The 57,362-nt window shown below is 73.6% G+C and carries 45 protein-coding genes and 2 pseudogenes (1 of these 47 running past the window's edge); 28 read left to right on the plus strand and 19 right to left on the minus strand.

Annotated features, from left to right (window positions below; all coding sequences use genetic code 11):
- Positions 1–257, minus strand: a pseudogene (locus tag ACFWPT_RS27410) (NmrA family transcriptional regulator); the annotation flags it as partial.
- A 546-nt stretch (positions 258–803) separates the two neighbouring features.
- On the opposite strand from ACFWPT_RS27410, the gene ACFWPT_RS27415 reads away from it, so the two are divergent.
- Together ACFWPT_RS27415 and ACFWPT_RS27420 are read left to right on the plus strand one after the other, a co-directional pair.
- Entirely contained in the window at positions 804–1,580 is a 777-nt protein-coding gene (locus tag ACFWPT_RS27415; RefSeq protein ID WP_380484958.1) for a hypothetical protein, read from the plus strand.
- Between the two features lie 223 nt (positions 1,581–1,803).
- The gene (locus ACFWPT_RS27420; protein ID WP_380484960.1) at positions 1,804–3,339 is read left to right on the plus strand and encodes an MFS transporter; all 1,536 of its coding nucleotides are present in this window, start codon (positions 1,804–1,806) and stop codon (positions 3,337–3,339) included.
- Positions 3,340–3,605: 266 nt separating this feature from the next.
- On the opposite strand, the gene ACFWPT_RS27425 is transcribed toward ACFWPT_RS27420, so the two are convergent.
- The 7 genes from ACFWPT_RS27425 to ACFWPT_RS27455 all read right to left on the minus strand — a co-directional run bounded on the left by ACFWPT_RS27425 (position 3,606) and on the right by ACFWPT_RS27455 (position 13,676).
- Positions 3,606–5,180 (minus strand): alpha/beta fold hydrolase, encoded by a 1,575-nt coding sequence (locus ACFWPT_RS27425; RefSeq protein ID WP_380484962.1) that lies wholly within the window; start codon positions 5,178–5,180, stop codon positions 3,606–3,608.
- A 154-nt stretch (positions 5,181–5,334) separates the two neighbouring features.
- Complete coding sequence (locus ACFWPT_RS27430) at positions 5,335–6,057, minus strand: ribonuclease H (protein WP_380373739.1); 723 nt, start codon at positions 6,055–6,057, stop codon at positions 5,335–5,337.
- 42 nt (positions 6,058–6,099) lie between these two features.
- Positions 6,100–8,325: a trehalase family glycosidase gene (locus ACFWPT_RS27435; RefSeq protein ID WP_380484964.1), complete on the minus strand. Its 2,226-nt coding sequence runs from the start codon at positions 8,323–8,325 to the stop codon at positions 6,100–6,102.
- Entirely contained in the window at positions 8,322–10,430 is a 2,109-nt protein-coding gene (locus ACFWPT_RS27440; protein ID WP_380484966.1) for a beta-galactosidase, read from the minus strand. Before ACFWPT_RS27440 ends, ACFWPT_RS27435 begins: the two co-directional genes overlap by 4 nt.
- An 8-nt stretch (positions 10,431–10,438) precedes the next feature.
- Positions 10,439–11,329, minus strand: a complete 891-nt coding sequence (locus ACFWPT_RS27445) for a carbohydrate ABC transporter permease (RefSeq protein ID WP_380373730.1) — start codon at positions 11,327–11,329, stop codon at positions 10,439–10,441.
- Positions 11,326–12,258, minus strand: coding sequence for a sugar ABC transporter permease (locus ACFWPT_RS27450; RefSeq protein ID WP_363376447.1), 933 nt, complete (start codon positions 12,256–12,258; stop codon positions 11,326–11,328). The genes ACFWPT_RS27445 and ACFWPT_RS27450 overlap by 4 nt, the downstream gene beginning before the upstream one ends.
- An 11-nt stretch (positions 12,259–12,269) precedes the next feature.
- Positions 12,270–13,676, minus strand: a complete 1,407-nt coding sequence (locus ACFWPT_RS27455) for an ABC transporter substrate-binding protein (RefSeq protein ID WP_380484969.1) — start codon at positions 13,674–13,676, stop codon at positions 12,270–12,272.
- 96 nt (positions 13,677–13,772) lie between these two features.
- On the opposite strand from ACFWPT_RS27455, the gene gcvPA reads away from it, so the two are divergent.
- The 5 genes from gcvPA to ACFWPT_RS27480 all read left to right on the plus strand — a co-directional run bounded on the left by gcvPA (position 13,773) and on the right by ACFWPT_RS27480 (position 19,456).
- A complete protein-coding gene (gene gcvPA, locus ACFWPT_RS27460) occupies positions 13,773–15,131 on the plus strand; it encodes an aminomethyl-transferring glycine dehydrogenase subunit GcvPA (RefSeq protein WP_380484971.1) in 1,359 nt (452 codons plus the stop codon).
- Entirely contained in the window at positions 15,128–16,726 is a 1,599-nt protein-coding gene (gene gcvPB, locus ACFWPT_RS27465) for an aminomethyl-transferring glycine dehydrogenase subunit GcvPB (RefSeq protein ID WP_380484973.1), read from the plus strand. The genes gcvPA and gcvPB overlap by 4 nt, the downstream gene beginning before the upstream one ends.
- Positions 16,727–16,809: 83 nt before the next feature.
- Positions 16,810–17,958 (plus strand): ATP-NAD kinase family protein, encoded by a 1,149-nt coding sequence (locus ACFWPT_RS27470; RefSeq protein WP_380484975.1) that lies wholly within the window; start codon positions 16,810–16,812, stop codon positions 17,956–17,958.
- A 48-nt stretch (positions 17,959–18,006) separates the two neighbouring features.
- Positions 18,007–18,753: an SDR family NAD(P)-dependent oxidoreductase gene (locus ACFWPT_RS27475; protein ID WP_380484977.1), complete on the plus strand. Its 747-nt coding sequence runs from the start codon at positions 18,007–18,009 to the stop codon at positions 18,751–18,753.
- Between the two features lie 49 nt (positions 18,754–18,802).
- Positions 18,803–19,456 (plus strand): GntR family transcriptional regulator, encoded by a 654-nt coding sequence (locus ACFWPT_RS27480; RefSeq protein WP_380484983.1) that lies wholly within the window; start codon positions 18,803–18,805, stop codon positions 19,454–19,456.
- A 25-nt stretch (positions 19,457–19,481) separates the two neighbouring features.
- Here the strand turns inward: ACFWPT_RS27480 and ACFWPT_RS27485 are convergent, their stop codons facing one another.
- Both ACFWPT_RS27485 and ACFWPT_RS27490 read right to left on the minus strand, forming a co-directional pair.
- Entirely contained in the window at positions 19,482–20,219 is a 738-nt protein-coding gene (locus ACFWPT_RS27485) for an MgtC/SapB family protein (protein ID WP_380484985.1), read from the minus strand.
- 113 nt (positions 20,220–20,332) lie between these two features.
- On the minus strand, positions 20,333–20,992 hold the full coding sequence (locus ACFWPT_RS27490) for a ScbR family autoregulator-binding transcription factor (RefSeq protein ID WP_363376432.1): 660 nt from the start codon (positions 20,990–20,992) through the stop codon (positions 20,333–20,335).
- 114 nt (positions 20,993–21,106) lie between these two features.
- Here ACFWPT_RS27490 and ACFWPT_RS27495 point away from each other — a divergent pair, with 114 nt between their 5' ends.
- Together ACFWPT_RS27495 and ACFWPT_RS27500 are read left to right on the plus strand one after the other, a co-directional pair.
- Positions 21,107–22,066, plus strand: coding sequence for a ScbA/BarX family gamma-butyrolactone biosynthesis protein (locus ACFWPT_RS27495; RefSeq protein ID WP_380484988.1), 960 nt, complete (start codon positions 21,107–21,109; stop codon positions 22,064–22,066).
- A gap of 250 nt (positions 22,067–22,316) precedes the next feature.
- Positions 22,317–23,009, plus strand: a complete 693-nt coding sequence (locus ACFWPT_RS27500) for an HAD family phosphatase (protein ID WP_063345846.1) — start codon at positions 22,317–22,319, stop codon at positions 23,007–23,009.
- Between the two features lie 232 nt (positions 23,010–23,241).
- Here ACFWPT_RS27500 and dhaL read toward each other — a convergent pair.
- Both dhaL and ACFWPT_RS27510 read right to left on the minus strand, forming a co-directional pair.
- A pseudogene (gene dhaL, locus ACFWPT_RS27505) lies at positions 23,242–23,889 on the minus strand (dihydroxyacetone kinase subunit DhaL); the annotation flags it as partial.
- Positions 23,886–24,923 (minus strand): dihydroxyacetone kinase subunit DhaK, encoded by a 1,038-nt coding sequence (locus tag ACFWPT_RS27510; RefSeq protein WP_063345848.1) that lies wholly within the window; start codon positions 24,921–24,923, stop codon positions 23,886–23,888. The gene ACFWPT_RS27510 and the pseudogene dhaL, both read right to left, overlap by 4 nt.
- 351 nt (positions 24,924–25,274) lie before the next feature.
- Between ACFWPT_RS27510 and ACFWPT_RS27515 the strand changes: the two genes are divergently transcribed.
- From ACFWPT_RS27515 to ACFWPT_RS27535, 5 genes are all read left to right on the plus strand, one after another.
- Positions 25,275–25,367 carry an Ms4533A family Cys-rich leader peptide gene (locus ACFWPT_RS27515; RefSeq protein WP_317620150.1) on the plus strand — a complete coding sequence of 31 codons (93 nt, stop codon included), beginning with the start codon at positions 25,275–25,277 and terminating at the stop codon, positions 25,365–25,367.
- A gap of 144 nt (positions 25,368–25,511) precedes the next feature.
- Positions 25,512–27,230, plus strand: a complete 1,719-nt coding sequence (locus tag ACFWPT_RS27520) for an ABC transporter substrate-binding protein (RefSeq protein WP_380373698.1) — start codon at positions 25,512–25,514, stop codon at positions 27,228–27,230.
- Positions 27,231–27,262: 32 nt separating this feature from the next.
- Entirely contained in the window at positions 27,263–28,342 is a 1,080-nt protein-coding gene (locus ACFWPT_RS27525) for an ABC transporter permease (RefSeq protein WP_380484990.1), read from the plus strand.
- Positions 28,339–29,328 carry an ABC transporter permease gene (locus ACFWPT_RS27530; RefSeq protein ID WP_363622942.1) on the plus strand — a complete coding sequence of 330 codons (990 nt, stop codon included), beginning with the start codon at positions 28,339–28,341 and terminating at the stop codon, positions 29,326–29,328. The genes ACFWPT_RS27525 and ACFWPT_RS27530 overlap by 4 nt, the downstream gene beginning before the upstream one ends.
- An 11-nt stretch (positions 29,329–29,339) precedes the next feature.
- The gene (locus ACFWPT_RS27535) at positions 29,340–31,049 is read left to right on the plus strand and encodes an ABC transporter ATP-binding protein (RefSeq protein WP_380485025.1); all 1,710 of its coding nucleotides are present in this window, start codon (positions 29,340–29,342) and stop codon (positions 31,047–31,049) included.
- A gap of 77 nt (positions 31,050–31,126) precedes the next feature.
- Here ACFWPT_RS27535 and ACFWPT_RS27540 read toward each other — a convergent pair whose 3' ends face one another.
- Positions 31,127–31,654 carry an NUDIX hydrolase family protein gene (locus tag ACFWPT_RS27540; RefSeq protein ID WP_063345851.1) on the minus strand — a complete coding sequence of 176 codons (528 nt, stop codon included), beginning with the start codon at positions 31,652–31,654 and terminating at the stop codon, positions 31,127–31,129.
- Between the two features lie 286 nt (positions 31,655–31,940).
- Between ACFWPT_RS27540 and ACFWPT_RS27545 the strand changes: the two genes are divergently transcribed.
- The 4 genes from ACFWPT_RS27545 (at position 31,941) to ACFWPT_RS27560 (ending at position 36,549) form a co-directional block, all read left to right on the plus strand.
- Positions 31,941–32,759 carry an AfsR/SARP family transcriptional regulator gene (locus ACFWPT_RS27545; RefSeq protein WP_363586377.1) on the plus strand — a complete coding sequence of 273 codons (819 nt, stop codon included), beginning with the start codon at positions 31,941–31,943 and terminating at the stop codon, positions 32,757–32,759.
- Between the two features lie 91 nt (positions 32,760–32,850).
- Entirely contained in the window at positions 32,851–33,639 is a 789-nt protein-coding gene (locus ACFWPT_RS27550) for an SDR family NAD(P)-dependent oxidoreductase (protein ID WP_380484992.1), read from the plus strand.
- A 62-nt stretch (positions 33,640–33,701) separates the two neighbouring features.
- Positions 33,702–36,041, plus strand: coding sequence for a condensation domain-containing protein (locus tag ACFWPT_RS27555; RefSeq protein ID WP_380484996.1), 2,340 nt, complete (start codon positions 33,702–33,704; stop codon positions 36,039–36,041).
- Between the two features lie 28 nt (positions 36,042–36,069).
- Positions 36,070–36,549: an SRPBCC family protein gene (locus ACFWPT_RS27560; protein WP_380484998.1), complete on the plus strand. Its 480-nt coding sequence runs from the start codon at positions 36,070–36,072 to the stop codon at positions 36,547–36,549.
- A gap of 138 nt (positions 36,550–36,687) precedes the next feature.
- On the opposite strand, the gene ACFWPT_RS27565 is transcribed toward ACFWPT_RS27560, so the two are convergent.
- Positions 36,688–38,265: an FAD-dependent monooxygenase gene (locus ACFWPT_RS27565; RefSeq protein ID WP_380485000.1), complete on the minus strand. Its 1,578-nt coding sequence runs from the start codon at positions 38,263–38,265 to the stop codon at positions 36,688–36,690.
- Between the two features lie 76 nt (positions 38,266–38,341).
- Between ACFWPT_RS27565 and ACFWPT_RS27570 the strand changes: the two genes are divergently transcribed.
- Positions 38,342–38,884, plus strand: a complete 543-nt coding sequence (locus tag ACFWPT_RS27570) for a CGNR zinc finger domain-containing protein (protein ID WP_380485002.1) — start codon at positions 38,342–38,344, stop codon at positions 38,882–38,884.
- Positions 38,885–39,369: 485 nt separating this feature from the next.
- Positions 39,370–40,935 (plus strand): glycosyl hydrolase family 18 protein, encoded by a 1,566-nt coding sequence (locus tag ACFWPT_RS27575; protein WP_380485004.1) that lies wholly within the window; start codon positions 39,370–39,372, stop codon positions 40,933–40,935.
- Positions 40,936–41,270: 335 nt separating this feature from the next.
- Here ACFWPT_RS27575 and ACFWPT_RS27580 read toward each other — a convergent pair whose 3' ends face one another.
- Complete coding sequence (locus tag ACFWPT_RS27580; protein WP_380373674.1) at positions 41,271–42,218, minus strand: hypothetical protein; 948 nt, start codon at positions 42,216–42,218, stop codon at positions 41,271–41,273.
- A gap of 273 nt (positions 42,219–42,491) precedes the next feature.
- Positions 42,492–43,877, minus strand: a complete 1,386-nt coding sequence (locus tag ACFWPT_RS27585; protein WP_380485006.1) for a rhodanese-like domain-containing protein — start codon at positions 43,875–43,877, stop codon at positions 42,492–42,494.
- A gap of 250 nt (positions 43,878–44,127) precedes the next feature.
- Between ACFWPT_RS27585 and ACFWPT_RS27590 the strand changes: the two genes are divergently transcribed.
- The 4 genes from ACFWPT_RS27590 (at position 44,128) to ACFWPT_RS27605 (ending at position 50,125) form a co-directional block, all read left to right on the plus strand.
- Positions 44,128–44,511: a rhodanese-like domain-containing protein gene (locus ACFWPT_RS27590; protein WP_380485008.1), complete on the plus strand. Its 384-nt coding sequence runs from the start codon at positions 44,128–44,130 to the stop codon at positions 44,509–44,511.
- Positions 44,508–45,257, plus strand: coding sequence for a sulfite exporter TauE/SafE family protein (locus ACFWPT_RS27595; protein WP_380485010.1), 750 nt, complete (start codon positions 44,508–44,510; stop codon positions 45,255–45,257). Before ACFWPT_RS27590 ends, ACFWPT_RS27595 begins: the two co-directional genes overlap by 4 nt.
- 237 nt (positions 45,258–45,494) lie before the next feature.
- Positions 45,495–47,942 carry an RICIN domain-containing protein gene (locus ACFWPT_RS27600; protein WP_380485012.1) on the plus strand — a complete coding sequence of 816 codons (2,448 nt, stop codon included), beginning with the start codon at positions 45,495–45,497 and terminating at the stop codon, positions 47,940–47,942.
- Positions 47,943–48,049: 107 nt separating this feature from the next.
- Positions 48,050–50,125 carry a hypothetical protein gene (locus tag ACFWPT_RS27605; RefSeq protein WP_380373663.1) on the plus strand — a complete coding sequence of 692 codons (2,076 nt, stop codon included), beginning with the start codon at positions 48,050–48,052 and terminating at the stop codon, positions 50,123–50,125.
- A gap of 55 nt (positions 50,126–50,180) precedes the next feature.
- Here ACFWPT_RS27605 and ACFWPT_RS27610 read toward each other — a convergent pair whose 3' ends face one another.
- Positions 50,181–51,365: a saccharopine dehydrogenase family protein gene (locus ACFWPT_RS27610; protein ID WP_380485014.1), complete on the minus strand. Its 1,185-nt coding sequence runs from the start codon at positions 51,363–51,365 to the stop codon at positions 50,181–50,183.
- A 70-nt stretch (positions 51,366–51,435) separates the two neighbouring features.
- A complete protein-coding gene (locus ACFWPT_RS27615; RefSeq protein ID WP_380485016.1) occupies positions 51,436–52,455 on the minus strand; it encodes an alpha/beta hydrolase family protein in 1,020 nt (339 codons plus the stop codon).
- 67 nt (positions 52,456–52,522) lie between these two features.
- Between ACFWPT_RS27615 and ACFWPT_RS27620 the strand changes: the two genes are divergently transcribed.
- Entirely contained in the window at positions 52,523–53,368 is an 846-nt protein-coding gene (locus ACFWPT_RS27620; protein ID WP_380485018.1) for a PaaX family transcriptional regulator C-terminal domain-containing protein, read from the plus strand.
- Here the strand turns inward: ACFWPT_RS27620 and ACFWPT_RS27625 are convergent.
- The gene (locus ACFWPT_RS27625) at positions 53,358–54,644 is read right to left on the minus strand and encodes an MFS transporter (RefSeq protein ID WP_380373655.1); all 1,287 of its coding nucleotides are present in this window, start codon (positions 54,642–54,644) and stop codon (positions 53,358–53,360) included. The genes ACFWPT_RS27620 and ACFWPT_RS27625 overlap by 11 nt on opposite strands.
- Positions 54,645–54,698: 54 nt before the next feature.
- On the opposite strand from ACFWPT_RS27625, the gene ACFWPT_RS27630 reads away from it, so the two are divergent.
- From ACFWPT_RS27630 to fxsT, 3 genes are all read left to right on the plus strand, one after another.
- The gene (locus ACFWPT_RS27630) at positions 54,699–55,442 is read left to right on the plus strand and encodes an AraC family transcriptional regulator (RefSeq protein WP_380485027.1); all 744 of its coding nucleotides are present in this window, start codon (positions 54,699–54,701) and stop codon (positions 55,440–55,442) included.
- A gap of 36 nt (positions 55,443–55,478) precedes the next feature.
- Positions 55,479–56,222, plus strand: coding sequence for an SOS response-associated peptidase (locus tag ACFWPT_RS27635; RefSeq protein WP_363376379.1), 744 nt, complete (start codon positions 55,479–55,481; stop codon positions 56,220–56,222).
- A 253-nt stretch (positions 56,223–56,475) separates the two neighbouring features.
- Positions 56,476–57,362: the beginning of an FxSxx-COOH system tetratricopeptide repeat protein gene (fxsT, locus tag ACFWPT_RS27640; protein ID WP_380485021.1), read on the plus strand. 5,845 nt of this gene lie beyond the right edge of the window; only the first 887 of its 6,732 coding nucleotides appear in the window; it begins with the start codon at positions 56,476–56,478; the stop codon falls past the right edge of the window.

Here is a 57,362-nt window from a genome sequence, read left to right on the forward strand (position 1 = left end):
ACCGCCTCCACCGCCCCCGGAAACGCCAGATCCGGGTAGTACGTCAGATACGCCGCACTCACCCCCTCCAGCGCCGCCTCCCACGTCCCCTCGTCATGCCAGTCGAACGCCACCGCCCCCGACCGCGACCCCACCCGCACCCCGTACCCCAACCCCGACAACCGCTCCGCCACCCGCCGACCGGTCTTACCCGTCCCACCCACCACCAGCACCACACCAGCACCGACCGGAAGATCCACAACACCCTGACGAGTCATCACAAGCACCTCATTCGGAGAGACGGAGGAAACTGACGGAACCGACCCCCCGAAGGCGCCGGCGGCGCCCGGGAGGTCCGACGCGATCCGCGGGCCCCTACCGCTCTGCGAGCCCGGTCGGTTCGTCGTCATGGCACCATTCAAATCCACCCCGAGTCGGCGAACCATAGCCACCGCACTCACATCCATGCGCGAGCGTCTACGCCGCCCACCAGCGACTGTCCGCCCGGTCCGGGCCGCCACGGGGGTGCGGCCCGGCTCCTCCACCACCCCACCACAACACACCGCACCCCCGCCGGAAAGCCCTTTCCAGCACCTCTCGACCCCGGCTCCACCACCCCCGGAAATCGACTTCGCATGGGCTCCGGAAAGGGGCGGGGAAGAAAATCACCGATGGTGCGGAAATGCGGGTGGAATTGCGGCGGAACACCGGGGCGCCGACGGCGGCGGGCCCCGGGGGCGCGTCCGGACCGGGTACGGGCGCCCGCGCCCCGCCCCGGCAGCGGTAGTCTCGCGGCTGCTGTCGACCTGTGGGAGGGCATGTTCATGGCCAAGCTGATAGTCCTGCTCGCCGCGATCTCGGTGATCTTCTCGATGATCGCGTTCAACGGTGGAAACGCCCCGATCGGCGTGCTGTTCGCCGTCGTGGCGGCGTCCCCGATCCTCTTCATCGCCTACGCCGTGGCGACCAGGAAGCGCGCTGCCACCGGCGCCGCACGGCAGTTGACACCCGGCCAGCGCAAGGGGCGGACGATCGCCGCACGGGTGGTCGCGCTGGCGATGGTCGGAGTCCTCGGGTACGGCGTCTACTGGGTGATCTTCGAGCCGAAGGCGAGCGACAAGGCACTCAGCCGGCTCTCCGACCTCGACGCCGGCTGCGCGTCGAACATCGCACGCAAGTACTTCCCCAAGACCGCCGAGCACACCGGCGCCGGGCCGCACCCGGTCGCGATGTTCACCCTCAGCGAGTCCGGCTCCTCGCACCCCGCCTCCCCCACCGCCGGCTCGCCGGACTACTGGAGCGCGACCCGCCTGGACCCGTACCGCGTCCAGCTGATCGCCTGCCTGGACTCACCCGACGAGGGCGAGTTCCTCACCGACTGCAAGTTCACCTCGGACACCCTCAAGCTCTACCGCGGCAAGTACGAGGTGACCGTGTACGAGGCCAGGACGGGGAAGAAGGTCGGCACCGAACAGCTGCTGGGCAGCGCCAAACCCAGCTGCCCCAGCATGGTTTACCTGAAGAAGGACGTCTCCAAGCTGCACACCGAGCCCGAGTTCGCGGACTACCAGCAGGTACTGCGCAAGTACGTCGAGCAGTAGCCCGGACGCCTTCCACAGCCGGGTCCGTCCGTCACCGTCGCCGCCGCCCGCCGCCCGCCGCCCGTCAGGAGGAACGCCTCCCCGGGCGGCGCCTCCGCCCTCGGGGGATGATGACGGAGGGAGCGTCGAAGCTCACCGAGCGTAGCGAAGAGGGCGCCCGCGTTCGATCCTGCGGAAAGCGGGCAGACGGGGCGTCTCGATACGGCGAGCGAAGGAGCCCCGCATGGCCGATCCGGCGAAGTCATCCGCGCGGAACCCGCACGGCGGTACGGCCCCCGGGGCCGAAGCCGGGTCCGGGTCCGGGTCCGCCGGAACCGGGGTCATCGAGACCAACGTGCCGGCCCGGCTGGACCGGCTGCCGTGGTCCCGCTGGCACTGGCGGATCGTGATCGGCCTGGGCACCGTCTGGATCCTGGACGGCCTTGAGGTGACGATCGTCGGCAACATGGCGGCCAGGCTCGCGCAGCCCGGCAGCGGCATCGCCATCTCGACGACGCAGGTGACGACGATCGCGGCCGCCGTGTACGTGGCGGGCGCCTGCGCCGGCGCACTGTTCTTCGGCTGGCTGACCGACCGGCTCGGGCGCAAGAAGCTGTTCATGGTGACGCTCGCCGTCTACCTGGCGGCGACCGCCGTGACCTCGCTGTCCTGGACGGCCTGGTTCTTCTTCCTCTGCCGCTTCTTCACCGGGTTCGGCATCGGCGGCGAGTACGCGGCGATCAACTCGGCGATCGACGAGCTGATCCCGGCCCGGGTGCGCGGCCGGGTCGACCTGATCATCAACGGCAGCTTCTGGATCGGCGCCGCGCTCGGCGCCTTCGCCTCCGTCGCGCTGCTGAACACCGCGCTGTTCGCCACCGACGTGGGCTGGCGGCTCGCCTTCGGGATCGGTGTCGTGCTGGGCCTGGCGATCCTGCTGGTCCGCCGGCACGTCCCGGAGAGCCCGCGCTGGCTGTTCACCCACGGGCGGGCGCCGGAGGCCGAGGAGGTGGTGGCCGAGGCCGAGCGGATCGTGGAGCGGGAGACCGGCCGACCGCTGCCGGCCGTCACCGACCGGCCGATCCTGATCCGCGAGCGCGGCCCGCTCGGCTTCGTCACGATCGCCCGCACCGTGATCCGCCGCTACCCGCGCCGCACGGTGCTCGGCCTCTCGCTCTTCATCGGGCAGGCGTTCCTGTACAACGCCGTGACCTTCGGCTACGCCGTCATCCTGACCCTCTACTTCGACGTGCCGGAGGGCGACACCGGCTACTACTTCGCAGTCATCGCGGTCGGCAACTTCCTCGGCCCGCTGCTGCTGGGCCACCTCTTCGACTCGGTCGGGCGGGTGCCGATGATCGCCGGCACGTACATCGGCTCCGGCGTGCTGCTGTTCGGCACCGCCGCACTGTTCCAGCAGGGCGCGCTGAGCGCGGCCGGCATGACGGCCTGCTGGACGGCCGTGCTGTTCCTGGCCTCGGCGGGGGCGAGTGCGGCCTACCTGACGGTCAGCGAGATCTTCCCGCTGGAGACCAGGGCGATGTGCATCGCCTTCTTCTACGCCGTCGGCACGGCGGTCGGCGGCATCAGCGGCCCGCTGCTCTTCAACGGCCTGGTGAGCAGCGGGAAGGTCTCCGACACCACGCTCGCGTTCTGCATCGGGGCGGCGCTGATGACGGCCGCGGGGCTGGTCGAGGCCGCGATCGGCGTGCGGGCGGAACGGCGCAGCCTGGAGGACCTGGCGGCCCCGCTGAGCGCCGTCGAAGCGGCGGACCGCTAGGACTTCCGCGACGCCCGGCCGGGGTCGTCGCGGCGGCCTCCTCGGCGGACACCGTCGGCCCGACTCGCCCCGGGCGACGGGCCGATCGGCGCCCTGCGGCACTGGGCCCGGCAGTTCTACCCGCCGGACCACCAGGAACGCCTGTCCGTGCCGGCCGCCCGCACGGTCCGGGCCGAGAACGGCGCCCGCAGCGGGGTCGCCCAGCCCTGAGCGGAGGTACGGACGTACGGCCGGGGCCCGGGTCGGGGCCCCGGCCGTACGTCTGCTCAGCTCGGGAGCCGGCCGCCGAGCAGGAAGGCGGTGAACGGCGCGAGCACCCGGGGGTCGGTGAAGTCCACACCGTGCGCGGTCGTGTCGAAGGTGACCATCGCCGCCCGGTGCCCGAAGGCGCGCTGGGTCTGCCGGGCGCCGTTGTAGGTGGTGTCGGGGTCGTACCGGTTCTGCAGCATCAGGATGTTGCGCGGGCCGTCCGGGTCGGCCCGGACCGGCGGCTCCTTCGGGCCGTAGTGCCAGAAGGCGCACGGCCAGACGTTGCCGCTCATGCCGTTGGTGAGCGGGTAGCGGGCCCGGTCGGCGGCGGTGCGGGCGGCGTAGGCGGCCGGGTCGCGGGGCCAGGCCGAGTCGCCGCAGATCACCGCGAACTGGGCCGCGAGGAAGTTGTCGGGGATGACCTGCGGCAGCGGGTTGCCGCCCGAACCGCCGGTGCCCGCGCCCGCCGGCATCGGAGCCGTAACCGGGGCCTGGGCCTGGGCCTGGGCCTGGGCCGGGGCCTGGGCCTGGGCCTGGGCCGGAGTCGTGTCGCGCTCCTCGGCCAGTTGCAGGACCCGCGCACCGAGGGGGTAGTAGCTCGGCTTGACCAGCGAGGCGTAGACGACGCTGCGCAGGCCGCCGCCGGTGAGCAGCCGGCCGCCCGACAGCGGCAGCGGGTCGCGGTCGACCTCGCCGGCCAGCCGCAGGTAGCTCGCCCGGACCGCCTCGGGGGTGGCGCCGAGGTGCAGGGTGGCGTCCTGGGCGGCGACGAAGCGGGCCAGGGCCGGGAAGGAGTCGTCGAAGCCTTCGCTGAACAGCCTGAACCCCTGCTCCAGCCCGCCCGGCGGCACCGTGCTGTCCAGCACCACGCGGTCGGTGTGCGAGGGGAAGAGGGTGGCGTAGACCTGGCCGAGGTAGGTGCCGTACGAGCTGCCCAGGTAGGAGATCCGGGGCAGGCTCAGGGCGGCCCGGATCCGGTCCAGGTCGCGGGCCGAGTTGGCCGTGGTCACGTCGGCCAGGTAGCCGCCGCTCGCCGCCGCGCAGCCGTCGGCCACCCGCCGGGCCTGGTCGAGGTTGGCGGTGATCGAGCCGTCGGGGCCGGGAAAGGGGTAGTTGAGCTGGGCGTCCCGGTCGGCGGCGGACAGGTCGCAATGGACCGGGGTGCTGTTGCCCACCCCCCGCTCGTCGAAGCCGATCAGGTCGTAGGAGCGCAGGACGTCCGCCGGCAGCAGCTTCGCCATCTCGCCCGGGTAGTCGAGTCCGGAGCCGCCCGGCCCGCCCGGCACCACGGCGAGGGTGCCGCGCCGGTGGGCGGGGTCGGCGGTGCGCAGCCGGGAGACGGTGAGGGTGATCGTGCCGGCGTCCGGGTCACGGTAGTCCCGCGGCACCCGCAGGGTCGCGCACTGCTGGCGCGGGTCGCGGGTGAACGGCACGCCGTTGGCGTTCGGGGTCGGCGCGGGGCAGGGCCCCCAGGAGAACTGGGCCGCCGGGGCCGCGACGGCGGTCGGTGCGAGTGGTGCGGCGAGCAGGAGGGCGGCGGTGAGCAGCGCGCCGCCGGCGCGGGCCGTGGTGCGGCCGGTAGGTCGGGTCATGCGTCCGACGCTAGGACTGCTGAGGTGTCGTCAGCCTCGGCGCGGGGGTGGAGAATTCGCCGGAGTGCTTCTCCACCCGGCTCCACCCGGCTCCACCTCGGGGTGAGTGCGACCAGGGCGGGCCGGTGTCGGCCCGCCCGGCGTCGGACCGGACCTACGCGTGGGCTCCTGCGCACTCCGGGTGTCCCCAGCTGCTGCCCACCTTGGTGATGGTCTCGCCCTTGGCGTAGGAGCGGGTGCAGGGGCAGGTGCCGGGGAAGCGGGCGGCCAGGGTCCGCGAACCGCCCGAGGAGCGCTTCTTCGCCGTGGACGAGCCGGCCGACGAACCCGCCGACGAGGAGACCGACGAGGAGGCCGGGCGGGCGGCCCGCGCCGGGGTGGTCCGGGCCGGGTCCGGCTCCGGGAGGTCGGCGGCGGTTCCGCCCGCGGCCTGCTGCTGGCGGGCGGCGTCGCTGGCGGCCTTGTCGGCGATGGCGTTCAGCGGGTCGCCGTTCACCTGGTGGGCGGGGACGTACACGAAGGTGACGTCCCGCCCGGTCAGCAGCTCGTCGATGTGCTGGATCAGCTCGCGGTTGGCGACGGGCTTGCCGGCGGCGGTCTTCCAGCCGTTGCGCTTCCAGCCGACCAGCCACTTGGTCACCGCGTCGCGGGTGTACGTGCTGTCGAGCCGGACCTCCAGCGGGACGGCCGGGTCCGTCGACGCCAGCAGCTGCTCCAGCGCCGTCAGCTCGCCCACGTTGTTGGTGCTGTGCCCGAGCGGACCGGCCTGCCAGCGCTGGGGCACCCCGGCGGCGTCCGCCACCACGTAGGCCCAGGCCGCCGGACCGGGGTTGCCCTTGGCTGCTCCGTCACACGCTGCAATGACTCGTTCGACCATGCCCCGATCATGCCAGGACGGGGCAGCTCCGGGCCAAATCGGTCAGGCGCGGAGCAGCAGCAGGAGCAGGGCGGCGGACCAGCTGAAGTTGGTCGAGTTCCGCCCCTCCCCCGTCAGCGGGTCGTAGTTCTCCCGCAGCGGACCGTCGCCGCCGAGCCCGGCGGCCGTGGTCAGGAGTCGGTCCGTCGCCCGGCGGGCGTCCTGGTTCCAGCCGTACCGGCGCAGGCCTTCGATGGCGAAGTAGGTCTGGTCGATCCAGGCCAGCCCGCGCCAGTACCCGGCGGGGTCGAAGGAGGGCGAGCTGCGGGCGACGGTCGGGAACGGCAGCGCGGTGCCGAACTCGGCCGGGTCGAGCAGGAGCCTGCGGACCGCGCGGGCCTGGGCGGGTGAGGCGGTGCCGGACCAGAGCGGGATGGCGCCCTCGATGCCGCGCCCGCGCGCGGTGAGGCGGGCGCCGGTGGCCAGGTCGGTGTCGTGGAACCAGCCCGTGGCGGGGTCGAACATGGTGTCGCGCACGGCCCGGTCGATCGCCTCGGCCCGTCCGCGCAGCCGCTGGGCGGCAGTGCGGTCGCCGAGTTCGGCGGCGATGGCGGCCAGGGCCCGGTGGTCGGCGGCCAGGTAGGCGTTGAGATCGACGGAGCGCTGGGTGAGCGACCAGCCCAGCAGGGCGCCCTGCGCGCTGCGGTTGGCGACGACGGCGGCGCCGAGGGCGGCGTCGAAGCGCGGCGCGTTGTCCATGCCGGACTCCCAGGCCGCCGCCGCCAGGCAGTCCGCCGGGGCGGCGTTGCCCGGGTCGACGGTGGCGCCGTACTCGCACAGGCCTTCGCCGTCGTGGTCCCGGGTGCGGTACCACCAGTCCTGGTAGGCGGTCAGTTTGGGCAGCAGCTCGCGCAGGAACGCCCGGTCGCCGCCGCGTCGGTACACCTCCCAGACGGCCCAGGAGGCCAGCGGGGGCTTGGAGTTGCGCTCGTTCCAGTTGCCGCCGCCGGTGCTCGGGTCGTTGTAGAAGACGCAGTCCGGGATCATCCCGGCGTCCTGCGGGCGGTCGGCGGAGTCGGGGCGGATCTGGTGGTCGAACATCGCCCGGATCTGGTCGGCGGCCAGGTCGGGGGCGAAGACGGCGGTGCCGGCGGCCTGCTTCCAGGTGTCCCAGGCCCAGACCCCGCTGAACCACTTGTACGAGAGCGTGGGCGTGACGGCGTCGTGCCGGATCCGCCCGGCCGGGCTGCGCCAGTTGGTGACCAGGGTCTGCACGCACTTGACGGCCGTCCGGCGGCGCGCGGCCGGGAGGCCCTCGGTCGCCCGGGCGACGTATCCGGCCCAGCGGGCGGCGCCCGCCGTGGCGACCCGGTCGGGGGCGCGCAGCGCGGCGTCCGCCTCGGCGACGGCGCGGGCGTGCTCGGCGTCGGTGAAGGTGTAGCTCTCGGCCCAGTCCAGGGTGCGGGCCGCGCCCGGGGCCAGCCGGACGGCCCCGGCCAGTTCGGTGCGGTGGCCGTCGCCGCTGACGGTGGTGCGCACCGGCGCCGCGTGGCGGACTTCGAAGCGCTCGGTGCCGTCGGTGAGGTAGTCCCAGGTCTGCCGTACCCGGGCGAACCGGACGGCGACGCCGCGTTCGGCGGCGACCAGGGCGGGGGCGTCGTGCTGGGGGCCGGCGGCCGGGCGCAGCAGGGCCCCGGTCCAGGCGACCTGGAGGGTCCGCTCGGCCGGGCCGCCGTTGGCCAGCCGGGCCCTGACCAGGGCGGTGCGGTTGCCGGCGAAGCGCAGTTCCAGGGTGAGCGCCAGGCGGCCGCCGAGGTCGTAGGACTGGCGCAGCAGTCCGGGCAGCGAGGTGAGCCGGGGGGCGCCGCCGGCGGCGAGGTCCAGGACCTTTCCCTGCTCGGTCAGTTGGAGGCGGTTGAGGCCGTCGCTGAGCCACCACGGGTATTCCTGGGCGAGGTGGAGCGGGCCGGTGAAGCCGCCGAGCGGGTCCTGCGGGCGCGGCAGGGCGTAGGCGTGCCAGGCGCCGAGGTCGGCGAAGACGTTGATCGGGTTGTTGCCGGTGGCGTCGCCGGGGTAGGCCTGCGCGGGGGTGCCGTGCAGGTCGAGGACGTCGGCGTAGCGGTCGGAGAGGGCGGACGGGTCAGCCAGGTCGGACAGGTCCGGCAGGTCGGACGGGGCGGCCTGCCGGTCGTCGGCGTGGGCGGTCGGCGCGACGCCGCCGGCCACGGCGAGGGCGGTGCCGGTGGCGGCGGTGGCGGCCAGGAGTCGGCGGCGGGACAACGGCGTCATGTGCGCTCCTCGGCGGGCGTGGACGGGGGCGTGGACTGAGACGGAGGTGGGGAGGCCGGGTCGGGGCCGGCCGCGGGGACGCGGACGACGGCGGCGCCGAGCGGCGCGAGGGTGAGGCCCCGGCCGGTGTCGGCCCCGGTGAGCAGGTCGGTGCCGGGCCGGTCCAGCGCCACCCGGCATGCGGCGGGGCCGTGGTTGAGCAGGAACAGGTAGTCGGTGCCGTCGGCGGCGCGGCGGCGGGTGGCCTCGACGCCAGCCGGCAGGCCGGTCAGTTCGGCGCCCACCTCGGCTTCGGCGAGCGGCAGGTCGAGCACCCGGCCGACGTCCGCGCCGAGGTGGCAGCCGAGGTACCAGGCGCTGCCGGTGCCGTGGCGGTGCCGGGTGACGGCGGGCAGGCCGGCCAGCTCGCCGGAGGCGTAGCGGGCGACGGTCTCGGCGCCCTCGGTGTCGATCCATTCGCTCCAGTGCTCGGCCCGCAGCTCCGGCCCGCCGTCGTCGAGCCGGACGGTGGTGGCGGCACCGTCGGGGATCGGCCAGTGCTCGTCCACGACGAGGCCGAACAGCGGCCGCAGCGGCCCGGGGTGGCCGCCGGGGTGGAGGTGGTCGTGCCGGTCGCTGATGCCGCTGAACGGGCCGCAGACCAGGTGGCCGCCCGCTTGGACGAAGGCGGTGAGCCGGTCGGCGGTGGCGGTGTCGAGCAGGTACAGGTTGGGGGCGAGCAGCAGCCGGTAGCCGTCGAGGTCGCCGGTGGGCGGGACGAAGTCGACGGTCACGCCGCGGTCGTGGAGGGCCGCGTACCAGGGCCGGAGCAGGTCGAGCCAGCGCATCCGCGCGGAGGGGTGGTCGTCCAGCTCCAGTGCCCACCAGCTGTCCCAGTCGAGCAGGACGGCCGCCCGCCCGCGGATCCGGCTGCCCGCGATCTCGCCGAGCCGGCGCAGCTCGGCCCCGAACCGGACGGTCTCCCGCCAGCCGCGCGAGGAGGTGCCGCGGTGCGGGAGCATCGCGCTGTGGAACTTCTCGGCCCCGGCGACGGAGGCGCGCCACTGGAAGTGCAGTACGCCGTCCGCGCCCCGGGCCAGCGCCTGGAGCGACCAGAGCCGGTACAGGCCGGGCCGTTTGGGCAGGTTGACGGGCCGCCAGCTGACGGCCGAGGGGGCCTGTTCCATCAGCAGCCACGGCTTGCCGCCCTTGAGGGAGCGCATCAGGTCGTAGTTCATGGCCGCGTTGACGTGTGTGCGGGGGTCGGCCGGGTCGGGGTAGGCGTCGTCGGAGACGAGGTCCTCGTGGCGGCTCCACTCCCAGTAGTCCAGCGACTTGAGCATCGACATGAAGTTGGTGGTGACCGGCACGCCCGGTGAGACCTCGTCGAGGACGGCCTTCTCGGTGCGGTGCAGGGCCAGCAGCGCGTCGGAGCAGAACCGGCGCCAGTCCAGCAGCTGGGTCGGGTTGACCGGCCCCGGCGCGGCGCGCGGCGGTTCGATCTCGTCGAACGAGCCGTAGCGCTGCGACCAGAACGCCGTTCCCCAGGAGCGGTTGAGTTCGTCGACGTCGCCGTGCCGCTCGCGCAGCCAGCGCCGGAAGTCGGTGGCGGACGCGGGGCAGAAGCACTCCTGGACGTGGTCGCCGTACTCGTTGTGGATGTGCCACAGGGCGAGTGCGGGGTGGTCGTGGTAGCGCTCGGCGAGGGCCCGGGTGAGCCGGGCGGCGGCGGCCCGGTAGACGGCGGAGGAGGGGCAGTAGTGCTGGCGCGAGCCGAACTCCAGCCGGACGCCGTCGGCGGTGACGGGCAGCAGCTCGGGGTGGGCGCGGACCAGCCAGGCGGGCGGCGAGGCGGTGGCGGTGGCCAGGTCGACGGCGATTCCGTGGCCGTGGACGAGGTCGAGGAGGCGGTCCAGCCAGCCGAAGTCCCAGCTCTCGGCGGCGGGTTGGAGCCGGGCCCAGGAGAAGACCCCGACGGTGACCAGGTTGACGCCGGCCTCGGCCATCAGCTTCACGTCCTCGGCCCACACCTCCTCGGACCACTGCTCGGGGTTCCAGTCCCCGCCGTAGAGGAGGCCGGGGACGCGGGTGAGTGCGCCTGCGCGGGAAGGTGTGCGGGGGGTCATGCGGGGGGTCATCCTTTCAGCGCTCCGCCGAGCAGGCCGGCCACGAACTGCCGCTGGAAGACCAGGAAGAGCAGCACCAGCGGGAGGGTGGCCAGCAGGGAGCCGAGCATGAGGCCGGAGTAGTCGACGTGGGTCAGCCCGGTCAGCGTGTTGAGCGCCACCGGCACGGTGTACTTGTCCTCGGTGTTGAGCATCAGCAGCGGCCAGATGAAGCTGTTCCACTGGCCCATGAAGGTGAAGATCACGAGTGCGCCCAGCTGCGGCCGCACGCACGGCAGGACGACCTGGTAGAAGGTGCGCAGTTCGCCGGAGCCGTCGATGCGCGCCGACTCCAGGAGTTCGTCGGGAAAGTCCAGGAAGCCCTGGCGCATCAGCAGGATGCCGAAGGAGTTGGCCAGGAAGGGCAGGATGACCGCCTGGTAGCTGTCGATCCAGCCGACGCTGGCCATCATCTGGAACAGCGGGACGAGCAGCACCTGGAGCGGGATCATCATGGTCGCGAGCACCAGCCCGAGCAGCAGCCCGCGGCCCCGGAACCGGTACTTGGCCAGCCCGTAGCCGCACATGGCCGACAGCAGGGAGCTCAGCGCGGTGTAGACGACGGCGACGCCGAGGCTGTTGAGCAGCACCCGGCCGAAGCCGATGCTCTGCTGGAGGTGCGCCAGGTTGCGCAGCAGTTCCCCGCCGGGCAGGAACGGCGGCGGGGAGTGGAAGAGTTCGGAGCTGCTGTGGGTGCTGGCGATCAGCATCCAGGCGAACGGCACCAGGCTGACGACGGCGCCGAGGGCGAGCACGGCCAGGACGGCGCCGCGGCCGAGCCGGGCGGTCAGCGGGCGGGCCGCCGGTGGGCGGACGGCCGCCGGCCGGGCGGGCCGGGGGCGGGCGGAGGTGGTGCTCATCGGCGGCGTTCCCTTCCGTAGAACCGGAACTGGAGGAGGGAGACGGCCGCGATGACCAGCACCACGACCCAGGCGATCGCGGCCGCGTACCCGAAGTCGAGCTGCTGGAAGCCGACCTTGTACAGGTAGACCACCGGGGTGAGGGTCGCGTCGCCGGGGCCGCCGCGCGTCAGCACGTAGTTCTCGTCGAAGAGTTGGAGCGTGCCGATGGTGGAGGTGATGACGCAGAACAGCACCACCGGCCGCAGCTGTGGCAGGATCACGCTGGTGTAGGTGCGCAGCGTGCCCGCGCCGTCGAGGGCGGCGGCCTCGTACTGGTCCCGGCCGATGGCGTGCAGGCCGGCGAGCAGGATGACGGCGTTGTAGCCGGTCCAGCGCCAGGTGACCGAGCCGATCAGGGAGATCCGGGCCCAGGTGGGCGAGTTGAGCCAGTCGACGGGGCCTGCGCCCAGGGCGTGCAGGAGCTGGTTGGCCAGGCCGCCGTCGGTGCGCAGCAGCACCTGGAAGACGACGGCGTAGGCGACCAGCGTGGTGACGGCGGGCAGGAAGAAGACGGCCCGCCAGCCGGCCCGGAAGCGCAGCCAGGACTGGTTCAGCAGGACGGCCAGCACCAGCGCCAGCCCGATCATCACGGGCACCTGGACGGCCAGGATCATCCCGGTGTTGACCAGGGAGTGCAGGAAGGCCGGGTCGTCCAGCATGCGCCGGTACTGGTCCAGGCCGACCCAGACGGTGGCGCCGTCCCGGCGGGCGGTGAAGCTCTGGTAGAGGCTGGCGCCGAGCGGATAGGCGAAGAAGAGGATGAAGAGCACGGCCGTGGGCCCGGCGAAGAGCCAGGCCGCGGAGCGTGGCAGCCGTCGTCGCCGGGTGGGCGTGGTGCGCGCGGGCGCGGCGGCCATCCGGGGGGCGGGGGCCTGGAGACTGGTCATGGCGCGTGTCCCTACGGGGCCGGCTGGCGACTGGTCGCGGTGGCGATCTGGCGGGCGGCGGAGCGCAGCACGGTGCCGGGGTCGGCTCCGTTGTGCAGCACCTGGTTGACGGCGGTGTTGACGATGTCGCCGGCCTTGGAGTCGTCGGCGGTGGTCTCGACGGTGGGGATGGACCGGGCGAGGTCGGCGAAGAGCCGCATGGCGGGCTGGTTCGCGTAGTACGGGTCCGGCTGCTGGAAGTACGGGTCGTCCAGGGCCGGGAGGTAGGCGGGGAAGAGGCCTTCGTGCTCCATCATCGAGGCCTGGTTGGCCCGGTCGGCGAGCAGGAAGGAGAGGAATTCCCAGGCGAGTTCGGGGTTCTTGCTCTGTGCGGTGACGGAGAGGGTGGAGCCGCCGCTGTTGGAGGTGCGGCAGCCGCCGGGGTCGAACGCGGGCAGGGGGACGACGCCGAACCTGCCGTTCAGGTCGGCCATGTCGCCGGTGAGGGTGCCGTCCCACCAGGCGGCGGTGGGGGTGGTGGCGGCCTTGCCGTCGTGGGTGCCGGAGACCAGGCCGTCCCAGCCGTTCTCGAAGTCGACCAGGCCCCGGTCGACGAGTTGCTTCATCAGGGTGAGCGCCCGTTCGGCGGCGGGTGAGGCGACGGCGACCTTGCCGTCGACGAACCAGCCCTGGCCCTGCTGTTGGAGCAGCAGGGCGAACATGCTGTCCTGCTTGGCGTCCAGGATGAGCAGTTTCTTGCCGGTGCGGTCCTTGAGGGTGGTGCCGGCGGCGAGGTAGTCGTCCCAGGTGGCGAGGGTGGCGGGGTCGATTCCGGCCTGCTGGAAGTGGTCGCGGCGGTAGAAGAGGGCGCACGGGCCGCTGTCCCAGGGCAGGGCGAGGACGCGGCCACCCGCGTCGGTGACGGTGCGCCAGACGGACGGCGCGAAGTCCTTCGCGAGGCCGCCGGCCCGGCTGGTCAGGTCCACCAGCGCGTGGGGGAAGTTGCCGATGTAGGTGGGCATTCGGTGGCCCTCGACGGTCAGTACGTCGGGGAGTCCGCTGCCGGCTCCGAGTCCGACGGTGATCTTGTCGTAGGCGTTGTCGTAGCCGATGTCGACGACGTCGACGGTGGTGCCGGGGTGGGCCTGTTCGAAGGCCTTGCCGAGCCGTTGCATGGCCTTGGCGGCGACGTCCCAGGACCAGATGGTGATCTTCCCGGCGGCCTTGCCGCCCGAACTCGCTTCCAGCCGTTTGGCGTCGGGGGCGCCGGCGCCGCCGGTGGCGCAGCCCGTCGCCCCGGTCAGCAGCAGCGCGCCGCCTGCGAGCCCGGCGCCGAGGACCCGGCGCCGGGTGGGGCCCGGTCCGGATCCGGCCCGGTTGCCCGCCGGAGCGTCAAGGTGTCTGTGCCGGGTGCCGGTTGAGTTCTTTCCTCCCGACATCTTGCCTCCTGAAGAGTGAATGCCGAATGCTGTATACAGAACTCAGCACACACAGTGCCGTCAAGGCTTGTGACCGAAATCGCGGAAGGTGCCAGGATGACCGCACGCGCCCCCCGGACCCACCCGTACATCCCCAACGCCGCCCCCGACGTGAAGAAGGCCATGCTGGCGGCGATCGGCGCGCACAGCGTCGAGGAGTTCTACGCCGACATCCCCGCCGAGCTCCGCCTGGACCGCCCGCTGCGACTGCCCGAGCCACTCGGCTCCGAGGCGCAACTGGTCGCCCACATGGAGGAGTTGCTCGCCCGCAACACCGCCGTCCCGCCCGGCCGCAGCTTCCTCGGCGCCGGCTGCTACCGCCACCACGTGCCCGCCGTGGTCGACGAGGTCGTCAACCGCAGCGAGTTCCTCACCGCCTACGCCGGCGAGCCGTACGAGGACCACGGCCGCTTCCAGGCCCTGTGGGAGTACCAGTCGCTGATGGCCGAACTGCTGGCCGTCGACGTCGTCAACGTGCCGACCTACGACGGCTTCCAGGCCGCCGCCACCGCACTGCGGATGGCCGGCCGGGCCACCGGGCGCCGCCGCCTCCTCCTGGTCGGCGACCTCGACCCGGACAAGCTCTCCCGGATCCGCGACTACGTGCGCGGCGTCCACGACCTCGTGCTCGTCCCGGCCGAGCCCGGGGCCGTCCGCGCCGCCCTCGCCGCCGGCGACACCGCCGCCGTCTTCGCCGAACTGACCGACCACTGCGGCCGCATCGACCCCGAACTGCCGCAGTACGTCGAACTCGCCCACCAGGCAGGCGCGCTGGCCGTCATCGGCGCCAACCCGCTGAGCCTCGGCGTGCTCGCCCCGCCCGCCTCCTTCGGCGCCGACCTCACCTGCGGCGACCTCCAGCCGCTCGGCATCCACCCCAGCTTCGGCGGCGGCAACGCGGGCTTCATCGCCAGCGCCGACGACGAACGCCTGGTGGCCGAGTACCCGAGCCGCCTCTTCGGCCTCACCCCCACCGACGTGCCGGGCGAGTACGGCTTCGGCGACGTCGCCTACGAGCGGACCTCCTTCGCCGTGCGCGAGGAGGGCAAGGAGTGGGTCGGCACCGCCGCCGCCCTGCACGGCATCGCCGCCGGGGTCTACCTCTCGCTGATGGGGCCGCACGGCATGCGCGAGATCGGCGAGACCATCCTCGCCAACACCGCCTACGCCCGCCGGCGCCTCGCCCAGGCCCCCGGCGTGGAACTCGCCGACCCCGAGGCCGTCCACTTCGCCGACTTCACCCTCCGCTACACCGGCGGGCGCACCGCCGCCGAGGTCGCCGCCGCACTGCTCGCCCGCGGCCTGCACGCCGGCACCCCGGCCGGGGAACACGAGGGCCGCTACTGCGTCACCGAGCTCCACACCCAGGCCGACATCGACCGCCTCGCCACCGCCCTTGAGGAGATCGTCAAGTGACGGACCGTCAGACCAGCGGCGGGACCGACCCGCGGATCGCCCCCAAGCCCGCCCTGCGCCGCTTCCACCAGGCCCGCTGGGACGAGAAACTGATCTTCGAACTGGGCGCGCCCGGCGAACGCGGCATCCTGCCACCGACCCCCGGCCCCAGCGTCACCGCCGCCGTCGGCAGCCCCGCCGACCGCCTGCCCGCCGCGCTGCGCCGCGCCACCCCGGCCGCGCTGCCCGAACTCGGCCAGCAGCAGGTGCTCCGCCACTACCTGCGGCTCTCCCAGGAGAACCTCGGCGCCGACCTCAACGTCGACGTCGGCCAGGGCACCTGCACCATGAAGTACAGCCCCAAGGTCAACGACGCCTTCGTCCGCGACCCGCGCATCGCCGCCCTGCACCCGGCCCAGGACTCCTCGACCGTCCAAGGGGTGCTCGAACTCGTCCACCGGCTGGAGCAGTTGCTCAAAGAGGTCTCCGGCATGGACCGGGTCTCACTGCAACCCGGCGCCGGCTCCGCCGCGATCTGGACCAACGTCTCCGTCATCCGCGCCCACTTCGCCGCCCGCGGCGAGCTGGAACAGCGCGACGAGGTCATCACCACCGCCTTCTCGCACCCCTCCAACGCCGCCTGCGCCAAGACCGCCGGCTTCAAGGTGATCACCCTGCACCCGGACGCGGACGGCTACCCCGACATCGAGGCGCTGCGCGCCGCCGTCGGCCCGCGCACCGCCGCGCTGCTCATCACCAACCCCGAGGACACCGGGATCTACAACCCCCGGATCGCCGAGTTCGTCCGCATCGTGCACGCGGCCGGCGGCCTGTGCGCCTACGACCAGGCCAACGCCAACGGCGTCCTCGGCATCACCCGGGCCCGCGAGGCCGGCTTCGACCTGTGCCACTTCAACCTGCACAAGACCTTCTCCACCCCGCACGCCTGCGGCGGCCCCGCCGCCGGCGCCTGCGGCGTCACCGCCGAGCTCGCGCCCCACCTGCCCAGCCCCACCGTCGAGTTCGACGGCGAGCGGTACATCCTGGACCACGACCGGCCGGAGTCCATCGGCAAGATCCGCCCCTACCTGGGCGTCGTCCCGAACCTGGTCCGCGCCTACGCCTGGATCATGTCGATGGGCGCCGCGGGGCTGCGCGAGGTGGCCGAGACCGCCGTGCTCAACAACAACTACCTGATGCACCAGGTCCAGCGGATCCGCGGCGTCTCCGTGCCCTACGCCAAGGGGCGGCCGCGCGTCGAGCAGGTCCGCTACAGCTGGCAGCAGCTCAACGAGGACACCGGCCTGCACAGCGAGGACCTCGGGTACCGCGCCGCCGACTTCGGCACCCACTACTGGACCAGCCACCACCCGTACGTCGTCCCCGAGCCGATGACGCTGGAGCCGACCGAGTCCTACTCCCGCGCCGACCTCGACGAGTACGCCGCGATCCTCGCCGAGGTCGCCCGCGAGGCCTACGAGGACCCGGAGACCGTCCGTACGGCCCCGCACAACTCCACCGTGCACCGCATCCGGCACGAGCCGCTGGACGACCCGGCGGTCTGGGCCGTCAGCTGGCGCGCCTACCGCCGCAAGGTCCTCGGCGAGCAGCCGTGACGACGGGCCCCGGGGCCGGTCGCCCAACTTCCGCCGCCCGCCCGGCAGGTGGGAAACCGACGACCGGCCCCGCCGTCGGGCTCGTGGTCAACCCGGTCGCCGGACTCGGCGGCCGGGTCGGCCTCAAGGGCAGCGACGGCGCCGAGGTCCAGCAGCGGGCCCGCGCCCTCGGCGCCCGGCCGGCCGCGAGCTCCCGTACAGAACTGATGCTCCGTCAGTTCAGCTTGCTCGCACCGCACTCGACCTTGCTCACGGCGGCCGGGCCGATGGGTGCGGACGCGGCGCGGGCGGCCGGCCTCGACCCGACGGTGGTCCACCGGCCCGCCGGCCCGGACACCACGGCGGCGGACACCCGCGCGGCCGTCCGCGCCCTCGTCGCGGCCGGCGCCGGCCTGCTGCTGTTCTGCGGCGGCGACGGCACGGCCCGCGACGTCCTCGACGCGCTCGGCACGCTCGACGCACTCGGCACGCTCGGCACGCTCGGTCCGGAGCCAGGACCGCCCGTCCTCGGCATCCCGGCCGGCGTCAAGATGCACTCCGCCGTCTTCGCCGTCCACCCCCGCGCCGCCGCCGAGGTGGCCGCCGCCTGGGCGGGCGGCGGCGTCCGGCTGGCGTCCGCCGAGGTCGTGGACCGCGACGAGGCGGCGCTACGCGAGGGCCGGGTGTCCGCCCGCCTGCACGGGTGGCTGACCGTCCCGGTCCTGCCCTCCCGGGTCCAGCAGCGCAAGACCGGCAGTTCCGCCACCGACCCCGAGGCGCTGGGCGGCATCGCCGCCGAGGTCGCCGAACGCGTCGGCCCCGGCGGGCTGCTCGCCCTCGGCCCCGGCGGCACGACGCACGCCGTCGCCACGGCGCTCGGCGCGGCGGACGCCTGCCTGACCGGCGTCGACGTGCTCCGCCTCCAACCCGGCGGCACCGCCCGCGTCGTGATCCGCGACGCCCGCGCCGACCAACTGCTGGCCCTGCCCGCCGCCCCGTGGATCGCGCTCTCGCCGATCGGCGGCCAGGGCTTCCTGCTCGGCCGCGGCAACCAGCAGTTCACCCCCGAACTGCTGCGCGCCGCCGGCCGCGAGCGGCTGCTCGTCCTCGCCACCGAAGCGAAGCTCGCCGCCCTCGCGGGCCGCCCGCTGCTGCTGGACACCGGCGACCCGGAGCTGGACGATGCGTTGTCCGGGCACGTCCGGGTGATCACCGGCCGCCACACCAGCGCCGTCTACCGCCTGACCGCCTGACCGGCCCGACCTCCCCAACCAGCCTGACCCCCTGAAGAGGAGCCCTCAGTGATCGACCTCCACGGCAAGCGCGCCATCGTCACCGGCGCCGCCTCCGGCATCGGCCGGGCCACCGCCGCGCTGCTGGCCGAACTCGGCGCGGCCGTCGTCCTCGCCGACCTCGACGCCGACCGCGGCGAGCAGGCCGCCAAGGAAACCGGCGGCACCTTCGTCCGCTGCGACGTCTCTCAGCGCGCCGACTGCGAACGGGCCGTGCGCACCGCCGTCGACCTGCACGGTGGCGTCGACGTGCTGTTCAACAACGCCGGGATCATCCGCCGGTCCACCGTCTGCGACATCGCCGACGACGACTGGGACCAGGTGATGGCCGTCAACGTCCGCTCCATCATGCTGCTCAGCGGGCTGGTCGTGCCGCTGATGGCTGCGAACGGCGGCGGCAGCATCATCAACACCGGCTCCGGCTGGGGCATCCGGGGCGGCGGCCGGGCCGTCTCCTACTGCGCCTCCAAGGGCGCCGTCGTCAACATGACCCGGGCCATGGCCATCGACCACGGCCCCGACAACATCCGCGTCAACTGCGTGTGCCCCGGCGACACCAACACCGGTATGCTCGCCGAGGAGGCCCGCCAGCTCGGCGAGAGCCCGGACGCCTTCTACGCCGACGCCGCCGACCGACCGCTCGGCCGCATCGGCCAGCCTCGGGACATCGCCCAGACGGTCGCCTTCCTCGCCAGTGACGCCTCCACGTTCGTCAGCGGCGCGATCATCGCCGTGGACGGCGCCGGGACCGCCTGACCAGTCGCCCGGCCGGTACGCTACGGACCGAGGAAGAAGGGAAAGCCCGATGGCGATCGAGCGGCGTCCGCTGCGCGAACAGGTGAAGGACGAACTCCTGGAGCGGCTGGGCCACGGCCGGTTCACCCCCGGCGAGTCGATCAACGAAGTCCACCTCGCGGAGGAACTGGGCGTCAGCCGCACCCCGTTGCGCGAGGCGCTGATCAGTCTGGAGCGCGAAGGCATCATCACCAGCGAGCGCGGCAAGGGCTTTCGCTTCGCACCCACCGGCCGACAGGAGTTCCTCGACCTCACGGCCATCCTGATCGCCCTGGAGTCGCTGGCGCTGCGGACCTCCGACCGCGCGCACCTCTCGGCCATCGCGCCCCGGCTGCTGGCGGAGGCCCGCGCCTTCTCCGCGCCCCAGGCCCCGCACGGCACCATAGAGCGCTACGACGACGCCTGGCACGCGCTGTTGCTCTCCGGCTGCTCCAACGCCCGGCTGCGCGAGCTGATCGACTCGCTCAAACTCACCCTCCACCGCTACGAGCGGGTGGTCGTCGGCGACCACGAGATCCTCGAACGCGCCGCCGAGGAGCACGAGCGGATCGCCCAGTGCCTCCTCGACGACGACATGGAGCAGGCCGTCGCCGCCCTGGAGGCGAACTGGACCAGCGGCATGGAACGGATCATGGAGCGCCTGCCGGCCCTCGGCGCCCGCTGACGCGCTCTCCCCCGCGGCCGGGACGTCACTCCTCGTCGGACCGGCCGCGGACGCAGGTCAGCACTCCCGCCACGGCCGCGAGCTGCGCGGTGAGCCCGCCGGCGTCGCCCTGCCCCTGCACCGACAGGGCGACCTCGACGGGCTTCTCGGAGGCCTCGCCGGGGAGTTCCCCGTCCGTGCCGGACAGCGTGCGCAGCTCGAAGACGGCGAATCCGGCCCGGGTGCACTGGTCCAGCACGTCCCGCAGCACCCCCCTGCCCGGACGGTAGACGATGCGGTACGAGACCGCGGGCCGGTGCAGCGCGGGCAGGCGGTTGAGCAACGGCCTGATCGCGTAGGACGCGAGGAAGTACGCCGCGACGGTCAGCGCCGCGAGCAGCGGCAGGCCCGCGGCCGCGGCGGAGCCCACCGCCGCGGTGAGCCAGATGGTGGCCGCCGTCGTCAGCCCCTGCACCCAGCCCCGGTGCACGAAGATCACCCCGGCGCCGATGAAGCCCAGCCCCGACACGATCTGCGCGGCCATCCGCGACGGGTCCAGCTCGACGGTGCCCGCGCGCATCACGTCGGCGAAACCGTACTTGCTCACCAGGGTGAACAGCGCCGCGCCGCTGCCCACCGTCGTGTACGTCCGCAGGCCCGCGGACTTCTGGCGGATCTGCCGCTCGACCCCGATCAGGCCGGAGAGCAGGAAGGCGAACAGGAACTCCAGTACCTGGACCGACCCCTGACCGGACGGCCCGGCCGCCCATTGAACCGCTGCCATAGCCCTGACGCCTCTTCTCCGCCGCACCGCCGGCCCCGGACGTGGTGATTCATGCTAGGGCCCGGTGCGCAGCGGCGCGGCCTCCTCCCGGAAGGCGGGGGGTCGATTCCGCGTCAATTCCCGCCGGTTCCCCACCCGTCGGCGCGCGCGGACGGCCTGGGCCGGACCGAGGCGAGCAGGGCGGCCGGGTCGGGGTTCTTCTGGAGCCCCGGCAGCAGCAGTTCCCACAGGTCGCACAGGCGCTCCTCGATGGTGCGCCGTCCGTCGATCGCGTCGGAGACGGTGTGCAGCCCGAAGAAGGCGCAGATCACGCCGTGGGCCGTGGTCGACGGGTCGACCCGGGCGGCGAGCTCGCCCTCGCTGCCCGCCCGTTCGAGCAGGACCCGGACGGTGTCGATCCACCCCACGAACGGCACCGGGAGGTCGGCGTCGATGGCCGCGCGCTCGGACCAGAGCCGGGCGCCGGCCCTGACCACGACGTCGTCGCGGAAGGCCCGCGCCACCGCGAAGCTCAGCCGGACGAGTTGCTCCAGCGCCGGCACCGGCGTGCGGGTGTGGCGCGCGACGAGCTCCGGCCAGGTGGCGAAGTGCGCTTCGATCACGGCGCGGGCCAGGTTCTCCTTGCTGGTGTAGTGGAAGTAGATGGCCCCGCTCGTCCTGCCGGAGGCCGCGCTGATGTCGCTGATGCTGGTGCCCGCGTACCCGCGTTCGTCGAACAATCGCGCAGCTGATTCGAGGACTGACCTCCGTGTCGTCTCCGCCCGATTCTGCACGCGCCTCTGCCTTTTCAAGATCACCCCGGCTTTTCGCACGCACTGTAGTGATCCGCGGGCCGGAGCGCCAACTGACGACATGCGAAACCAAGGAGATTGATATTTTCTGTAAATATGAAGATGCTGGATTTCCTCCCCTCCTCGGCGGCCCGGCATCCTGCCCGACCGCTCAGCTGGTCCCGCACGGTCCCCCGCGAACTGGTCCACCGCGCCGCCGTGGCGGAGGTGCTGCTGACCGACGTCCGGGCCCGAGGCGGCGACCGCTTCGAGGCGGCGGCCCAGTGGCCCCGCTCCCACCCCACCTTCCCGCGCGGACGCGGAGAGCGGCACGACCCGCTGATCGCCGTGGAGACCGCCCGCCAGCTGGGCATCTACCTGCCGCTGCGCCACTACGGCGTGCCGGCCGACACGCACCTGCTGATCACCGACGTGTCCTGCCGGGTCGACCCGGCGGCCGAGCCGCGCGGCGACGGCCCGGCGGCGGTCCTCTGCCGGGCCCAGGTGCACGGCCTGCGGACCTCGGCCGAAAACCACCGGCCCACCGGCATGCGGCTGCGGGTCGACTGCTCCGCGCGGGGAGTGGTGTTCGCCCGGATCGAGGGCGGCACGCGCTTCGTCGAACGGCCCGCCTACCCGGCCCTGCGCGGCACCGCGCTGGCCGGGGATCCCGCGGACTCCGGCCCGCCCCCCGACCCCCCGTCACCGGCGGAGGTCGGCGTCGCCCTGCCCTCCGACGTGCTGGTGACGCGCGCGGGCGGCGGTTCGCGGGCGAGTGACGGTTCGCGGGCGGACGACGCGCTCCTGATCTGCCCGGCCGACCCGGCACACCCGTTCTTCTTCGACCACTCGTCCGACCACATGCCCGGCATGGTGCTGCTGGAGGCGGCCCGGCAGGCCGCGGCGCTGCGCAGCGCGGGGCGGCTGTCGCACCCCGTCGACTACCGCATGAAGGCCGTGCGGTTCACCGAGTTCGCCCCCCTCCCGGAAGTCGACATCACCGAGTACGAGCATTTGTGCGTTTTTCATATTCGTCAGAACGGTCATATCACCGCCGCGGGGTCGTTGGGCTATTGAAGTAAAGACCCGGCAAATCTAGGGCCGCCAAGTTTGACCGCGAAACATATCGATCGTAACGTTGCGATCGTTATGTTCCGGATCGTTTTCTCCGATCCGGACGCCGAGGCGCGTCGTTCCGCCGCACTCCAGATTCCGGCCCCGGACAGGTCGGCAAGCGGCCACGGCCCCGGGCCGTGGCCGGCCCCCCTCGTCCCGACGCACACTCCGGCGAATCCCACAAAGCCAATCCCACCTGAAGGGCGTAGGCATGACCGTGGAGAGAATCAACGACTGGACCCCTGCAGCCGTCGTCTTCGACTGCGACGGCACGCTGATGGACAGCGAGTCGCACTGGCACCAGGCCCGTGCGGAGGTGCTGCGAGGCTACGGACTCACGGCCGGACCGGAGTTCACGGCGCGCGCGGCCGGGTTGCACTACTCCGACTGCGGGCGGCTGATGGCCGAGACCGCCGGCGACCCCTCGCTGGCGCCGGAGCTGACCGACCGGCTGCTGGTGAGCTTCCGGGCGCTCGTCGACGCCGACCCGGTCCCGATGCCGGGCGCGGCCGAACTGGTCGGCCGGCTCAGCGGGTTCGTCCCGCTGGCGGTCGCCAGCAACTGCCCGCGCGACGTGATCGAGGCCGGACTCGGCGGCGCCGGACTGCTCGAACACTTCGAGCACATCGTGGTCCCGGCCGAGGGGATCGGGCCCAAGCCGGCGCCGGACGTCTACCTGACCGCCGCCCGGCTGTGCGGCGCCGAGCCCACCGACTGCCTCGCCGTGGAGGACACCTTCTGCGGCATCCGCTCGGCCGTCCTGGCGGGGCTGCGGGTGATCGGTGTCGGACCGAACCCCTCGGCCGAGGCGCGGGAGGCGGTCGACCTGTGGGTCGCCACCCTGGGCGAGCCGGGACTGCTCGACTGGGTCCGGCGCCGGAGCGCTCTCGCCCTCACCAGCTGAGCAGCCCTCGGCGGGGCGGCCCCCGGCCGAGCAGCGCCCGGCGGAGCGCAAGCCGGCCGGGGAGCCGGCTGGGCGCCACCCGGCCGGGGCCGGGCGGTCACGGGCCGGCGGGGGCCGGCTCGGGCCCGCACAGCGGATCGGGCCCGTCGAACGCGGTGTCGGTGGACGCGGTGTCGGTCGGCACGGTGTCGGCGGACGCGCTGTCAGCAGCGCTGTCACCGAGCAGCACGCCGTCCAGCGTCCGCGGCACCGCGTGCGCGGAGGCGAACAGCAGCGCGATGCCCACGGCGCCCGGGTCGGGCACTCCCGAGGCCCGTTCGCCGAGGTAGCTGGCCCGGCCGCGGCGGGCCCGCAGGGCCCTGGTCCGGCGGACGCCCGCCGCGGCCGCGGCGGCGGCCGCGGCGAGGCAGTCGTCCGGGCGGGCATCGGGAGTGCAGCCGCGCAGGGCCAGTGCGGCCGGGTGCAGGGCGTCGACGAGCGTCTTGTCACCCGGCCGCGCCTCCCCCACCCGCTGGACGGCCTCCAGCGCCGCCGTCGCTCCCCGGGCGAGGGCCGGGCCGGTCAGCGGGCCGGCGCCGACGGCCGCCGCCAGCTCCTGGAGCACCAGGCCGAACAGCGGCCCGCTCGTCCCGCCGACCTCGTCCAGGAAGGCGCCCGCCGCCGCGCCCAGCGGTACCGCCGCGGCCTGGCGCCCCGGCGGCAGCCGGTCCAGCGCGGCCAGGGCGCACCGCACGCCGGTGAGCAGGTTGACGCCGAAGTCGCCGTCCCCGGCGGCCTGGTCGAGCCGGGTGAGCTCCTCCTCGGTGACCGCGACGGTCTCGGCGAACCGTCGCATCCAGCCCGCCGTGAAGACGCCGTCGAAGGCCTTCGTGCCCGTCATCTCCTGACCTCCTGGTGACCGGGGGCCGGCGCCGATTGCGCGACCGGCCAGGCCGCCGTGTACGCGGGGGCGTCGAGCAGCGCGAGCGTCTGTTCGTCGGCGGCGAGCAGGGTGATCGAGAACCCCCGCATGTCGAGGGCGGTGACGTAGTCGCCGACCAGGCTGCGCGCCAGGCGGCGCCCGCCGGCGTCCAGGACGGCGGCCAGTTCGTACAGGACCGCGTACAGCTCCAGGCCGGTGGTCGCGCCCAGCCCGTTGACCAGCGCGACGAGGGGGGCGCGGGCCGGGCGCAGCGCCTCCAGCAGGCGCAGCGCCATCCGGCCCACCAGGACGGCCAGCGGTTCGCACTCCAGGGAGAGTTCGGCCCGTTCGCCGTGGATGCCGACGCCGAACTCGACCGTCCGGTCCGACACCTCGAAGGCCGGCCGGCCGGTGGCCGGGGAGGTGTGTGCGGCGCCGGCCACCGCGATGCTGCGGCAGCGCCCGGCCAACTCGGCTCCCAGCAGGGAGAGTTCCGCCAGTCCGAGGCCGAGGTCGGCGGCCGCTCCGAGGATCTTCTGCACCAGGACGGTGGCCGCCGTCCCGCGCCGGCCGGCGGCGACGGACTCGGACTCGGAGGCGAGGTCGTCGTCCACCAGGACCCTGGCGCACGGTATGCCCTGGCGGTGCAGCCGTTCGGCCGCGATGCCGAAGTTGATCCGGTCGCCGGTGTAGTTCTTCACGATGTGCAGGACGCCGTCCTCGCCGGCGACCGCGCGCGAGGCCTCGAAGATCTGCCGGTTGTGCGGTGAGGCGAAGATCCGGCCCGGGCAGGCGGCGTCGAGCATGCCCCGGCCGACGAATCCGACGTGCAGGGGCTCGTGCCCGGAGCCGCCGCCGGAGAGCAGTCCGACCCGGCGCCCGGGGGCCCGGTCACGGGCGCGGACGAATCCGAGGTCGGGGTCGTGGACGACGAGCGATGGGTGGGCCCGGGCGAATCCGGCGAGTGCGCTCGCCACCAGGGCGTCCTGATCGGTTTCGAGGTAAGGGGCCACGTCCGGCTCCGCTCGGTAGGGCGGCCGCGCTGCGCGCGATCGCCGATCACGTTCACCCATGCTTGGGCAGGCGCCCGCGCGCGGCAACCCGCAGACGGAAGTGCGCGAGGGCCCGGGACGGCCGCCCGGCGGGCGGTTCGGGGCCTTCGGGGCGCCGGCGCTTCGCAGGGGCGCGGCACCCACTCGGGTGATGTCGCGCCCGCCGGTCCGGCGGGCCCGGGCCCCGGGTTTCCCCCCGCTTCCGCACGGTCTCCCGGTGTCCGGGCCGTAATCCGTTCCCGGAGTTCCGGTGGCGGCCGGATGGTATCCGGAGTTTTGACATTCCGCTTAAAGTCATACAGTCTTCTCGGCATGTCTGACCGTCACCCGATCGAGTGCGCCGCCATCGAGCTGGCGCTGATCGGCGTGGCCGCGCACTGCGTTTCCGACAATCTCTGTCGCTGAATCCGCCTGTCCCGACGCGTAGCGGTGATCGCCGCCCCGGGACATCGCCCCTCCCTGCGGGCGCGGTGCCGCTCACTCTCCTCACGGCCTCACTGTCGCCCGCCTTCCTCCGTACACCATCGGTAGCGAAAGGCCCCCTTTCCGATGTCTCGAACCACCTTCACCCCCCGCCGCCTCGCCGCGGCGACCGTCACCGTCGCCCTGGCCGTCGGAGTCGCGGCGTGCGGACCGAAGGGCGACGGCGGTGGAAGCACCGGCAAGGACGCCGCACCGCAGCAGGGCGGCACCCTCACCGTCCTCAACCAGAACCCGCAGGACCAGTTCGACCCCGCACGGCTCTACACCTCCGGCGGCGGCAACGTGCCCTCCCTGGTCTTCCGCACCCTCACCACCCGCAACCGGGCCGACGGCGCGGCCGGCACCAAGGTCGTCCCGGACCTCGCCACCGACACCGGCACCCCCTCGGAGGGCGCGACGGTGTGGACGTACCACCTCAAGGACGGCCTGAAGTACGAGGACGGCTCGGCGATCACCACCGCCGATATCAAGTACGGCATCGAAAGGTCATTCGCCCCCGAACTCTCCGGCGGGGCGCCATTCCTGAGGGACTGGCTGGTCGGCGCCGCCGACTACCAGGGCCCGTACAAGGACGGCCGCGGTCTGGACGCGATCGAGACGCCGGACGAGAAGACCATCACCTTCCGCCTCAACAAGCCCGAGGGCGACTTCCCGTACCTGGCCACCCAGACGCAGTTCGCCCCCGTCCCGAAGGCCAAGGACACCGGGACGAAGTACCAGGAGCACCCCGTCTCCTCCGGCCCCTACCAGGTCGTCAAGAACGAGAACGACGGCGCACACCTCGTCCTCAAGCGCAACCCCAACTGGTCGGCGGCCAACGACGACCAGCGCAAGGCGTACCCGGACACCGTCGACGTGCAGTCCGGGCTCGACCCGGCGGTGATCAACCAGCGGCTCTCCGCCGGCACCGGCGCCGACGCGGCCGCCGTCACCACCGACACCAACCTCGGCCCCTCCGAGCTCGCCCAGGTGAAGGACGACAAGGCGCTCGCCGCCCGCGTCGGCACCGGCCACTTCGGCTACGTCAACTACCTGGCGTTCAACCCCAAGGTCAAGCCCTTCGACAACCCCAAGGTCCGGCAGGCCGTCGCCTACGCGCTCAACCGCACCTCGGTCGTCAACGCCGCCGGCGGCTCCTCGCTCGCCGAGGCCGCCACCACCTACCTGCCCACCCAGGAGACCTTCGGGTACACGCCGTACGACCCGTTCCCGGCCGGCGCCACCGGCAACCCGGAGAAGGCCAAGGAGCTGCTGAAGGAGGCCGGCTACCCGGACGGCCTGACCATCACGCTCACCCACTCCACCGAATCGGGCAAGGGCTACGGCCCGAACCTGGCCACCGCCGTCCAGGACGGCCTGAAGGCGGCCGGGATCACCGTCCAGCTCGACGCCCTGGACTCCACCAGGTACTCCAAGACGATCCACACCGTCAGCACCGAACCCGGCCTCTTCCTCTCCGGCTGGGGCGCCGACTGGCCCTCCGGCGGCCCGTTCCTCGCGCCGATCTTCGACGGCCGGCAGATCGTCACCGACGGCTACAACTTCAACTCCGCGCAGCTGGACGACCCGTCGGTGAACGACGAGATCGACCAGATCAACAAGATCACCGACCACGCCGAGGCCGCCAAGCGCTGGGGCGCCCTGGACAAGCGGATCGGCGACCAGGCCCTCACCGTCCCGCTGTTCCACCCCGTCTACAAGCGGCTGTCGGGCAAGGACGTCCGCAACATCGTCATCAGCGACTGGACCGGCGTGCTCGACATCTCCCAGGTCGCGGTCAAGTAGCGGGCGGGATCGGACGGATCGGTCAGACAACCATGGCTCCACAGGAACCCCGGGCCGGGGAGGCCCTCGCGGCCGCCCCGGCCGCCGGGGGCCGGACGGTGTGGCGGCGGCTGCTCGCACGGCGCGCCGTCCTCGCCGCCGGCCTCGTCATCGCCCTGCTCGCCCTGATCGCGGCAGCGGCACCGCTGCTCAGCGCGATCGAGGGCCAGGACCCCACCAGCTACCACAACGACCTGCTCGACTCGGCGGCCGGCGGAGTGCCCACCGGCTCCTTCGGCGGCGTCAGCGCCGAGCACTGGCTCGGCGTCGAACCCGGCACCGGGCGCGACGTGTTCGCCCGACTGGTCCACGGCGCCCGGATCTCGCTGCTCGTCGCCGTCGGCGCCACCCTCGTCCAGGTCACCATCGGCGTCCTGCTCGGCCTCGCCGCGGGCCTCGGCAGCCGGCTGCTCGACCAGCTGATCGGCAACACCACCGAGGTCATGCTCGCGCTGCCCTCGCTGGTCTTCGCCATCTCGCTGATGGCCGTCGTGCCCTCCGACTTCCCCCGCCCGCTCCTGCTGACCCTGGTCATCGGGCTGCTCGGCTGGGCCGGCACCGCCCGGCTGGTCCGGGCGCAGACGCTCAGCCTCCGCCAGCTCGACTACGTGGCCGCGGCCCGGCTCGCCGGCGCCACCCGCTGGCGGATCGCCCGCCGGGAGCTGTTGCCGTCCCTGGCCGCGCCCGTCATCACCTACGCCGCGGTGCTGCTGCCGTCCAACGTGATCGCCGAGGCCGGGCTGTCCTTCCTCGGCGTGGGCGTCAAGCCGCCGACCTCGTCGTGGGGCCAGATGCTCTCCGGCGCGACCACCTGGTTCCGCGCCGACCCGACGTACGTGCTGCTCCCGTCCGCACTGCTGTTCGCCACGGTGCTCGCCTTCACCGTGCTCGGCGACGCCGTCCGCACCGAGCTCGACCCCCGCGCGGCCTCCCGGCTGCGGGTCGGAACGGCGCGCGGCGCCGGCTCGTCGGGCAGCGGCTCGTCGGGCTCCGCATCGTCGGGCAGCGGCTCGTCGGACTCCGCCAGCCCCGGCCCGTCGGCCGCCACCGCCGCCGAGGAGGCCCCCGCATGACCCGCTTCCTGCTCCGCAGGGCCATCGGCATGGTCGGCGTCCTGCTCGCCATCTCGCTGATCGTCTACGCGGTCTTCTACATCGCCCCCGGCGACCCCGCCCAGCTGGCCTGCGGCGAGAAGTGCAGCCCCGCCCAGGTCCTCCAGGTGCGCGAACGCCTCGGCCTCGACGCACCGGTCTACCTCCAGTACGCCCACTTCCTCCAGGGCGTCGTCGCCGGCCGCGACTTCAGCGCCGGAACGGGCCTGCTGCACTGCCCGGCGCCGTGCCTGGGCGTCTCCTACCGCAGCGGCGAGCAGGTCACCGACATGATCGCCGCCCGGCTCCCGGTGACGGCCTCGCTGGCGCTCGGCGCGATGGTGCTCTGGCTGGCCCTCGGGGTCGGCACCGGGCTGCTCTCCGCGCTGCGCCGGGGCCGGCTCAGCGAGCGGCTGCTGACCGCGCTGACGCTGGCCGGCAACTCCATCCCGGTCTTCGTCATCGGCCTGGTGCTGCTCATCGTCCTGTGCGCCCAGCTCCAGTGGCTGCCGTTCCCGAGCTACGTACCGCTCACCGAGGACCCGCAGCAGTGGTTCTGGGGGCTGCTGCTGCCCTGGGTCTCGCTCGCGCTCATCGAGTCCGCCAAGTACGCCCGGCTGACCCGCTCGTCCATGCTGGAGACCCTCGCCGACGACCACATCCGGACCTTCCGGGCGTACGGCGTCAGCGAGCGGCGCCTGGTGACCAGGCACGCGCTGCGCGGCGCGCTCACCCCGGTGATCGCGCTCACCGCCATGGACCTCGGGACGATGTTCGGGTCCGCCGTGCTGACGGAGTCGCTGTTCGGGCTCCCGGGGCTCGGCAAGCTGCTGGTCAGCTCGGTCAGCCTGATCGACCTGCCGACCGTCGTCGGCCTCACCCTCGTCACCGGGTTCGCCGTGGTCCTCGCCAACGTCGTCGCGGACGTGCTCTACGCGGTGACCGATCGAAGGGTGGTCCTGACGTGAGCGCCGAACCCCTGGCTCCTCCCCTGGTCGACGTCCGGGACCTGGTCGTCGACTTCCCGGTCGGCGACGGGCACGTACGCGCCGTCGACGGCGTGGGCTTCACCCTGGAGGCCGGGCAGGCGCTCGGCATCGTCGGCGAGTCCGGGTCGGGCAAGAGCACCGTCGCCTACGGACTGCTCGGCCTGCACCGCGGCACCGGCGCCCGGGTCGGCGGCTCCGTCCGGGTCGCCGGCGTCGACGCCGTCACCGCCGAGGGCGACGAACTGCGGCGGCTGCGCGGCGGGTTGGCGGCCATGGTGTTCCAGGACCCGCTCTCCGCCCTCGACCCGTACTACGCGGTGGGCGACCAGATCGCCGAGGTCGTACGCGTCCACCGGGCCGTCTCCCGCCGGGCCGCCAGGGCCCGGGCCGTCGAGGTGCTCGGCCGCGTCGGCATCCCCGATCCGGCGCGTCGCTCGCGGTCGCGCCCGCACGAGTTCAGCGGCGGCATGCGCCAGCGGGTGCTGATCGCGATGGCCCTGGCCTGCGAGCCGCGGCTGCTGGTCGCCGACGAGCCCACGACCGCGCTGGACGTCACCGTCCAGGCCCAGATCCTCGACCTGCTGCACGAGTTGCGGGCCGAGACCGGGGCCGGGCTGGTCCTGGTCACCCACGACCTCGGGGTGGTCGCCGGGAGCGTCGACCGGGTGCTGGTGATGAAGGACGGCCGGGCGGTGGAACACGGCCCGGTCACCGAGGTGCTGGGCGCGCCGCGCGAGCCGTACACCCGCGCGCTGCTGTCGGCGGTGCCCCGGGTCGACGCTCCGGGCGCTCCGACCGGGCCTGCCAGGCCTGCCGGGCCTGCCGGAGGCACCGCCGCCGACGGAGCCGCCGGGCGCACCGACGGCGACGTCCTGCTCGAAGCCACCGACCTGCGCCGGGAGTTCGCGACCCGCGGCGGCCTCACCCGGCGCGCGGCCCCCGTGGCCGCCGTGGACGGCGTCTCGCTCACCGTGCGTGCGGGCGAGACGCTGGGCATCGTCGGCGAGTCCGGCTCCGGCAAGACCACGCTCGGGCGGATGCTGGTCCGGCTGCTGGAGCCGACCGGCGGCCGGCTGCACTACCGCGGCCGGGACATCGGAGCGCTCGGGGAGAAGGAACTGCGCCCGCTCCGGCGGGAGTTGCAGATGGTCTTCCAGGACCCGGTGTCCTCGCTCAACCCGCGCCGCAGCATCGGGGAGTCCATCGCCGACCCGCTGCGCATCGCCGGTGAGAGCGACGATCGCCGCATCCGCGCCCGGGTCGGCGAGCTCCTCGAACGGGTGGGCCTCGACGCCGACTGGTACCACCGCTACCCGCACGAGTTCTCCGGCGGACAGCGCCAGCGGGTCGGCATCGCGCGGGCGCTCGCGCCGCAGCCGCGACTGATCGTCTGCGACGAACCGGTCTCCGCACTGGACGTCACCACCCAGGCCCAGGTGGTCGCGTTGCTGGGCGAGTTGCAGCGCGACCTCGGCCTCGCGCTGGTCTTCATCGCCCACGACCTGGCCGTGGTCCGACAGGTGAGCGACCGGGTCGCGGTGATGCGGGCCGGGCGGATCGTCGAGCAGGGCGACGCCGACGCCGTGTACGACTCCCCCCAGCACGCGTACACCAAGGGCCTGCTGGCGGCCGTGCCGGTGCTGGACCCCGTCGAGGCGACCGCCCGGCGCACCGCCCGGCTGGCATCCGCCGGGGCCTGACCGGCTCCCTGACCGATCCCCTGACCGGCTCCCGGCCGGGGCCCGCACCTCACCGGTGCGGGCCCCGGCCGGAGTGCTCAGCTCAGGCAGCCGACGTGTGCCAGGGCCCGCTTGAGCAGCGCCCCCTGACCGCCGGGCATGTCCTGCTGCACCAGCGGGGAGGCGGCCTCCTGCGGGCTGAACCAGACCAGGTCGAGCGCGTCCTGGCGCGGCCGGCAGTCGCCGACCACCGGCACGACGTACGCCAGCGACACCGCGTGCTGGCGCGGGTCGTGGAACTCGGTGATCCCCAGGGTCGGGAAGTACTCGGCGACCGTGAACGGTTGCAGCGAGGCGGGGATCCGGGGCAGCGCCACCGGGCCGAGGTCCTTCTCCAGGTGCCGCAGCAGGGCGTCGCGGATCCGCTCGTGGTGCAGCACCCGGCCGGAGACCAGCGTGCGGCTGACCGTCCCGTCCGGTCCGATCCGCAGCAGGAGACCGACCTGGGTGACCTCGCCGGCGTCGTCGACGCGGACCGGCACGGCCTCGACGTACAGGATCGGCATCTTGGCGCGGGTGGTCTCCAGCTCCTCGGGGGCGAGCCAGCCTGGCGTGGTTTCCGTCATGTCAGCCATTCGCCGATCGTACGTTCCCGGGCCCCGTCCGCGCCGGGCGCCCCGCCCGTCACACCGTCGAGCGCCGACCCGCCGCACCGCTCTGCCGCACCGGTCTGCCCGGAGGTGCCCCACCAGAGCGCCCGGAACCGCGCTCGACGGGCACTTGAGGAATCCAGCCCCCGCCCCTCGGCCCAACTAGGGTGCGACGCGTCCGCCCCACCATTCCGTCGACCCGAACAAGCAGCCGAATGACGCCCACCCGAGCGGACGCTCCGCGCCCGAGAGGAGAACCGCCATGCACCTCAAGGTCCTCGGCCCCCTCACCGCCGACCTCAACGGCATCTCCGTCGTCCCCACCGCCGCCAAGCAGCGCCAGATCCTGGCCCTCCTCGCGCTCTACCCGAACCGCATCCTGCCCACCGCCACCCTGATCGAGGAGATCTGGGGCGACGACCCGCCCAGACAGGCGCTCACCACCATGCAGACGTACATCCTGCAACTGCGCCGCCGGATCACCCACGGCCTCGGGCCGACCCCGCACATCACCGCCAAGGACATCCTGACCACCCGGCACGGCGGCTACCAGCTCACCACCCACCCGGACAACCTCGACGTCCACACCTACAGCCTGCTCACCACCCAGGGGCAGCACGCCTTCAACCACGGCCACGACCACCAGGCCGCCACCCACTTCCGGCAGGCCCTCGCGCTCTGGCACGGCCCGGCCCTGGTCGACGTGCGGCCCGGGCCGATCCTCGCCATCGAGATCATGCGCCTGGAGGAGAGCCGCCTGATCACCCTGGAACGCCGCATCGACACCGACCTGCGGCTCGGCCGGCACAACGAGCTCATCCCCGAACTCACCCACCTCACCCACCAGCACCCGCACCACGAGGGCCTGCACGCCCAGGCCATGGTCGCGCTCTACCGGGCCGGCCGGCAGACCACCGCCCTCGCCACCTACCACCACCTGCGGCACCGCCTCACCACCGAGCTCGGCATCCAGCCCTCCCCGCACCTGCAACACCTGCACCACGCGATCCTCACCCTCGACCCCACCCTCAACACCCCGACCACGGCCCACCCGACCACCTACAACCTCTACCCGGCCTGAGCTCCCGCCCCGACCACCCCACCGACCCCCGACCACCGACCACCCACCACCGGCCCGAGCTCCCAGCCCGCCCTCACCCCCAGGACCCGCCATGACCACCGCACCCGAGCAACCTCTCGCCCTGATCACCGGCGGCACCCGCGGGATCGGCCTCGCCATCGCCCGCGAGCTCGGCAGCCGCGGCCACCGCCTCTTCATCTGCGCCCGCACCGGCCCGCACATCACCGAGGCGCTGGCCACCCTGCGCGGCGAGGGCCACCAGGCCGACGGCGCCACCTGCGACGTGCGCGACCCCACCCAGGTCAGCGCGCTGATCCGGCACGTGGTGGCCGAGCACGGTCCGATCACCGTGCTGGTCAACAACGCCGGCCGCACCGGCGGCGGGCCGATCGCCACCACCACGGACGACCTCTGGTACGACGTCATCGACACCAACCTCAACGCCGTCTTCCTCGTCACCCGGGAGACCCTCAAACACGGCCACCTCACCGGCACCGCGCACCCGCGGATCATCAACATCGCCTCCACCGCCGGGAAGCAGGCCGTCACCCTCGGCGCCCCGTACACCGCGAGCAAGCACGCCGTGATCGGCTTCACCCGGGCACTCGCCAAGGAACTGGCCCCGACCGGCACCACCGTCAACGCCATCTGCCCGGGCTACGTGAACACCCCGCACACCACCCGGATCCACCACGAGTACGCCACCGCCTACAACACCACCCCCGAGACCATCCACCAGCACTTCCAGACGCACATCCCGCTCGGCCGCTACACCACCCCGGAGGAGGTCGCCTCGCTGGCCGGCTACCTCACCTCCCCGACCGCCGCCAGCATCACCGCCCAGGCACTGAACGTCTGCGGCGGCCTCGCCACCCAGTAACCCCGGCGCAACCCTGGCCGGCCCACGGGAAGGAACCGGGCTCCGGTGCCCGCTGATCAGCGATGACGAACCGTCACTTCTCCAGCGCACCCGTCACCCTGCTGGTGGCCGGCGCCCCGTCGCCCGAGCCCTGCCTGCCCGCCGCCCGCCCGCCGAGACGGCTCGACACCGGCGCGGTCAACGCCGCGCTGGCCCGCACCGCCACCCGCCGGTGGCGGCCGCCACAGCCGCGCGGGGCCGGCCGGCCCCCGGAGTTCCTGCTGGTCGAACTGCAGCAGACGTACGAGGCCGACGTGCTGCGCGCCGCCCTGCGCGCCGTCGCACCGGAAGGCCGGGCAGCAGACGGGGCCCGTCCCACGCCCCAGGACCGGGCGGACGCGCTCTGGGAGCGCACGGTGGACGGCCCCGACGGACTCGACCGGGTCCTGGCCGACCTCGGACGCGCCCTCGCCGCCGGGGCACGGCTGCGCGCCGTCCTGGTCGAGGACCGCCAGGGCGGCCTCCGGCGCCTGTTCGTCGGCATCGCCGCCGGACCGTCCGCGCGCGCCGCCGAACTCGTGGAACGGCTGCGGGAGGCACTGGCGCACCCGCCGGAGCCCGTCACCGTGCCGACCAGCGCGCTGCAACGGGAGATGCTGCGCCAGGTCATCGGGCGCGCCGACCACGGCGGGCGGCACGTCGAACAGCTGTCCTGGAACTGGCACGGGCCGCTGGACACCGACCGGTTCACCGCCGCCTGGCAGTCCGTGTTCGACCACGAGACGGTGCTGCGCGCCGCCTTCGACTGGGACGACACCGCCGGCGACCCCTGGATGGTGCTGCACGAACGCGCCGACCCCGACGTCACCCGGCACCCGCACGGCGCGATCGGCTGGGACGACCTCCTGGAAGCCGACCGGCACCGCGGCTTCGACCTGCGCCGACCCGCTCTGCTGCGCGCCACCCTGCTCGACTCCGGCCCGCAGGACCAGGACGACGGACCGGCCACCCGGGTCCTGCTCACCTACCACCACGCGATGCTCGACGGCTGGAGCGTGCGGCTGCTCCTCCAGGCCTTCTACCGCGCCTACCTGACCGGCGGCGTCCTGCCCGGCGGCGAGCGCCGCCCCGACGTCCGCGACCACGCCCACTGGCTCGACGCCCAGGGAAGCGACGCCGCCCGGCAGTTCTGGGCCACCCGGACCGCCGCCAGCGCCGTCCTCCCGCTCGCCCCCGACCCGACCCGGCGCGGCAGCGGACGCACCCGGCGCCGGCTCACCCCGTACGAGGCGGTCCGGCTGCGCGGCTGGGCGGCCGCCTGGGGGGCGGGCGAGAGCAGCGCCCTCCAGGCCGCCTGGGCGCTGCTGCTCTACCGCGCGGCGCAGTCCCACGAGCAGCGCCCACCGGCCCGGGCGGTACGGGTCGGCTTCGCGGTGACGGTCTCCGGGCGGGGCATCCCGCTGGACGGCATCGACCGACTGCCCGGCGCGCTGCGCAACCCGCTGCCGATCTCCGTCCGGGTCCACCCGAGCACGACGGTGCCGCAACTGCTCGCGGCCCTGCGCGACGACGTGCTCGACCTCGCCGCCTACGAGTGGATCTCGCCCGGACAGGCCCACCGCTGGAGCGCCACCCCGCGCGGGCAGCGGCCGCACAGCCTGGTCGTCCTGGAACACCAGCCGACCGCCCCGCACCACCTGCGGCTGGAGACCGACCTGGCCGCGCACGGCATCCACGTGGAGAACCCCGTGCCGACCGGCACCTTCACCTCGTACCCGATCACCCTCGCCGCCCACTACGACGCCACCGGCGGACTCGTCCTCACCACCACCCACGACCGCGCCCTGCTCGCCGACCGGGACGCCGTCGAACTCCTCAGCCAGAGCGCCCACCTGCTGCGCACCTTCCCCGACCTGCCGAGCGGCCTCAGCACCTCCGAGTTGCTGCGCTCCACCCTCGCCGGACACCCGGCGCCCCGACCCGGCGGGCCCGCCGACCACCCGCCGGGCCCGGACGCACCGGCGGACGCACCGACGGACGGCCCGGCCGTCCGGCTGGAGGTGCTGCGCCGGGCCGCCCGCCCGGGCGCGGGCTGGGTACTGCTGCTGCCCCCGCCCGACGCCCCGCACACCCGCTACCCCGGCACCGCACGCGGCTGGCCGGGGCCGCAGGCCCTCGGCGTGCTCCGCCCGGCCGCCGGCCCGCCGTCACCGGCCGCCTACCGCCCGGTCCTCGCCCCGCTGCTGGAGTCCCCGGCCCCGGTCGCCCTGGTCGCCGCGCCCGGCAGCGGCGTCACCGCCTACGAGGTCGCCCGGCTCGGCCCGCCGGCCCGCCCCCCGCTGGTCGTCCTGCTCCCCGACGACGCCGCCCCGTCCGACCTGTTCGCCCTGGCCCCCCTCCTCGGCGGCCCGCCCCCGCCGTGACGCGCCGCTGGCAGCCGTACCGTGAGGCATGGCCCGCTTCGTCCTGACCCGCCGTTCGCCCCTGCCCCCGGCAGTCTGCTGGGAGCGGCTGACCGCCTGGCCCCGGCACGGGGACCGGGTGCCGTTCACCCGGGTCACCGTGGTGCGGGGCGGTGGCGGGCGGGCGGGGGACGCCATCCTGGCCCGGACGGTCATCGGACCGTTCCGGTTCGACGACCCGATGGAGATCGTCGACCTGACCGCCCCTGCGGCCGGGCGCGACGGGCTGTGCCGGCTGGAGAAGCGGGGCCGGCTGGTGCTCGGCTGGGCCGAACTGCGTGTGCGGGCCCCCGGTCAGGACGCCGGGCAGGCCGGGGAGACCGGCGGATCCCAGGTGAGCTGGACGGAGGAACTCCGGGTCGCTGGCCTGCCCGCGCTGTTCGACCCGCTCGTGGCCCGCGCCGGGCGCCTGGTCTTCGGCCGGGTGCTGGACCAGCTGCTGGAGCCGGAGGCGGCGGCTACGGCCTGACGTCGCGCCAGAGCCGGTCCTGCCGGCGGACGTATCCGCGCGGGTCGGCGTCGACCGTGACGCGGTCGTGCTCCGCCGGCGTCTGGTGACGGTCCCGACCAGTGGCGCCGGATCAGCCGATGGCGTCGGGTCGGCCGCCTACGCCGACAGGATCCGCCGCAGGACTTCCCGCAACTCGGTGTCGTCGGCGGGCGGGTGGGGCGCATGCCAGGCGATGTGGCCGTCGGGGCGGGTGAGGAGAGCGCCCGTGGCGGGGAGGCCGGAGAGGCCGGGCCAGTCGGCGGCGGGCAGTGGCCGCAGCACGACGGGCAGGCCTGCCGCCGCGGCAGTGTCGGCCTGGCGTTGCCAGGCGGGGTCGCCGGCGGCTGTGAGCAGGGTGAAGCCGGGGCCGACGAGGTCGAGCGTCGACGTAGCCCCGGGGAGTCCGGCCGGGCGCAGGTGCGGGAGCCGGCCGCCGGGCCCGCCGTCGGGGTGCTCGCCGTCCGGGTCCAGCGGCGGGCGGGCGGGGGCGTCGGGGTCGGCGTGGACGGCGGTGGAGCGGTAGGCCGCGGTGAGCAGCAGCTCGTCATCGATCCGGTAGCCGGTGCGGGCACGGGAGTTGGCGAGGGACAGGTCGATGACCTGTCGGGCGACGGGGCGGCGCTCGGCCTGGTAGGTGTCCAGCAGCGCCTCGCCGGCCGACCCGGCCACGACAGCGGCGAGCTTCCAGGCCAGGTTGTCGGCGTCGCCGATGCCGGTGTTCATGCCGTGCCCGCCGGTGGGGGGCGTCACATGGGCCGCGTCTCCCGCGATCAGGACCCGTGACCGGCGGTAGGTGTCGGCGAGTCGGGCGTCCAGGCGCCAGGTCTGGGTGTCCCGGACCGTGACGTCGAGGTCGGGCAGTCCGGCGGCGTCGCGCACCAGCCGGGCCAGCTGCCGGTGGTCGCCGAGGAGGTCGGCGAGGTCGGCGCGCCCGGGGTCGTAGGGGTGCTGGTAGATCCAGTGCCGGTCGTTGTCCACGGCCAGGAAGCCACCGCGGCCGGGCTCGGTGAGGAAGTAGGACGCGCTGGCCCGGTCGGCGACGACCTCGCCGAGCGGCGCCTCGAAGCGGATGCTGAGGAAGTGGCCGAGGCCGGTCGGCCCTGCCATGGCGATCCCGGCGCCGGTGCGGACGGTGCTCGCCGCGCCGTCGCAGCCGATCAGCCAGTCGGCGCGCACGGTGTGCCGGTCGCCGGTGGCCCGGTCCTCCAGCATCGCGTGCACGCCCTCGCCGCCGCCTGCGGCTGTGGTGGCAGCGGCAGTCTCGGCAAGCGAGAGCAGCCGGGTGGCGAACCGCACGCCGTCCGGGGCGAGTTCACGGGCCCGGCGCAGCAGCACGGCCTCCAGGGCGTCCTGCGAGCAGACGAGCCCCGGCGACGGGGTGCGCTCGGCGCCGCCGTCCGGGGCGCCGGCCACGCCGGTGCGTACGAAGTCCGGGTCGACGAGGTCGCGGCCGCGGTAGAAGAAGACGTGCGAGGCCGGGAGCCCGGCCTGCCGGATGTCGGCCTCCAGTCCGAGCCTGCGGAAGATCTCCATCGAACGCGCGGACACGCCACGGGCCTTGGGGTGGCGGGAGGTGCCCTGGTGCGCCTCGACGAGCAGGTGCGGCACGCCGTACCCGGAGAGCAGGAGCGACATGGTCAGGCCGACCGGGCCTGCGCCGACGATCAGGACGGGCGTCGTTGCCGGGAATCGCATACCACTCCTTCGTAACGCCTAATATTGGATTTCGACGTTACCATGGGGTGCGCAAACGATCGGAAGGGGCACACCCATGACCCAGGACCACGACGGCGGCAACCCCCGCGGCCTCCACTTCGTCACCGAGCTCGCGAACACCGTCCGCGCCGAGCCCGAAGCGGGCGCCGCCGACCTGCAAGCCCTCCTGGAACGCCACGGAGGCCCGCCCTTCCGCCTCACCGACGCCGACGCCCGCGAACTGCGCGAGGCCACCGCCCCGCTGATCGGCATCCTCGCCCTCCACGACGAGGACGAGGCGGCAGAAGCGATCAACACCCTGCTCGACCGCTACCCGGCCCGCCCCCGCCTCGTCCGCCTCCCCGGCCGCCCCTGGTCGATGCACACCCAGGCGCCCCCGTCCGCCGGCCTCACCCACTGGCTGCTCTCCACCTCCGCCCTGGCCCTCGGCCTGTGGCTCAGCGAGCGCGGCACCTGCGCCTGGGGAGAGTGCGCCGCCCCCGACTGCGACCGGTTCTTCATCGACACCGGCCGCCGCACCCCGCAGCGCTTCTGCACCCCGCGCTGCGCCACCCGGGTGCGGGTCGCCGCCCACCGGGCCCAGCGCGCCACCGGCTGACGGCCCGCCCGCCAAGAATGGCACCCTGATCCCAAGCAGCCCGGTCCAGCAGGAAACCAGCAGCTTCCCGACGAAGTCCGACTGTCCGCCGCCGCCTACCCGGCCACGACGCGTGGCGGTGAGTGATCAACGTGGTGCACCGGCCATGGGAACGACAGCCGGGGCCTCACCCGTTCGAGTGAGGCCCGGCGGCCGGTCACGTGGCACGGCTGCACCGTCGGCATGATCGCGGAGGACTACGGACGAGAAGCTGCCCGACGCGCAGCGTGCACCGGCACGTTCCGAAGGTCGACAGCGACGTGCAACGGCGGCTCCTCATCCGAGGCCTTCCCACCGCTGGTGATCGAGCCGATCACGATGAAGTTCCCAGGGGCAGACGCGGGCGGGGACCGGACTGACTCGGGGAACACGGCGCGTACCTCGCGGTCTGCTCGAAGTAGGCGAAGGTCGACCCTCCACATGTCCGCGTCACTACACTCTGCCGCATGACTGAAGATCAGAAAGTCCTTCTGCAGGCAGATCTGTTGACCACGGATACCTACGAGGCTCACGGCTACAAACCGGAGGGGACAGGGACTGCCCTGTCGTACACCTCGACCCGGGTGTGCGTCCCGGCCTACAACGGGTACGACTCCGAATCACCTGAGAGCGCCGGCATGCGGCTCTCGGCGTACCTGGCCTCCGGGTTCCACTACGACGGGCGGCTGGCCCCTGAACGGCTGGGTGACGCGAGCTCGGATGACGAGAGGCCGGATGAGCCGGGCTACGGCTTCGACCTGGTGGGCATCCCCGCGACTGCGTACGACCGCATCGTCTTCGGACACCTGGCGGTGCTCGGCGACGTCGAGCCGCAACAGCCGCAGGTAGCCGCGGTCAGGGACGGCTGGAACTCGCAGACCGACGGGCAGGAGCCGATCGGTTCGGGGCACGTCGTACCCGTTGACCCCTTCGGTGACCTCGGCGTGACACGGAACGTGGACCTGCCGGCCTCGGACCGCCGGGACGCTTCCTACAAGACGTTCCTGGCGTACTACAACCAGGAGGCTGCGTCCGGCGTGCTGGGCGGCCTGCGCAACCTGCAGCAGCGTGCGAAGCGTGCGGGCCACAAGCTGGAGCTCGCGTTCAGCATCACCGATGCCGGACCCTCGGGCACTCTCGCCTCTGTGGCCGGCGACGCGCAGAAGCGGGCCGCCTTCACCGCCGGCGTCGTCGACTTCTTCAACCGGTTCCCCATGTTCAGTGAAGTGGAGCTGGCCTGGGACAGCGTGGACGGGAAGGCTCGCACTCTCCCGGACGCGGCCACGCGAGACGCCTACGCCCTAGTCGTGAGGGAACTGCGGCAAGCCTGCGACAGGGCCTTCGGGACAAGGAGGCGCAAGTCGATCAGCATCGCGGTTCCCGCCGCCGGGATCGACGACCTGCGTGCCGCGCGCCTGGGAGACCTCGTGCGTGTTGGCCTGGACTCTGTCTCCCTCAAAGCCGTCGACTTCTTCCGGGGCGGAGAGAAGGAGCCGCTTGGCCACCTTGCCAACCTGACGTCCCGGAACCCGGACCAGGTGTCGGCGCAGAAGCTGGTCGAGTACCTCGTCCAGGAAGAAGGCATCCACCCAGGGAAGATCCACCTCGGGTATGCGTGCTACGGCCGTGCTGTCACCAACGCGGACCCCGCCACCGGGACGCACGCCGGCACGTCGGCCGCGCTGGGAACGTTCGCCCACGGCGTCGTCGGCTTCTATGACGCCGTCGCCAACTACCTCGACCTGGAGCACGGCCGGGCCGCCGGGAAGAACGGCTTCGCCCTGCTGACCGACCAGGAGGCCGACGCCGACACACTCCTGGCCAACGGCCACTACATCTCGCTCGACACCCCGCGCAGCGTCATGCGCAAGGGCAAGTTCGCCGCCACGACCGGTCTCGGCGGACTGTGCGCATGGTCGGCCCATCAGGACAACGGCCTGCTGGCCAACGCCGCCCGGGAGGGCCTCGGATACGTCGCGGCACCGAGCCGAGAGTTCATCCCCATGGCCCCCCTGTACAACCCCGGCGCCTGAGTCCGGTCGGGAATCTCCGTTCCTTTCCTCTCGACTGCTGCTGTCTGACTGGACGAAGCAGTGCGGTCACGACCTTCTTGTCCGGGAGGCCGGGGCGCCCGTACGGACACCCCGGCCTCCCGGTCCACCTGCGCCGGCATCCGAAGACGGCAAGGAAGAGCACAGTGCACGCCCGAAGTACGTGCCACAGGGCTTCTTTCCACCAGTACAGGTGTACCTCGACGCGCTCGCCGCCCATGACCCCGGCGTGTTCCGGGCCCGAGCACCGTACCGAGTGGCCCCGCGGCCCGCGCAGGCTCTAGTCGGGTCGCGAGCGCGGGCCGGGTCGGCTGGGCTCAGCTCGTTGTGACGCTGGCGACCTTGTTGACGTTGCCGTAGGTGGTCCACACCTTGTTGTCGGGGCCGGTGGTGAGGTAGCTCGGCCCGGCGTTCGCGGTGGGCGGGCTGTACTGGGTGACGGTGCCTGCGGGGGTGATCTTCCCGACCTTGTTGTTGCCGGGCTCGGTGAACCAGAGGTTGCCGTCCGGGGCGCTGGTGATCTCCCCAGGCGCGCTGACGTTGTACTGGGTGATGGCGCCCGAGGGGGTGATCTTCCCGATCTTGTTGGCGCCGTACGCGGTGAACCACACGTTGCCGTCCGGGCCGCCGGTGATCCCCTGCATGTAGGACTGCCAGGTGATGTTGGGCACGGTGTACTTGGTGGTGACGCCCGCGGTGGTGGTCTTCATGAGGCCGCTGTTGTTGGGAGCGGTCCACCACAGGTTGCCGTCCGGACCGGTGGTGATCTCACCCGGGTAGTAGGCGATGGCGTACTCGGTGATGACGCCGGACGGGGTGATCTTCCCGATCTGGTAGTTGTTGCAGTCGATGAACCACATGTTGCCGTCCGGCCCGGCGGTGATGCCGTTGGGCTCGGGCGAGTTCTGGCCCTGGGGCAGGTTGTACTCGGTGATGGCGCCGGCGGGGGTGATCTTCCCGATCTTCTGGCCGTCGTACTCGGTGAACCAGACGTTGCCGTCCGCTCCGCCGGCGATCGCGGTCAGGGTGGCGTTCTGGGTGGGCACCTGGTACTCGGTCACGGTCCCCGCCGTGGTCATCTTGGCGACGTTACCGACACCCGGCTCAAGGAACCACAGGTTGCCGTCCGCCCCCTTGGTGATGGCACCCGGGCTGTTGGGCGTGTTGTGCTCGGTGAAGGTCACCGCCGCGGTGGCGGGCGAAGCGCACAGGACCACCATCGCCACCGCCAACGACCCGACGGTCCGCTTCTTCCCACGCTTCATGGACTCCACGCTCACGGCTGTCTCTCTTCTTCTGGCACTGTTCCCGATCCGGGATCAGCGTCAGCAAAGCGCACCCCAACGCCACGAAACGGCACAACATGCGCATTTCACTCACATGGGCGCCATATCGAACATGCAGCGAAAGCATCGAATCTCCGATTGATGAAGCCCCAGGCCGAGGCCGTTCGCAGCATCCGATGAATGTTGCATCGGATGCAATACCGCTCGTCAGTCCAGGTAGATGCCGGCGAAGGTGCGCCGAGAGGGCTGGGTTCAGTCCAGGGTGGGGTGGGTGAGGGTGTGCCAGGCGGTGTAGCCGCCGAGGAGGTCGGAGACGTCGGTGTGGCCGTGGTGGCGCAGCAGGCTGGCGGCGATGGAGGAGCGGTGGCCGCCGGCGCAGTGGACGACCAGGGGGTGGTCGGTGGGGATCTCGTCGAGGCGGCTGGGGAGTTCGGTCAGGGGGATGTGCAGGGATTCTTCGATGGAGCCGGTTTCGCGTTCGCCGCAGGTGCGGACGTCCAGGACGGTGGGGGGCTGTTCGTCGGCGAGTGCGGTGCGGAGTTGGTCGGCGGTGAGGCGGCTGGCGGGGGTGAGGTCGTCGGCGAGGGCGGGCAGGGCGTTGTCGGGGTTGCTCAGGTAGCCGGCGATGTGGTCGAAGCCGATGCGGGCGAGGCGGGTGATGACCTCGGCCTCGCGGTCCTGCGGGGCGATGATCGCAAGGTTGCCGTCGGGGGTGAGGACGGTGCCGGCCTGTTCGGCGAAGCGGCCGTCGACGGGGACGTTGATGGCACCGCGGAGGTGTCCGGCGCCGAACTCCTGGGGACTGCGGGCGTCGAGGACGACGGCGCCTGCGGTACGGGCCTCCTTGAAGCCCTCGGGGCACAGGGGGCGGGCGGGGTTGGTGCGGTCGAGCAGCGGGTGATCCTGCCGGTTGAGGGCGGCGTCGTGGCCGAAGTAGGCGGGGGCCACGGACTGGCCGGCGGTGACGATGCGGACGAAGGTGTCCTGGTCCATGGGCTGGCAGGCGTAGTTGGTGGCGCGCTCGCGGCCGATGGTGGACCGCTTCTCGGTGGAGAGGTTCTTGCCACAGGCGGAGCCGGCGCCGTGGGCGGGGAAGACGAGGGTCTCGTCGGGCAGAGCGAGCAGCTTGCGGTGGACGCTGTCGTACAGCATGGCGCCGAGTTCGTCGGCGGTGACGCCGGACGAGGCGAGCAGGTCGGGGCGGCCGACGTCGCCGATGAACAGGGCGTCGCCGGTGAGCACGCCGTACGGGACGGTGTCGTCGGGCTGCTCGTAGACCAGGATGCTGATCGATTCCGGGGTGTGGCCGGGGGTCTCCATGATTTGGAGGGCGACGTCGCCGAGTTCGATCCGTTCGCCGTCGGCGAGCTTGCGGATCGGGTACTCGGTCTCGGCCCGGCGGCCGTAGCCGATCCAGGCGCCGGTGCGGTCGGCCAGTTCGAGGTGGCCGGCGAGGAAGTCGGCGTGGAAGTGGGTGTTGATGACGGCCTCGACGGTCAGGCCGCGGGCCTCGGCATCGGCGACGTACTCGTCGACGTCGCGGCGGGGGTCGACCACGACGGCGCGGCCGGTGCGCTCGTCGGCGATCAGGTACGAGGCCTGGGAGAGGCAGTCGAGGTAGAACTGGGCGAAGTACACGGGGAACCTCCTGGGCGGCGTCGGGCGCCTCGGCGTGATTTCGATACCCCCACCGGTATATGTGCCAGCATGCCGCCCCACGGTTGATACGGGGCGGGGTATCGCCAAACGAGGTCGATAATACCCCCAGGGGTACTATGGTGGACATTGCGCGGGACCGGCCGTCGCCACCGGAGACGGGTGGCGCCAAGGAGGCGCTCACACCCCCCGGCGAGCCGGCCCACGCCACACCAGACCATCGGAGAACCGCATGCCCCCGCTGTCGCCCAACCCCGGGCAGACCACCCCCGCTCAGGCCCACCAGCTCGCCCGCGCCGGCGCAGCCGTCCTGCTCGACGTCCGGGAGCGCGGCGAGTTCACGGCCGGCCACGCCCCCGGCGCCCTCCACCTGCCGCTGATCGCCCTGGCCGCCCGCGAACCGCTCCCGCCCGAGGCGGGCGGACGGCTCGTCCTGGCGATCTGCCACTCGGGCAACCGCTCCGCACGGGCGGCGCAGCTGCTCGCCGAGCGCGGCGTCGAGGTGCTGAACGTCGTCGGCGGCATGACCGCCTGGAAGCACGCCGGACTGCCGGTCACCACTCCGGGCGACAGCAGCAGCGGCGGGAACTCCAGGGACGCCGGGGACGCGATATGACCGCGCTGCTCCTGGCGCTGGCCGCCGGGGCCGTGGTCGGCCTCGCCCTCGGCGGCCTCGGCGGGGGCGGCAGCATGCTCGCCGTCCCCGCGCTGGTCTACCTGCTCGGCTTCAGCCCGGCCCTGGCCACCACCGCCGCCCTGGTGATCGTCGCCGCGACCTCGCTGACCGGCCTGCTCGCGCACGCCCGGGCGGGCCGGGTCCGCTGGCGCACCGGCGCGCTGTTCGCCGCCGCCGGGCTGCCCGCCGCCACGGCCGCCGGGGCGCTCTCGGCGCACCTGCCCGGGGCGCTGCCGACCGGCGCGTTCGCGGTGCTGGCCGGACTGGCCGCCTGGCGGATGCTGGTCCCGCCCAAGGCCGCTCCGCAGGAACGCCCTGCCGCCGGGTGGGGCCGCTCGACGGCGACCGGCGCCGGGCTCGGCGCGGTCACCGGGCTGCTGGGTGTCGGGGGCGGGTTCCTCGCCGTGCCCGCGCTGGTCTCGGTGCTCGCCTTCACCATGGCCGAGGCGGTGGGCACCAGCCTGCTGGTGATCACCGCCAACGCGCTGGCCGCTCTGCTGCCCCGGCTCGGCGCGACCGGCGCCATCGACTGGGCGGTGGCCGCCCCCTTCACTGGGGCTGCGATCCTCGGCGCCTGGGACGGCAAGCGGCTCGCCGACCGGCTCAGCGGGCGCACCCTGCAACGGGCCTTCGCGTTCGCCCTGCTCGGCGTGGCCGCGCTGATGCTGGTCACCGCCCTGCACTGACGCCGGTCACCGCACCGCGCTGACGCCGGGCGGCCCCGGCTCCCGGCGCGCGCACCCGGAGGGCGAGTCCGGAGGGCGGCAGCCGACCGTGCGCCGACCGTTGACGCGGCTCGGATGGGCATGTGACATTGCACATGTCACCCGGCGCCGCTCAAGGGATTTGAACGTTCAAACCCCTGCCCGCGCACGCCGCCCCGCCCCCTGACGCACCGCCACCCGTCCGACAGGAGAGCCCCCATGCCCCCCACCCGCGCCCCGCGCCGCCGACCGGTCCGCGCCCTGCCCTCGGGCTTAGCGGTTCTGGCCGTACTCGCCGTCCAGGCCGTCGGCGCGGGACCGGCCCGAGCCGACGGCGCGGCCCCGCTGGTCGACGGCGGCGGCTACGTCCTCGGCTCCGCCCTGGACGGCAGCTGCCTCGGCCCGCAGTACGCGCAGTCGGCGGCCGGCACGCCCGTCGTCGGCGCGGCCTGCCAGGGGCTGCTCAGCCAGCGCTGGCAGCTGCACCGCACCACCGACGGCTACCGGCTGGTCAACGCCGCGAGCGGACGCTGCCTGACCCTCGACGGCACCGGGCGGCACCCCGGCACGGCCGACTGCGGCACCGACCCCGCCGCCGAGACCTTCGCCATCTCCCCGGCACCGGGCGGGAGTCACACCCTGGCCGCGCACGGCGCCTGCCTCACCACGGCAGGCGACCGCAGGCAGAACAGCGCAGCAGACCGCGAACAGGACGGCGCCGCCGAGCGCGAGCAGAGCAGCGCCGCCGACCGCCGGCGCTGCGACGCCCGGCCCGCCCACCGCTGGACCCTCACCCGCAGCGAACCGCTCACCCTCACCGACCCCGGCTTCGAACAGGGCACGAACGGCTGGACGTTCACCGACCACACCGGCGTCGCCACCAACAACCCGCACGGCGGCACCCGCCTCGCCTACCTCGACGCCGGCTCCGGCCACCGGATCGCCCAGCAGGTCACCGCCGTCACCGCCGGCAGCTACGACCTGTCCGCCTGGATCGCCACCGGCGGCGCCGGCGGCACCTTCTCGGTCAGCGTCAACGGCACCGTGGTCCGCTCGCTGACCCTGCCCGAGCAGCCCGTCTACGCGAAGTACACCCTGCCCCGGGTGCACGTCGCGGCCGGCGACCGGCTCACCCTCGGCATCGGATCCTCCCCCACCGGCTGGGTCAACGCGGACGACGCCGTCGTCGCCCCGTCCGCCCCCAGCGACCCGAGGATCAGCTCCTCGGACCCGGAGGTCGTCGCCCTGTTCGACTGGGCCAAGACCAAGGCCAACAGCTGGGTGCAGCAGGCCGGCACCACCGGCGTGCTCAACCAGGACGAGAACAACCCCGGCGGCACCGGCACCACCACCTACGACACCACCTACTGGGCCGGCTACCCGTTCCGCTCCGACTTCTACAGCCGCGACTTCGCCCACCAGCTGGGCGGCGCCCACCTGCTCGGCCTGGACGCCGAGAACAAGACCATGCTGCGTGGGTTCGCCGCCTCCGCCACCGAGACCAACAAGCTCTACCCGGTCTGGGCGCTCAACTTCGACGCCAGGACGTACGGCAGCATCGACTACCGGAGCCCCGACCGCTTCGTGCGCGAGCTGCCCGCGCCGTTCGAGCTGGTCGAGAAGGCCGGCGAGGCCTACCGGTGGACCGGGGACCGCGACTACGCCGACGACCCCGCGCTGAGCGGCTACGTCCGCAACACCCTCGGCCCCTTCATCGCCCAGCACCCCGGCCCGGTCGACAACGGCGGCCTCCCCATCCCCCAGGCCACCAGCCGCAGCATCTTTTCCGGCACCGCGAGCTACGCCGAGAACGCCACCAGCACCTACGCCGAGGCCGGTGACGCGATCGGCGCCCAGTACCAGGCGTACCTCGCCGCCGCGACCCTGGCCACCGCCCAGGGCGACACCGCCGCCGCCACCGGCTACCGGCAGGCCGCCACCGCGCTGCGCGACTACGTCAACACCACCTGGAGCGTGGACCGGCAGCAGCCCGGCGAGGTCGTGCACGGCTACGACACCACCGGCAAGCCGGTGACCGGCTGGGGCTACGAGTCCAGCGTGCTGATGCCGGTCAAGCAGCTGCTCGACCCCGGCCCGCGCCGGGACGCCCTCCTCGCCGCCATCGACGCCGCCGACTCCGGCCCGCAGCGCTCGACCAACCTGGAGGCCTACACCTACCTGCCCGACGCCTTCTTCGCCAACCATGACGGCGACACCGCCTGGAAGTGGATGCGGCAGATCTACCAGGGCGTCGACCAGCTCCACGCCACCGGACGGCTGCTCAACGGCGACTACCCCGAGGTCCCGTTCACGCTGCTGAGCCAGACCGTGCAGGGCCTGCTCGGCGTCGAGCCCGACGCCGCCGCGCACACCCTCGTGACCGCCTCCCGGCTGCCCGCCTCGATGGGCTGGCTGGAGGTCGCCGACATCCCGGTCGGCGCGGGCTCGGTCACCGTCCGGCACGACGGCCACCGCAGCAGCACCGTCACCAACACCGGCCGTACGCCGCTCACCTGGGAGGCCCGCTTCGCCGGCCCGCACGGCGGGATCACCGTCGACGGCAAGGCCCGGCCCACCCGCACCAGGACCGTCGACGGCGTGAGCTACACCTACGCCACCGTCACCGTCGCCCCCGGGCGCACCGCGAGCGCCGCCGTCACGGACTGACCCCCCCCAGCGCACCACCCTTCCGGCCGACCGGCCCCCAACCGGTCGGCCGCACACCCCGCTCCACCCGACGCACCGTCACCACCCCCACACCCTCAGGAGCGCGCATGCGCCACATCCCCCACCGCCTCGCGGCACCCGTGCTCGCGCTGGCCCTCGCCGCCACCGGCCTCGGCGCCCTCACGCTCGGCACGGCCGCCCCCGCCGCCGCCCTGGGCAACGGCAACGCCCTCACCCCGCCGATGGGGTGGAACTCCTGGAACTCCCTCGGCACCGAGGTCACCGAGGACCAGGTCGTCCAGACCATCGACTTCATGGCCGCCAACGGCCTGGTGGCGGCCGGCTACGACACCGTCACCATCGACGACGGCTGGTCGCTCTGGCACCGCGACGGCCAGACCACCGACCTGGTCCGCAACGCCGACGGCGGCCTCCAGCTCCAGGACGCCGCCGGGAACCCCGTCAGCGGCACCGACGGCACCGGCAACGACCCCACCACCGGCCACCTCCTCCCCCGCCCGGACCACTTCCCCGCGCAGACCGTCAACGGGCGGACCGTCAACGGCATCGAGTACCTCGCCCAGTACGCGCACGGCAAGGGCATGAAGTTCGGGCTCTACGCCACCGACACCTACCTCACCTGCCAGATGCACCCCGGCAGCCTCGGCCACGAGAGCACCGACGCGAGCGACTTCGTCTCCTGGGGCGTCGACTACGTCAAGTACGACGACTGCCCCTACGGCCCGCAGATCACCGGCCCGGACGGCCACAACTACTACACCCAGGGCGAGGGAAAGGAACTCACCCGCTCGATCTACGCCCGCGTCCAGACCTTCCAGCGCGCCCTCGACGCCGCCTCCGCCGCGCAGGGCCGGCCCAAGGTCACCCTCAGCGTCTCCGCCCAGCCCGCCCACACCGGCGTCCCGTACCTGCTCGCGGCCGACGACCCGGCGCGCACCGACCCGGTCGTGCAGGCCGCCGGCACCGCGCCGTTCCAGGCGCCCGGCTACGCGCCGACCGGCGTCTGGTGCGGCCAGGTCGCCAACCTCTGCCGGATCGGCGGCGACCGCGACAGCGAGCTCGACGGGGTGCTCTGGAACGGGCAGTTGCAGACCGCGCTGCAGTACCCCGGCAACGTGCGCCCGGGCAGCTGGAACGACCTCGACATGATGTTCACCGGCTGGCAGGACGTCTACGGCGCCTGGGGCACCACCGACACCTGCACCTGCCACAAGCCGTTCACCGACGACGAGTCCCGCACCGAGACCTCCGTCCTCGCGATGCTCGCCGCCCCGCTGGTCTCCGGCGCCGACCTGCGCACCGCCGCACAGTCCCAGCACAGCGCGGACGGCCACACCTGGTCCACCGGGATCGACGCCGCTAGCCTGGCGGTCCTGAAGAACCGCGACGTCATAGCGATCGACCAGGACGCCCTGGCCAAGCCCGCCACCCTGGTCGGCGCCAAGCCCGCGAACGCCACCGCGCCGGTCGTCCTCCAGCGGCGGCTGGCGAACGGCGACACCGCCGTGCTGCTCGTCAACCAGGACCCGGCCGCGAGCCGCACGGTGAGCACCAGCCTCGGCGAACTCGGCCTCACCGGGCCCGGCTACACCGCCAAGGAGCTGTGGACGGGCGCGAGTTCGACCGTCACCGGCACGCTCGGCGCCTCGGTGGCCCCGCACGGCGTGGCGCTGTACCGGCTCAGCGCCCGGCCGGCCACCGGGCCGGCCGCGGTGGTCGACGACGGCCGCTACCACGCGATCGGCGCCGGCGGCGGTGGCGGCCTGGTCCTGGAAGTGGCGGGGACCTGCAGCTCGCCGCTCGGCGCCGTCGCCGACGTCAACACCTGGTGGCCCACGCACACCTCCGAGCAGTGGACCTTCACCAGCAACCCGGACGGCACCGTGCGGATCGCCGACAACTGCGCCACCGCCACCCACGCGCACACCGTGCTCGCCGCCGGCACCGACCCCGGCAACAGCGCCTACCTGCTCGGCTACTCGCCCGGCAACCGCTGGCAGGAGTGGCGGGTCACCCAGGACGGCGCCACCGGCAAGCTCACCATCACCAACGTCGCCACCGGCCTGGTCCTCAACGCCCGCACCGGCACGGCGGGTTCGACCGTGACCACGGACGCGGCCGACGGCGCCGCCCCCGGACAGGGCTGGGGCGTCGTGTCCTGACCTCGCCGGCGCCGGCGCCCGCGCCCTGATCACGCCTCCTGACCGCGTCTCTTGATCACGCTCCCGGGCGCTCCTCCACCACGACGCCGACGCCCGGCCAGTGGCGCGCCAGGTCGGCGAAGAAGCGCTCGGCGTCGATCGCCGCCTCGGGCGGGTGGACGCCCGGGGCGCGGACGCCGCCGTCCAGGAGCTGGGCGAGGCCGAGGGCCGCTGGCACGCCGGTGCTCTCGGCCATGTCGCCGAGCAGGGCCTCGGCGCCGGTGAGCCGGGCGAGGACGGTGACCGGCCGGCCCTCGCGGCCGCCTGTGGCGGCGGCGAAGAAGCCGGGGAGGCTGCCGGGGCCGGGGAAGCGGGCCGCGCGGGCGGCGGCCCGCAGGGTGCGGCGCAGCGTGGGGCGGTCGAGGTCGACGGCGGCGGTCTCGTTGCCGAGGCGCCCGGCGTCGAGGTCGTCCCGCAGGACGTCCAGGTAGGCGGCCGTCCTGGCGGTGACGACCATGAGGTTGGCGGCCGCGCCGCCGGGCCGCAGGCTGCGGTGCAGGGTGACCGGTTCGGGGTGGCCGACGGTGTACGCGGTGCCGCGGTGGCCGCCGGGCAGGTCGAGGGCGACCGGCCGCAGCGGGGGCCGCTGGACGATCCGGCCGCCGTCGACCACCGCGACCGTGCCGCTGATCTGTTGCATCCAGTGGACGGCGGCCGCCAGCGGGGCACCGTCCGGTCCGCGCAGGGAGGTGTCGTCGGGTTCGGCGCCCGCGTCGACGGGCCAGGCGGTGTAGAGGTCGGTCAGGCTGTCGAGGCGGGCGGCGGCCCGGACGGCGAGCAGGTTGCTGACGCCGGGGCTGGCGCCCATGCCGATCACGGCGCGGACGCCGGCGGCGCGGGCCTCGCCGTCGAGTTCCAGCATGGCGACGGTGGGTTCCCAGTCGTCGCAGATGTCCAGGTAGTGGGTGCCGGTGCGGATCGCCGCGCGCAGCACGCCCAGGCCGAAGCGGTAGTACGGGCCGACGGTGTTGAGGACGGCGTCGGCTTCCGCGAGGGCGGCGTGCAGCTGCGCCCCGTCGGTGACGTCGACCTGGCGGGCCCGGACCGGCACCGGGCCGCCGGCGAGGGCGGCGGCGGTGCGGCGGGCGGCGTCCGGATCGCGGTCGGCGATCACGAGTTCGTGGACGCCGGGCAGTCGGGCGGCGACCCGGGCGGCGACGCGGCCCATCGCTCCCGCTCCGCCGAGGGCGAGCACTCTCATCGTCGTTTCTCCTTTCGCCGGCTGCGTCCACCGGCTTTGCGGCTGGGCCGTCAGCGCTGCCCGAGCGAGGTCAGGAAGCCAGCGAGGTCAGGAAGCTGCGGTGCTCGTCGAGGTAGCCGGGGCTGAAGAGCGAGCGGGGTGCGGCGATCGCGAGGAAGGTGCTCTCCAGTTCCGAGTCCTCGACGGATTCGGGGACGATGTTGTGCGTGGCGTCCGGGTAGCGCTTGACCCGGAGCTGGCCGGGCGCGGTGAGGATCCTGCGGTAGCCGGCCTCGGTGTCGTCGCTGTCGACGTTGATGTCGCGCCCGCCGAGGAAGAGCAGGACCGGCACCCGGAGGGCGGCGAGGTCGTCGCTGGCGTCGGAGGTGTGGTTGCGGCGGTTGAAGTCCCAGCGCTGCGGGGTGAGGCCGTCGACGTCGCCGCCGCCGGCCCGGTACTGCTCGAAGGTCTGGCCGGCCCGGAGGGCGGCGAGGTTCCGGTCGCTGCGCGCGATGGCGGCCGCGGTCTCGGCCGGGGTGGCGTGCTTCTTCCTGAGTTCGGCGAGCAGGTTGTAGCGGCCCTGCTGGAGCCAGTTGAGGGCGGGGGCGACGGCGATCACGAACCTGACGTCCGGGGACTGCCGGGCGGCCTTGGGCATCACCCAGCCGGCCTGGCTGGCGCCCCAGAGGCCGATCCGGGCGGGGTCGATGCCGGGCCGCTTCTTTGCCCAGTCGATCGCGGCGACGGTCTCGTCGGCGCGGTCCTGGATGCTCTGGTCGAGCCAGTTGCCGGGGGCGCCGTCGACGCCGGGCTTGTCCCAGGAGAGGGAGGCGTAGCCGGCCTTGGCGATCGCCTCCCAGATCGGCCGGTAGAAGGTGTCGTGGGTGGCGTTGGTGGGGCCGTCCCCGTGGACGAAGACGACCAGGCCGGCGGGGGTGCGGCCGCCGGTCGGGCGGGCGAGGACGCCGTGCAGCGGCTGTTTGCCGCCGGTGATGGTGACGCGTTCCTCCTTGAGGTCGTACTCGTTCTGGTAGACCACCCAGCCGCCCGCGCCGAGCAGGAGCACCACCACGGACAGCAGTGATCCCCAGAGCAACCATCGCCTGCGCATCTTCACTCCACCAATCTATCGTTCTAAAAACGAACGTATCAGATGTGAACGTATTAGGATGGTCGCCATGGTGGAGATTCCGACCCGGGTGCTGGTCGAGGCGATGGTCCGTACGGACGGCACGGTCGACTGCGGCGACCTGTACACCGTGGCCGGCCTGCTCGGGATGACCGACCAGCAGGTCCGGCTGACCGTCAAGCGCCTCACCGGCGACGGGCGGTTCGTCCAGGAGGGGCGCGGCCGCCGGGCTCTGCTGCGGGCCACCGCCGAGACCCGGCGCTCGATCGACCCCGACGTCGAGTACGTGGCGCTGATGTACGCCCAGGACCGCGGCCGGGCCCCCTGGGACGGCGTCTGGCACCTCGCGGGATTCGCCGTCCCCGAGCACGCCCGGCCCGCCCGCGACGCGCTGCGCGAGGCGATCCTCCGACTCGGCGGCGCCCCGGTGCAGAACGGCCTCTACGTCTCGCCGCACCCCTGGGAGGAGGACGTCCTCGCCGAGGCCGCCGCCCTCGACGTGCGCGGCCACCTCACCCTCCTCACCAGCCGCGACCTGCGCACCGGCGAGACCGACGACCCCCGCGCGCTCGCCCGGCGCTGGTGGCCGCTGGACCAGGTCGCCGAGGGCCACCAGCGGCTCACCGAGGTCGCGGCCGACCGCCTCGCCCGGCTGGAGAAGGGCCTCACCGGCTCCGAACTGCTCACCGTCGCCCTGGAGTTGGCCGCCGCCTTCACCGAGGCCATGGAGCCCGACCCGCTGCTGCCGCCGGAACTCCTGCCACAGCCCTGGGCCGGCACCGCGGCCCGCGAACTCGTCGCCCGCTGCTGGGCGCTGCTGCTCGCCGACCCCGGGCCGGGCGCGCCCCGGCTGTTCGACGCCTACGCCGAGGTCGTCGCGGCCGTCACCGCGTAGCCGCCGGACCCGGCTCGGGCGCGGCCGCGCCAAAGGCTTCGGGCGCGACCGGCTCCGGCAGGGTGCGGAACAGCAGCCAGCTCAGCACCGGCATCAGCACCAGCGGAAACAGGGCGGTGCGCAGCGAGGTCGCGTCGGCGAGGCCGCCGATCACCGGGCTCGCCAGGCCGCCGATGCTGACGGTCAGGCCCAGCGTGATCCCGCTGGCGGTGCCGATCCGCGAGGGCAGGTAGTCCTGCCCCAGCGTGACCTGCAACGAGAACGGCACGTACAGGCCCGCCGAGGTCAACGCCACGAAGACGTACAGCGCCGGGCCCGGCACCAGCACCACGCCCGCCACGGCCACCGCCGCCACCAGGTACGACCAGCGCGCCACCGCGACCCGGCCCCAGCGGTCCGCCAGCGCGCCGCCCAGCACCGAACCCACCGCGCCGCCCGCGTACAGCACCACCAGCGCTGCGGTGCCCGCCGCCGTACCGCCGCCGACCCGCTGGGTGGCGAACAGCGCGAGGAAGGTGCTCAGGCCGGTGAAGGCGATCGAGCGGCACACCACGGCCAGCGACAGCCGCACGAACGAGGCCCGGTCGTCGGCCCCGGCCACCGGCGCCGAAGCCGCCCCGGCGGCCCGCCGGCGCTCCAGTTCGCGCAGCACCGGCAGGCACAGGACGGCGCCCGCGAGCGCCGGCAGCACCAGCAGCGGGGTCAGCCGCAGGCCGCCGCCCGAGACCACCACGGAGACCAGCAGCGGGGCCGCCGCGAAGCCCAGGTTGCCGCCCAGCGAGAACCAGGCCATCCCCCGGTGGCCGTCCCGCGCGGCCAGCCGGGCCACCCGGGCGGACTCCGGGTGGTACGCGGCCACCCCGACCCCGGACAGCGCCACGAAGGCCAGCGTCAGCGGGTACGAGCCGCTCACCCCGCTGAGCGCGATGCCCACGCCGCCCACCAGCGTGCTGACCGGCAGCAGCCAGGGCAGCGGGCGGCGGTCGGTGATCGCGCCGAACAGCGGCTGCGCCACCGAGGAGAGCAGCGAGGCGGCGAGCACCACGCCCGAGACGGCGGCGTAGCCGTAGCCGCGCTCGGCCACGAAGAACGGGACCAGGGCGGCCACCGCGCCCTGGTAGACGTCCACGCAGGCGTGTCCGAGGGACAGCAGGGTGATCGAGGAGTCCCGTTTGCCGGGTGTGCTCTTCGGATTGTCAGGCGTGCTCGACGTACTGGATGTACTGGACGTAGGGGGCATAGCGATCGGCAGATTGTCCGGCGTTGTCTTCGGCATGCCGACATGCTCGGCGCAGCGGCACCTGTCGGGCTTCCGATAATCTGCCAGGTGATGCCGAACATCCGCCACGACCCCGTCGCCCCGACCCGCGCCCAACGGCTGGCCTCCGGCACCGGGATCGACGCCCACCGCCACGACGACCACCAGATCGCCTACGCGGCCAGCGGCGTGCTCGCCATCACCACCGACGCCGGCTCCTGGGTCGCCCCCGGCACCCGCGCCATCTGGGTCCCGGCCGGCACCGTGCACGCCCACCAGGCCCACGGCGAACTGGACCTCCACCTGGTCGGGCTGCCCGCCGCCGAGAACCCGCTCGGCCTGGACCGGCCGACCGTGCTCGCCGTCGGGCCGCTGCTGCGCGAACTGATCGTCGCCTACACCCGCACCCCCGAGGACGACAGCCCCGAACGGGCCCGGCTGCGCGCCGTCCTGCTCGACCAGCTGCGCGCCTCCCCGCAGCAGCCGCTGCACCTGCCCGCCCCCGCCACGCCGCTGCTGCGCGCGGTCTGCGACCGGCTGCGGGCCGACCCGGCCGACCAGCACACCCTCGCCGAGCTGGGCCGGGCGGTCGGCGCCAGCGACCGCACGCTCTCCCGGCTCTTCCGCACCGACCTCGGCATGACCTTCCCCCAGTGGCGCACCCAGCTGCGGCTGCACCACGCGCTGGTGCTGCTCGCCGAGGGCCTGCCCGTCACGGCGGTCGCGCACCGCTGCGGCTGGTCCTCCGCGAGCGCCTTCATCGACGTCTTCCGCCGCACCTTCGGCCACACCCCGGGCCGCCATCCCACCTACTGACCCGGCATTGTCCGCCGCTGGTGGCAGGGTGGGGGCATGTGCGGTCGCTTCGTCTCCACCACCACGCCCCAGGACCTCGTCGCCCTGCTCGGGGAACTGCGCTGGGATCCGGCCGAGTCGTTCGCGCCGAGCTGGAACGTGGCGCCCACCGACCCGGTGCCCGCCGTCCTGGAACGCGTCGACCGGGAGAGCGGCGAGCTGCTGCGGCAGCTGCGCCCGCTGCGCTGGGGCCTGGTGCCGTCCTGGTCCAAGGACCCCTCCGGCGGCGCCCGCATGATCAACGCCCGCTCGGAGACCGTCCACCTCAAGCCCGCCTTCCGCAAGGCCTTCACCACCCGGCGCTGCGTCATCCCCGCCGACGGCTACTTCGAGTGGCGCGAGGTGCCCGCCGCCGCCGACCGGAAGAAGTACAAGCAGCCGTACTTCCTCAGCACCGGCTCGGTCATGCTGATGGCCGGCCTGTACGAGTTCTGGCGCGACCGCACCCGGCCCGAGGACGACCCGGCGGCCTGGCTCGCCACCGCCACCGTCATCACCACCGACGCCACCGACAGCGCCGGGCGCGTCCACGACCGGATGCCGCTCACCATCGCCCCCGCCGACCTGGCCGCCTGGCTCGCCCCCGACCTCACGGACTCCGACGAACTCCACCACCTGCTGCGCCGCCCCGCCGACGGCGCCCTGCGGGTGCGGGCCGTCTCCCCCGCCGTCAACAGCGTCCGCTCCAACGGTCCGGAACTGCTCGCCCCCGCCCCGGACCCGCTGGGGCTGGCGGACTGACGTCCGGCCGGCCGTCAGGCGATCCGGCCGGCCGGCCAGCCCGGGGGCGAGGACCAGGACGCCTCCGGGCCGCCCGTTCCGGTGGCGTGCCAGGTGGGGGCGGTGTGCATGATCATCCGGGTACGCTACCGTCCGGTACCGACAGTGGTGCGCCCGGCTCCGGGTGACCGGCGGAATCCGGTGACACGGCGCCCGCCCGCGACTACGGTGGGCGGGCGGAACCGTACGTGGGGGTGAGGGCGCCGAAGTGTTGATGTCCAGGACGACGCATGTCCGGCCCGAGGGCGGCCTGCCCGACCACGAGGCCTTCGACCAGCGCCGCCGCCCGGTCTCACCCGCCACCGCCGGGAACCCGCATGCCGAGCAGCGGGCGGCCGTGCTGCCGCCCGAGGCGGCGCGGGCCGCGCTGACCGTCGAGGCGAGCGCCCCCACTCCCAATCTGCCGCCCCGCGCCGCGGACCGACTCGTGGGCCGCGACGGCGCGTTGCGGGCGATCGCCGAGGCGCTGTCGGACGGCGACGGCAGCGGGCTGGTCACCCAGGCCACCACGCTGCACGGCCTCGGCGGGGTCGGCAAGACCACCCTCGCGCTGCACTACGCCTACGCCGAGGCCACGCACTACCGGCTGATCTGGTGGATCACCGCCGAGTCCGAGGAGCAGCTCGCCGAGGCCTTCGCCGACCTCGCCGTCCACCTCCACCCCACCTGGGCCCTCACCGCCCCGCCCGGCCAGCAGGTCGAGTGGGCGCTCGCCTGGCTGCGCGCCCACGACCGCTGGCTGCTCGTCTACGACAACGCCGAGGACCCGGTCCATCTCACCCCCTATCTCGGCCGCCTGCTCGGCCGCGGCCACCAGTTGGTCACCAGCCGCCGCGCCGGCGGCTGGCACCCCGGCATCCGCCCGGTGCGGATCGACGTCCTCGACGCCCCCGAGGCCACCCGGCTGCTCTGCGGCGCCGCCTACCCCGGGGCGCGGGCCGAACAGGCCGAGGTGCTCGCCCTCGCCGACGAACTCGGCCATCTCCCGCTCGCCCTCGCCCAGGCCGGCGCCTACGTGCAGCAGACCGGCACGACCTTCGCCGCCTACCGCGAGCTGCTGCGCACCAGCAGCCCGGCCGGCCCTGACTCCGACTCCGGCTC

The sequence above is a fragment of the Kitasatospora sp. NPDC058478 genome (assembly GCF_042720345.1).
In the GTDB taxonomy this organism is placed as follows: Bacteria; Actinomycetota; Actinomycetes; order Streptomycetales; family Streptomycetaceae; genus Kitasatospora.

Coding starts and splice junctions, on each gene's coding strand:
- ACFWPT_RS27620 (WP_380485018.1), top strand. CDS start 52,523: ATGGTGGAGATTCCGACCCGGGTGCTGGTCGAGGCGATGGTCCGTACG.
- ACFWPT_RS27495 (WP_380484988.1), top strand. CDS start 21,107: ATGAAGATGCTGGATTTCCTCCCCTCCTCGGCGGCCCGGCATCCTGCC.
- ACFWPT_RS27545 (WP_363586377.1), top strand. CDS start 31,941: ATGCACCTCAAGGTCCTCGGCCCCCTCACCGCCGACCTCAACGGCATC.
- ACFWPT_RS27590 (WP_380485008.1), top strand. CDS start 44,128: ATGCCCCCGCTGTCGCCCAACCCCGGGCAGACCACCCCCGCTCAGGCC.
- ACFWPT_RS27570 (WP_380485002.1), top strand. CDS start 38,342: ATGACCCAGGACCACGACGGCGGCAACCCCCGCGGCCTCCACTTCGTC.
- ACFWPT_RS27440 (WP_380484966.1), bottom strand. CDS start 10,430: ATGACCCCCCGCACACCTTCCCGCGCAGGCGCACTCACCCGCGTCCCC.
- ACFWPT_RS27530 (WP_363622942.1), top strand. CDS start 28,339: ATGACCCGCTTCCTGCTCCGCAGGGCCATCGGCATGGTCGGCGTCCTG.
- ACFWPT_RS27435 (WP_380484964.1), bottom strand. CDS start 8,325: ATGACGCCGTTGTCCCGCCGCCGACTCCTGGCCGCCACCGCCGCCACC.
- ACFWPT_RS27500 (WP_063345846.1), top strand. CDS start 22,317: ATGACCGTGGAGAGAATCAACGACTGGACCCCTGCAGCCGTCGTCTTC.
- ACFWPT_RS27600 (WP_380485012.1), top strand. CDS start 45,495: ATGCCCCCCACCCGCGCCCCGCGCCGCCGACCGGTCCGCGCCCTGCCC.
- ACFWPT_RS27625 (WP_380373655.1), bottom strand. CDS start 54,644: ATGCCGAAGACAACGCCGGACAATCTGCCGATCGCTATGCCCCCTACG.
- ACFWPT_RS27610 (WP_380485014.1), bottom strand. CDS start 51,365: ATGAGAGTGCTCGCCCTCGGCGGAGCGGGAGCGATGGGCCGCGTCGCC.
- ACFWPT_RS27455 (WP_380484969.1), bottom strand. CDS start 13,676: ATGTCGGGAGGAAAGAACTCAACCGGCACCCGGCACAGACACCTTGAC.
- ACFWPT_RS27565 (WP_380485000.1), bottom strand. CDS start 38,265: ATGCGATTCCCGGCAACGACGCCCGTCCTGATCGTCGGCGCAGGCCCG.
- ACFWPT_RS27425 (WP_380484962.1), bottom strand. CDS start 5,180: ATGACCCGACCTACCGGCCGCACCACGGCCCGCGCCGGCGGCGCGCTG.
- ACFWPT_RS27445 (WP_380373730.1), bottom strand. CDS start 11,329: ATGAGCACCACCTCCGCCCGCCCCCGGCCCGCCCGGCCGGCGGCCGTC.
- gcvPA (WP_380484971.1), top strand. CDS start 13,773: ATGACCGCACGCGCCCCCCGGACCCACCCGTACATCCCCAACGCCGCC.
- ACFWPT_RS27525 (WP_380484990.1), top strand. CDS start 27,263: ATGGCTCCACAGGAACCCCGGGCCGGGGAGGCCCTCGCGGCCGCCCCG.
- ACFWPT_RS27555 (WP_380484996.1), top strand. CDS start 33,702: ATGACGAACCGTCACTTCTCCAGCGCACCCGTCACCCTGCTGGTGGCC.
- ACFWPT_RS27635 (WP_363376379.1), top strand. CDS start 55,479: ATGTGCGGTCGCTTCGTCTCCACCACCACGCCCCAGGACCTCGTCGCC.
- ACFWPT_RS27450 (WP_363376447.1), bottom strand. CDS start 12,258: ATGACCAGTCTCCAGGCCCCCGCCCCCCGGATGGCCGCCGCGCCCGCG.
- ACFWPT_RS27605 (WP_380373663.1), top strand. CDS start 48,050: ATGCGCCACATCCCCCACCGCCTCGCGGCACCCGTGCTCGCGCTGGCC.
- ACFWPT_RS27560 (WP_380484998.1), top strand. CDS start 36,070: ATGGCCCGCTTCGTCCTGACCCGCCGTTCGCCCCTGCCCCCGGCAGTC.
- ACFWPT_RS27415 (WP_380484958.1), top strand. CDS start 804: ATGGCCAAGCTGATAGTCCTGCTCGCCGCGATCTCGGTGATCTTCTCG.
- ACFWPT_RS27480 (WP_380484983.1), top strand. CDS start 18,803: ATGGCGATCGAGCGGCGTCCGCTGCGCGAACAGGTGAAGGACGAACTC.
- ACFWPT_RS27540 (WP_063345851.1), bottom strand. CDS start 31,654: ATGACGGAAACCACGCCAGGCTGGCTCGCCCCCGAGGAGCTGGAGACC.
- ACFWPT_RS27580 (WP_380373674.1), bottom strand. CDS start 42,218: ATGAAGCGTGGGAAGAAGCGGACCGTCGGGTCGTTGGCGGTGGCGATG.
- ACFWPT_RS27630 (WP_380485027.1), top strand. CDS start 54,699: ATGCCGAACATCCGCCACGACCCCGTCGCCCCGACCCGCGCCCAACGG.
- ACFWPT_RS27550 (WP_380484992.1), top strand. CDS start 32,851: ATGACCACCGCACCCGAGCAACCTCTCGCCCTGATCACCGGCGGCACC.
- ACFWPT_RS27420 (WP_380484960.1), top strand. CDS start 1,804: ATGGCCGATCCGGCGAAGTCATCCGCGCGGAACCCGCACGGCGGTACG.
- ACFWPT_RS27520 (WP_380373698.1), top strand. CDS start 25,512: ATGTCTCGAACCACCTTCACCCCCCGCCGCCTCGCCGCGGCGACCGTC.
- ACFWPT_RS27575 (WP_380485004.1), top strand. CDS start 39,370: ATGACTGAAGATCAGAAAGTCCTTCTGCAGGCAGATCTGTTGACCACG.
- ACFWPT_RS27595 (WP_380485010.1), top strand. CDS start 44,508: ATGACCGCGCTGCTCCTGGCGCTGGCCGCCGGGGCCGTGGTCGGCCTC.
- ACFWPT_RS27515 (WP_317620150.1), top strand. CDS start 25,275: ATGTCTGACCGTCACCCGATCGAGTGCGCCGCCATCGAGCTGGCGCTG.
- ACFWPT_RS27430 (WP_380373739.1), bottom strand. CDS start 6,057: ATGGTCGAACGAGTCATTGCAGCGTGTGACGGAGCAGCCAAGGGCAAC.
- ACFWPT_RS27615 (WP_380485016.1), bottom strand. CDS start 52,455: ATGCGCAGGCGATGGTTGCTCTGGGGATCACTGCTGTCCGTGGTGGTG.
- ACFWPT_RS27485 (WP_380484985.1), bottom strand. CDS start 20,219: ATGGCAGCGGTTCAATGGGCGGCCGGGCCGTCCGGTCAGGGGTCGGTC.